Genomic DNA, 56456 nt, shown 5'->3' with positions numbered 1-56456 from the left:
CAACTCGGTTTGCAGGCGGTCGCGCTCGCCCAGCAAGGCAATGTTTTTCGGTGCCAGATCAGCCACGATGGCGTCAAAGCCTTTCCAGAAGTTTTCCGGGGTAACGCCGGTGCCGGGCAGCACTTGGGTCTCGAGAAAAAGGCACAAGTTGGCGGCCACTTGCAGGCGGTTTTTGGTGATGCGTTCGGTCATGGTCAGTCCTTGGGCGTTGAAGGTTCAGGGGGTGGGCCGCACGGTGCAGGTTGCCTTGCATATGTTGCAGTGCAGCAGCCGATTTTAGAGTGAGGCGCTGCCCGCATTCAAACGAAACGTCGGTACGCAGTTGTGACAAAAATAACGGTAATCCAGCACAAGGGCGACGCACTGCGAAATAATGGGCAGTACGGCAAGTTGCCGCTGATTTGCCGGACGCACCATGACCCACAGCTCTGTCTCTAGTCCTTCACCCGACCCATTACCCAGCAGCCTGCCACCCACCCCGGCAACGCCACCTTTACCCCTGCAAGGTTTGCGTGTGGTGGAGTTCACCCACATGGTGATGGGCCCCACCTGTGGCATGGTGCTGGCCGACATGGGGGCCGAGGTGATCAAGGTCGAACCCATCGAGGGTGACCGCACGCGGCATTTGCTGGGTGCGGGTGCGGGTTTCTTTCCGATGTTCAACCGCAACAAGAAAAGCATCGCCATCAATCTGCACCATCCCGAGGGTGCCGCCGTGGCGCGCCAGTTGGCCTTGAGTGCCGATGTGGTGCTGGAGAACTTCAAGCCCGGCACCATGGCCAAGTACGGGCTGGACTACGCGGCGCTGTCGCAGGCCAACCCCAAAATCATTTACGTCAGTCACAAGGGTTTTCTGCCCGGCCCGTATGAACACCGCACCGCGCTGGACGAGGTGGTGCAAATGATGGGTGGCCTGGCCTACATGACCGGGCGCCCTGGCGACCCACTGCGCGCGGGCAGCAGCGTCAACGACATCATGGGCGGTATGTTTGGTGCCATTGGTGCGCTGGGGGCGCTGATCCAGCGTGGTATCACCGGGCGTGGCCAAGAGGTGCAAAGCGCGTTATTTGAAAACAATGTGTTTCTGGTCGGCCAGCACATGTTGCAGTACGCCATGACCGGCCAGGCAGCAGCCCCCATGCCCGCGCGAATTTCGCCCTGGGGCGTGTACGACGTGTTTACCGCAGGCGATGGCGAGCAGATTTTTATCTCGGCGGTGAGCGATGCACAGTGGGCCACGTTTTGCGCCGTGTTTGAGCTGGCTGACCTGAAAGCGGATGGTAAGTACGCCTCCAACAATGACCGGGTGCGCGAGCGCCCCACGCTGCTGCCGATCCTGCGTGAGCGGCTGGCGCGCTACACCGCCGCGCAAATCGTCCAGCTAATGGCCGCGAACAAGTTGCCCTACGCCCCGATCCGTAAACCCGAAGAGCTGTTTGACGACGAACACTTGTTGGCGACCGGTGGCCTGGCCGACATTACCTTGCCCGATGGTGAGCGCGCCGGGCAAACCACCCAGGCCGCCCTGTTTCCCTTCACTATGGGCGGCCAGCGGCTGGGTGTGCGCCTGAGCCCGCCCACGCTCGGTGCGCACACCCAGGAACTGCTGCTTGGGCTCGGTCTGGACGCCAAGCGGGTGCAGTCGCTGCGCGCGGCGGGTGCGATCGGCTGATAGCGCACCATGAGCAAACTCAAGCAACTCGAAACCTTTGTCGCTGTGGCCCACCGTGGCGGCCTGACAGCGGCGGCCAAGGCCGAAGGGCTGGCCCCCGCCATCATCGGGCGCAGGCTAAATGCGCTGGAAGAACGTCTAGGCGTCAAACTGCTGGTGCGCACCACCCGGCATGTCACGCTTACCCAGGAAGGCAGTGCGTTTCTGGAAGACTGCCAACGCCTGCTGGCTGAGTTGGCCAGCGCAGAGGCCAGCGTGTCTGTCGGCGGTGTCAAGGCCACCGGGCATCTGGCTTTAACGGCACCGGCGGGATTTGGGCGGCGGCATGTGGCGCCACTGGTGCCCCGGTTTCGCGAATTACACCCGGACGTGACCATCTCGCTTAGCCTGAGTGACCGTGTCGTCGACCTGGCTGCTGAAGGCTTTGATTGCGCAGTACGGGTAGGCGAGATGCCCGATTCCAGTCTGGTAAGTGTGCGCCTGGCTGACAACCGGCGCCTGTGCGTGGCGGCACCCAGCTACCTGAAGCGCCACGGCGCACCAAAAACCCCGCAAGACTTGGTGCGCTTTGACTGCCTGACGCTGTCCAGCGATGCCTCGCAAACGCGCGGTTGGGCGTTTTCGCTGCACCAGCCTGCGGGCATAGAGCTGGTGCACCTCAAGCCCGGTGGCCCCTTGAGCTGCTCCGACGGCGAGGTGTTGTTTGACTGGTGCCTGGCAGGCTACGGCATTGCCTGGCGCAGCACCTGGGAGGTGCAGGCCGAAGTGGCGGCCGGTTTGCTGGTGCCGGTGCTGGAGCCATTCGCTGCGCCTGCCAACGGTATCTACGCGGTGTTTCCCCAGCGCAAGCACCTGCCGCTGCGCCTGCGCTTATGGATTGACTACCTCAAGCAGCAGTTTGCCGAGATGGGTTTCTGGCATGAGCCTCGTTAAGGCGCTGCCGCAGCGCTAGGCGAGTCCAGGTTACGCGCCGCATTGGAGGGCAGATTTCTGGTGCCAAAGCTGCCCCCCTAAAATCAGCCGATGCTCACCGTAAAAACCGAATTGTTAGAAGCCCTGCGCGCAGCGCTGGAAGATTTACTGCCGGGTGCTGGCGAAAAAGCGGCTTTTGAGTCGCCCAAAGTCGCTGCGCACGGTGACCTCGCCACCACTGCCGCGATGCAACTGGCCAAGCCGCTCAAAATGAACCCGCGCCAACTGGCCGAGAAGCTTTGCGCCGCCCTGCAAGCGACTTTGCCCTACCAGACCTGGGTAGAGGCACTCGACATTGCTGGTCCGGGCTTCATCAACATCAAACTCAAGCCCGCTGCCAAACAGCAGGTCGTGCTTGAAGTGCTGGTGCAGCAGTCCTGTTATGGCCAGCAGGCCGCCAACGGCAAACGCATGCTGGTCGAGTTTGTCTCTGCCAACCCCACGGGTCCGCTGCATGTGGGCCACGGCCGCCAGGCAGCGCTGGGGGACGCCATCTGTAACCTGTTTGCCACACAGGGCTGGGACGTTTACCGCGAGTTTTATTACAACGATGCGGGTGTGCAGATTGGTACCCTGGCCACCAGCACCCAGTTGCGGGTGCAGGGTTTCAAGCCGGGCGACGCCTGCTGGCCGATCGACCCAGACAACCCCCTAGCCAAGAATTTTTACAACGGTGACTACATCGCCGACATTGCCGCTGATTTTTTGACCAGCAAAACCGTCAAGTCTGATGACCGTGCGTTCACCGCTTCAGGGGACCCGGCTGATCTCGACAGCATCCGCCAGTTTGCTGTGGCTTACCTGCGCCACGAGCAGGATCTGGACTTGTCGGCCTTTGCGGTCAAGTTTGATAACTACTATCTTGAGAGCAGCCTGTACACCTCTGGCCGGGTTGAGGCGACGGTTGCGCGTTTGATCGAAGCCGGTAAAACCTACGCGCTGGACGGCGCGCTGTGGCTCAAATCTACCGACTACGGCGACGACAAAGACCGCGTCATGCGCAAGCGCGACGGCAGCTACACCTACTTTGTGCCCGATGTGGCTTACCACATTGCCAAGTGGGAGCGTGGTTTCAGCAAGGTGATCAACATCCAGGGCACCGATCACCACGGCACCATCGCCCGGGTGCGCGCTGGCCTGCAGGGCGCCAACGTGGGTATTCCGCAGGGCTTTCCCGACTATGTGCTGCACACCATGGTGCGGGTGGTCAAAGGCGGGGAAGAAGTCAAGATCGGCAAACGCGCTGGTAGTTATGTGACGCTGCGCGACCTGATCGAGTGGACCAGCAAAGACGCGGTGCGGTTCTTTCTATTGAGTCGCAAGCCCGATACCGAATACACCTTTGATGTCGATCTGGCGGTGGCCAAAAACAACGACAACCCGGTGTACTACGTGCAGTACGCCCATGCGCGGATCTGCTCGGTGCTGGCCGCGTGGGCGGGCGACGTGGCCTCTCTGGCCCAAGTCGATTTGACCCCGCTGACCAGTCCGCAAGCCCAGGCGCTGATGCTGCTGCTGGCAAAATACCCCGCCATGCTGAGTGCAGCCGCCGAGGGTTTTGCACCGCATGATGTGACCTTTTATCTGCGTGAACTTGCTGCCTGCTATCACAGTTACTACGATGCCGAGCGCATTCTGGTGGATGATCAAGCGGTCAAGCTGGCGCGGCTGGCGCTGGTCGCGGCTACCGCGCAGGTATTGCAAAATGGTTTGGCGGTGCTGGGCGTGAGTGCCCCGCAAAAAATGTAAATAACGCGAACAGACAGGTAGCAAATGCGAACCATGAAACAACAACGTGGCGGGACTATTTTGGGATTGGTTCTGGGGCTGGTGATTGGGCTGGGTATTGCGCTGGCGGTGGCGGTGTACGTGACCAAAGTACCGGTGCCGTTTCTGGACAAAGGCGCCAGCCGCCCAGCCGATCAGGACGCCGCCGAGCTGCAGAAAAACAAAAACTGGGACCCCAACGCGCCCTTGTACGGTAAAAACCCGGCGCGGCCAGCCGCCACCGCTGAACAGATCGAGAGCGCAGCCCCCAAGCTATCCGCCTCGGCGCCCGAACTCAAACCCGCGGTGACAAGTGACCCGCTGGGTGATCTTGTCAAGTCCAAAATGGCCGGTGCCAAAAACGCGGCCCCTGATGCTGCTGCTGAGCTTTTTACTTACTTTGTGCAGGTGGGTGCGTATCGCACGCCTGAAGACGCCGAGAGCCAGCGCGCCAAGCTCTCCCTGGCGGGCATCGAGACCAAAATGAGCGAACGCGAGCAGGCGGGGCGCACGGTCTATCGGGTACGCATGGGGCCTTTTGATCAGCGCGATGACGCTGAAATAGCCAAAGCCCGGCTTGAAGCCGCCGACCAGGAAGCTGCCATAGTACGCGTGACACGTTGAGCTTCTGTGCCCATCGCTGGCTTTAAAGGCTAGTCCAATGTCTGCACTATCTAGGAAAACAAGCATGTCCATGAAACGTCGCACCTTTTGTACTGCCACCACCCTGGTTGCGGCTGGCTTGGCCTCTGGCGGTGTTTTAGCGCAGGCCAGAGCGCCGCAAGCGGGAACCGATTTCACCCAATTGAACAAATTGGCCCCGGTCGACGCACCCGCGGGCAAGATCGAAGTGCTGGAGTTCTTTTGGTACAACTGCTCGCACTGCAACGCGTTTGAGCCGCTGCTGGCGGCGTGGGCGCAGAAGCTGCCGTCAGATGTGGCGTTCAAGCGCGTTCCGGTGGCATTTCAGGATAGTTATTTGTCCCAGCAGCGGCTTTTTTACGCGCTGGAGGCCATGGGTTTGGTTGGGCAACTGCACAGCCGGGTGTTTGCCACCATCCACGTCGATCGGCAAAACCTGGTCAGCGAGCAGGCCATCACTGCCTGGATAGGCAAACAAGGGGTCGACAAAGCACTATTTGCCAGCCATTTCAACTCCTTTACTACTCTATCCAAGGCGCGCCGAGCCAACCAGTTGATGACCGCTTACCAGGTGGAGGGTGTCCCTGCGCTGGGGGTTGCCGGGCGTTTTTACACCGATGGTGCGATGACCAAGACGATGGATAGAGTGCTGCAAGTGGCTGATTTTCTGGTGGCAGAGGTTCGCGCCGGGCGTTGAAGAGCGACGGTTTTGGCAGCAGCAAGCGGGTCTTGCCAAGTGCGCGCCGAGCGCTAGCCCGCTACAATGCCAGGCATAAATCATGCAAGATCCGTGCCTTTATGAATAACACTTTTCTCTCCCGGCTACTGGTTGTGCTTCTGGTGGCGCTGGCGCCTGCTGCCTGGGCGGAAAAAGCGGACCGCGACAAACCCATGAACATTGAGTCAGACGCCTTGCGTTACGACGATGCGCGCCAAGTCAGCGTCTTCACCGGCCGTGTGGTGTTGACCAAGGGCACGGTCCTGATCCGGGGTGGCAAGCTTGAGGTGCGCCAGGACGCTGATGGCAACCAGTTTGGCGTGGCGACCGCTGCGCCAGGCAAGCTGGCGTTTTTCCGCCAAAAGCGCGAAGGCTTGGACGAATTCATTGAAGGTGAAGGCGAAACCATTGAGTACGATGGCCGTGGCGATACCGTCAAATTCATCGACAGTGCCCAGTTGCGGCGCTACCGGGGTGCCACCCTGAGCGACGAATTCAACGCTGGCCTGATCGTCTACAACAACCTCACCGACGTTTTCACGCTGGACGGCGCGCCAGCGGTGGGCAAAAGTGGCAGCACCGGGCGCCCTGGCGCTCCGGCTGGGCGGGTCAGGGCGATGCTGACGCCAAACGTCAGCAGCGCACCCGCCAAGGCGCCCGCGGGCGCAGCGTCTGCCGCATTGCGCGAAACCCGCACGCTAGGGGCTGGCAAGCCATGACCCTAGACAGCCCGATCGTTCCAGCGCCGCAACTTGACGTCAGTGATCGGCGCGGTCGGCGGGCGCCGGGTGAAGTCGAGAACTGCTTGCAGGCGCTACACCTGCAAAAGTCGTATGGCGCGCGCAAGGTGGTGAAAGATGTGTCTCTGGAGGTGCGCAAGGGCGAGGTGGTCGGGTTGTTGGGCCCCAATGGCGCTGGCAAGACGACCTCGTTTTATATGATCGTCGGGCTGGTGCGCGCCAGTGCGGGCACCATCACCATTGACGGCCAGGCCATCGACCACATGCCGATTCACCGCCGGGCGCGCCTGGGTTTGGGTTACCTGCCGCAGGAGTCGTCGATTTTTCGCAAGCTCAATGTGCAAGACAACGTGCGCGCAGTGCTGGAACTGCAATTCGACGAGCAAGGCAAGCCTTTGGCTGAGCCCGAAATTGAAAAACGCCTGACCTATTTGCTGCAAGACCTGCGGGTGGAGCATTTGCGTCAGTCCAGCGCGCTGTCTTTGTCGGGTGGTGAGCGCAGGCGGGTGGAGATCGCCCGAGCGCTGGCCACGCGGCCCAGCTTCATCCTGCTGGACGAACCGTTTGCCGGCATCGACCCAATTGCGGTGATTGAGATCCAGCGCATCATCAGCTTCCTGAAAAGCCGGGGGATTGGTGTGCTGATCACCGACCACAACGTGCGCGAAACCCTGGGTATTTGCGACCACGCCTACATCATCAACGACGGCGCGGTGCTGGCGCAGGGCACACCCGCCGAGATCGTCAACGATGCCGAGGTGCGCCGGGTGTATCTGGGCGAACACTTCAGAATGTGAGCATGACCCCCATGCTTATCACGCCGTGTATTGCGCTTCCCCCCGCGGAGGCTATGGCGCCTTGGGGCGGCCCGGCAACGCCATGAAGCAAGGCCTGTCGCTACGCGTTTCGCAGCATCTGGCGCTCACGCCCCAGTTGCAGCAATCCATCCGGCTGCTGCAGTTGTCGACGCTGGAGTTGTCTTCCGAAGTCGATCAGATGCTGGACGACAACCCGTTTTTAGAGCGCAAAGTGGAAGAAGCTGAGCGCGAGTCGTTTGGCTTGGAGCAATTGGACACGCCTGTCAGCGCCTCCGACCGTGAGGCGGAGTCTGCTACTTATTCGGCAGCTGACTACGCAAGCACAACAACGGCTAAGACCGAAAATGACGTAGAAAATTCAGGCTTGTCCAGCGACGACGGCCCCAGCTGGGAAGGCGATGGCAGCGTCAGCATGGGCCCCGATGACAGCGAATGGGGCAGCGAAGCACAGGCCAAAGGCAACAACCTCAGCGGTGACGACGCGATGGACGCCACCGAGCTGGCGCGCAACCAGGAGTCGCTGCAAAGCTTTTTGCACCGGCAGGCGTTGGGCTTACGCCTAAGCTTGGAGGACAACGCTGCGCTGCGCTTCCTGATCGAGTCGCTCAATGACGACGGCTACCTGGAAGACCCGCTGGAAGAGCTGGCGGGCGGCCTTGCCGGGGGTGACGATGAGGAGCAACTCGGCCAATTGGTGCACCACTTCACCGTGGCGCTACGCCTGCTGCAGAGTCTGGAGCCCATCGGTGTGGGTGCGCGTGGCCTGGCCGAATGCCTCACGCTGCAGCTGCAGGCGTTGCTGAAACTCTCCGACACCCAGCTTGACCTGGACCCTGACACCATCGAAGTGGCCTTGGCAATTTGCCGCCAGCCGATGGAATTGCTGGCGCGGCGTGACATCAAGCACCTGATGCCGCTGTGCCGCGCCAGTGACGCCGAAGTGCGCGCCGCCATCACCATGATTGGCCACCTGGAGCCCAAACCCGGGCGGCGTTTTGTCGACGTGGAGCGCAACGTGGTGGTGCCAGACGTGCTGGTGATCAAGGTCGGCAGCGGTGCGGCGGTCAAATTCATCGTGCGGCTGAACCCCGAAGTGATGCCGCGCCTGCGTGTCCATGACATTTATGCCAACGCGCTCAAAGGCCATAAAGCCGGTGGCAGCGAAGCCGCAAGCGCCTTGGCGCTGCAGCAACGGCTGCAAGAAGCGCGCTGGTTTATTAAAAACATTCAACAGCGTTTTGACACCATCCTGCGTGTCAGCACTGCGATTGTCGAGCGTCAAAAAAGCTTCTTCATCCACGGTGAACTGGCCATGCGCCCGCTGGTGCTGCGCGAGATTGCTGACGAGCTGGGCCTGCACGAGTCCACCATCAGCCGCGTCACCACCGCTAAATACATAGCCACACCCTACGGCACCTTTGAGCTGAAGTACTTTTTTGGCTCCGGGCTGGGCACCGAGTCGGGCGGCAACGCCTCCAGCACCGCGGTGCGCGCCCTCATCAAGCAGTTTGTCGCCGCCGAGAGCCCGAAGAAACCGCTGTCTGACAACCAGATCTCCGACATGCTCAAAGAGCAGGGCATTGAATGCGCGCGGCGCACCGTGGCGAAATACCGTGAAGGGCTGCGCATCGCCCCGGCGTATCTGAGAAAGGAATTGTGAAGGTCGGCAACCCCGGCCGCCACTGCGAGCGCAGTGGCGGCAGACCCAGCACGATGACATCGTGCGCTGCCAAGAGATGCGCTCCCCGCCATGACGAAAATGTCAACTGACCAGGTGAATTCATGAACCAACTGCAACTGTTCCTACCCTGCGCCGCTGGCGTAGAAGACTATCTGGCGCCCGAGGTGCTGCGCATCACCGGCCTGCCGCCGGGCTGCATCACCAAGCAGCGCGGCGGGGTTGCGGTGCGCACTGGGCTAGCGCACGCCATGCTGCTCAACCTCTACAGCCGCCTGGCGCAGCGCGTGCTGGTGCTGTTGAGCTACACCGAGTACCGCAGCGAGCAAGACCTGTACCGCGCCGCCAGCGAGGTGGCCTGGGAGCGCTGGTTCACCCCGCGTGAATCGATCAAGGTCGAGATCACTGCCCAACACAGCCCGCTCAACAGCCTTAACTTTGCCGCGCTCAAAGTCAAAGACGCGGTGTGTGATCGCTTCCGGGCGGTGGCCAATGGCGTGCGCCCCGACGTCAACACCCAGTGGCCGGACGCCCGTATCTACGCCCACCTGACCACCGACAGCTGCTCGCTCTACATCGACACCTCGGGCGAACCCCTGTTCAAACGCGGTTGGCGCGTCGGTACCGGCGACGCACCGCTGAAAGAAACCCTGGCCGCCGCGATGCTAGCGGCCAGCGGCTGGCTCGACGGTGAGGGCGACCTGCAGCCGCTGTACGACCCGTGTTGCGGCAGCGGCACGATTCTGATTGAAGCCGCGCAAATGGCCTGCAACTTGCCTGCCGGTGGCCAACGCCGTTTTGCCTTTGAGAAATATGTACCGTTTCGCAAAACTGATTGGGACGCTATCAAACAGGAAGCTGCTGACGCAGTATCTATGCCGGATGCAGGCCAAAAACCCATTATTTTTGGCAGCGACGTGGCGCACCGCATGGTTGATTTCGCCCAACGCAACGCCGAGCGTGCGGGGGTGGCCGGCGTCATCGAGTTCCGTGGTGGTGACGCGCTGCAGCGCATGCCCCCCATTGACGTGAGCCAAACCGGTGGCGGCGTGATGTTGCTGAACCCGCCGTATGGCGAGCGTATTGACGTGGCAGGTGTGGCGGGGGCGGCGCGCGCGGGCCGGGCTACACGCCCATCGTTACAGGGGAAAACGGCCTCTAGCCCCTATGCTAATTCGGATACAAGCTATGAAGACGATAGCGAACTTGTGGCCCAAGGCGCACCGCAGCAGGGCCGCTTTGGTGCCCGCGAGCTGCCACAAACGGAAAATGGCGGCGAGTTCTTCAGCCAACTCGCCACCCACTGGAAGAAAAACTATCCCGGCTGGACCGCCTGGATGCTCACCCCCGACCTGAAACTACCGGGCAAGATGCGCCTGAAAGAATCGCGCCGCGTCCCCATGTGGAATGGCCCGATCGAATGCCGCTTGTTCCGCTTTGACATGGTGGCGGGGAAAATGGCGTTAGATCGCGGGGAAAAGGGGTCAGATCACCGGGCGCCAAGCAACCGTGTGCTCTGACCCCACTTTCCCTGACCCCGCTTTCCCCCGCCTCGTCCTTGACACCAACATCGTCCTCGACCTGTTCCTCTTCCACGACCCGGCAACGCGAGCCCTGCAGTGCGCCATGGAACAAGGTCAACTGCAATGGGTGGCAACCGCGCCGATGCGCGAAGAGCTGGCGCGGGTGCTGGGTTACGGCGCCATCGGCAAATGCCTGACCCAGCAAGCCGTCGTCGCCGAGCAGGTGCTGGCCGCGTTTGACGCCCAGGCGCAGATCGTTGCCGTGGCACCCAAGGCCAGCGTCACCTGCCAAGACCCGGATGACCAGAAGTTCATTGACCTGGCCGTGACCCATCAAGCCACATTACTGAGCAAGGACAAAGCCGTACTTTGTATGAAGAAAAGGCTTCTAGCCCTTGACGTGAAAGCGTCAGTAGCTATTGATAGCATAGTAGTTTGACTCCCGTGGCGGCTCGACAGACAATGCGGGCTGCTTCATCAATTCTTTTCTAACCATGACCACTGAACCCACCCAAAACGCGCCAGACGGCGCCCTTGGCCTCGAACAATTCGACGAGCTCGACACCATTCTGGACGACCTGCGCACCCGCGACGACGAAATCCCGCAGTGGGAGTTTTGCGAAGGTTTCATGGCCGCACTGGTTTGCTGCCGCCGTCCGCTGGTGCCCGCTGAATTCCTGCCGGTGCTGCTGGGGTTCGATCCGGCGGGTGCCTGCGGCGCTGCGGTGTTTGCCGACACCGACCAATTTGAGCGCTTCATGGAACTCTGGACACAGCGCTGGAAGGAAATCTCCACCGCGCTCGATCTGAACATCGAGTCGCTCAACGATGACGGCGCCTACCAGCCTGAAGTGATGGACCTGCGCGCTGCCATAGCCGCCTTGCCGCCCGAGCAACGCGCCGAGATGGGTGACGCGCCTATTCCCTCTTTTGGCCAGATCTGGGCCATTGGCTTCATGTACGCGGTGGAAAACTGGGCCGAGGAGTGGGAGCCGCCGAAGGACCCAGAGGCCTCCAAGATGGTCAACGGTGCGCTGGAATGCATCGTGGCCTTGACCGAAGACGACACCGAAGAGCCGACCATCGGCGCTTTTGAGGAAGACGGCGAACCGACCCTGAGCAAGCAACGCCTGAACGACTTTGCCGACGCGCTGTGGGCGGTGTATGACCTGCGTGATGTCTGGCTGCATATCGGCCCGCGCGTGGAAACCGTCTACCGCGTGGAGACCCCCGGCCGCAACGACCTGTGCTCGTGTGGCAGCGGTAAAAAGTACAAAAAGTGCTGCGGGGCGAACTAAAACGTTCCTAATTTGGTAGCTACTAGCCCTTTATTCATATGGGCTAGGTGCCTACCAGGGCAGTGACTCGCCCTCAAAACTGAAAAACCCGCCAGAGTCTTCCGGCTTCAAATCAGCCATGACCGCCAGCAACTGCGCCGCCGCAACTTCGGGCTGGCGCACGTCGAGGCCGGTTTTGGCAAACGGCTGTGACAAGGCACTGTGCACCGTACCCGGATGCAGTGCCACGCAAATCGCCTGCGGTGCGCGTCGGCGCAGCTCAATCGCCGCGGTGTGCACCAACTGGTTCAGCGCGGCTTTGCTGGCGCGGTAGCTGTACCAGCCGCCCAGCCGGTTGTCGCCAATGCTGCCAACCTTGGCCGACAGCGTGGCAAACACCGCCGTGCCTTGGCGCGGTAGCAGCGGTAAAAAATGTTTCATCAGCAGCGCCGGGCCGATGGCGTTGATGGCAAAGGCCTGCGCCATTTGCGCTGCATCTAGCTGCGCCCAGCTTTTTTCCGGCTGCTGTGTTGGCGTGTGCAGCATGCCGGTGGCGTCCACGATCAGGCGCAACACCCCGGCCTGCTCGGCCAGCAGCGTCGACAGATGCTGTGCCGCCGCGGCAATGCTCGCCTCGTCGAGCAAATCCAGCGCTGGCGTGCTGCGGCGTGACAGACCCAGCGTCACTGCGTAGCGCGGGTCTGCCTGCAGCCGCGCCAGCAATGCCGCACCGAGACCGCCGCTGGCCCCGATGACCAAACAAAATGGCTTTAAGTCGGTGTTCTGCATGTTTTGATCAGCGATTTTTATCAGACATTTTTGGCGAGATGGCTGTCCAGCGCGGCTCGGGTTTGGCGGCGCATCTGTGTGTTGAAGAAGGGCGCCCAACCCAGCACCCAGCCGCCCATGCCCAGCGCCTGGCGGGACCAGCGCCAGAAGTCGAACTGGTCGCGGTGGCTGGCAATCAGCCCTTCGGGGCAGAAGGTGAAATCCGCCTCGACGATGTTGTGCACCTGGCGCCGGGTGGCAGTGAAGCGGTAACGCGCCTCCCAGTGGACGTGGCCGCTGCTGTCGTTGGCCTGTAGGTTATTGAAATCGAGCCGCCAGTCTTGCTTGCCATTGCCGCGTGCGGCATTGCACAGCATGTGCCACATACCGGCGATCTCGTGCTGCCCTTTGAGGGAGAAGGCCGGGTCGTCAAAGGTGGCGTCTAGGCTGTAGCAGCTGCCCATGGCGTCGGCGTCCAGCTCTGCAAAGGCGGTGTAAAAGCGGGTCAGGGTTTGGGCGTTGGGGTGCATGGTGGGTCAGGTGAATAGGGGTTGATTCTCAACGAATCGCCAAAGCCCGGGCACAAGCAGGGCAGAGGGCCCGGAGCGCTCAGCTTGAATTAGGCCAGCCACTGCAGCAGCTGCCGGGTCACCTCCGGGCTGCTGAGCAGCTGCAGGTGGTGCGTGCGGTACAGAATGTGCTGGTGCTCTGGCGCAAAACTAAGGCAGCGCGCCGGGTCTGCGTGCTGGCCCAGGGCGCTTGGCAACGGTACCAGGCCGTCGCCCAGCAAGCGGTCTGCCAGGCTGCCGCGTTTGGCGGCGTTGGTGGCGGCCACCGCAAAGCAGCGCACGCCTGCGGGCAGCGGCACCGGCTGGCGGCTGTCGGGCTTGCGGCGAAAGCGGTCATGGCCCTGCCAGTCCACATCCAGCAGGTGGCCGTAGCGCAGGTCGGTCACGCCGGCGCTGCGCAGCTGGCCGAGCTTGGCAAACGGGCGGCTGTAGGGCGTGCTGCCCAACACTTCATCGACCCAATTACCGGCACGCTCCAGCGGCGCGCCGTGGTGTGGTGTGCCTAAAAACACCATGTTTTTCAACAAGGCAGGCCAGCGCAGGCCGTCTTGCTGGGCGTAAAACAGCGCGCTGCGCATCACCAGGCCGCCCATGCTGTGCGTCAGCGCGCTTACCTCTTGCACGGCGCTGGGCCACTGGGTGACGAGGTCTTCCAGGCGCTGGGCCAGCAGCCGCCCGTTTTGCGAGACATGCAGGCCACTGTTGTAGCGCAGGTAGATGGGGGTGTAGCCCAGGGTTTGGGCCAATGTTTCGGCAGGGTTGATCGGGCCGTCGGCGTGCTCGGTGGTCCACTGCGCGTCATTCATGCACAGGCCGTGCATGACGATCAGCAGCTTATTTGATGCCAAATTGGCCTCTAGCCCTTGTGCTGATTGCGCAACATGCTCTTGATATGAGAGCGTCATGGGGAGTGCCAACGGGTTGCCGCTGACCTTCAGGCGGTCGCCCATCACACCGTTGAGCGCGGCGATGATGGCGGCGCGCTCAGGCGACTCGTCACCTTGCCCTTCCAGGCGCTGCAGCAGCGGCTCCAGCCGGATCAGTGCGCTGTTCAGGCTGCGCCCGATGAGGCCGGTGATGCCTTGAATGCCTTGGTACACCCGTCCGGTGAGGCCACGCGCCTGCTCGGGGGTGGCGCCACTGGGCGCGCCCAGCGTGCGCCACACCGCCTGATGCACGCCCTCGGCCATGCTGGCAATGGCGTGGGTCGCCTCGGTGGCCAGCAAGGCGGCAGCGCGCAGGTCAGAGGCGCGCACATGCTCAGAGGTTCTGAGTTTGGCTGCGGCAGTCATGGTTGATTGTGGCTTATTGCACCGGCAAAGCCGGTGACGCCGTAGCCGAGTTTCTGGCGGCTCAGGCGCGCGTGGTAGCCCTCGATCACGCCGGCATCTTCCAGGTTTTTGATGCGCCGCCAGCACGGCGATGCCGACAGCGACACCTGTTGGGCGAGTTCACCCACGGTGGCGCGGCCGTCTTGCTGCAGGGCGCTGAGCAGCTGGCGGTCTATGGCATCAAAGCGCTTGTCCTGGTTAGGCATGATTCACCTCAAAAATAATGAAGAGTGCAATAGTTTTCCAAATTTACCGCATTCAATATGAAATTTGAGAAAACTTCTCCCACTCAATAGATTCAAAATTCTGCAGCACCAGCATCTGCCTGTACCCAGGCACTGCGTTGTTCCTCAGTTCAATTTTTGAAAGCCGAGCATGAACCACACCCCCAAGTGCAGCGGTTTCAGTACCCGCGCCATTCACCACGGCTACAACCCGGCTGACCACCATGGCGCGCTGGTGCCGCCGATCTACACCTCAGCCACCTACGTGTTCCCGGACGCAGCCTATGGCGGGCGTTGCTTTGCCGGTACCGAATCAGGCTACTTTTACAGCCGCGTTGGCAACCCCACGCTGGCGCTGCTGGAGGCACGCCTGGCCAGCCTGGAAGAGGGCGCAGGCGCGGTCGTGTTTGGCTCGGGCATGGGCGCCATCAGCGCCACCCTGTGGTCGATGCTGCAACAGGGCGACGAAGTGCTGGCTGACCTGACGCTCTACGGCTGCACCTTTTCCCTGCTGAACCACGGGCTGACGCACTTTGGGGTGAGCGTGCGGCATGTGGACATGACTGACCCGCAAGCCGTGGCGCAGGCCATTGGCCCAAACACCCGTGTTGTCTACTGTGAGACACCCGCCAACCCCAACATGCGCCTGATTGACATTGCGGCGGTATCTGCCATCGCCCACCAGGCGGGTGTGCGGGTGGTGGTGGACAACACCTATTGCACGCCGTACCTGCAGCGCCCGCTCACCCTGGGTGCGGATGTGAGTCTGCATTCAGTCACCAAATACCTGGGCGGCCATGGCGACCTGATGGCTGGTGCCGCCATCTTTGCCGACCCTGAGTTGGCCCTGCGCGTGCGCGTGTTCGGCCTGAAAGACATGACTGGCGCGGTGATGTCATCGCAAGACGCGCATCTGGTGATGCGCGGCCTGAAAACGCTCACCCTGCGCATGGACCGCCATTGCCAGAGCGCACAAAAAGTGGCCGAGCTGCTGCACCGCCACCCGGCGACCAAGCACGTCTATTTCCCTGGCCTGCCAGATTTTCCACAGTATGAATTGGCGAAACGCCAGATGAGCCAGTTTGGCGGCATGGTGGCCTTTGAGCTGCGCGGCGGCATGGCAGCGGGCATCCGCTTCATGGACGCGTTGCAGCTCGTGACCCGTGCGGTGAGCCTGGGCGATGCCGAAACCCTGGCACAACACCCGGCCAGCATGACGCACACCACCTACACCTCCGAGGAGCGCGCCGCGCACGGCATCAGCGAGGGGCTGGTGCGCTTGTCAGTGGGCCTGGAAGACCCGCAAGACATCCTGGGCGACATTGCGCAGGCGCTGGATCAAGCGCTGGCATAGGCGCTGCATAGTTCAAGCCAGCCCTTATGTCGACAGGGCTGGCGCTCTGTTGCTTACTGTTTGCGTGCAGCAATCGCCTGCTCGGCGGTGGTCACCAGATCCACGCCAATGGCCTTTTTCCATTTCTCATACACCGGGCGGGTGGCTTTGACAAAGGCCTCGCGCTCGGCCGGGGTGAGTTGCGTCACCGTTACACCCAGGGCGGCAATCTCTTTAAGCAGCGGCTGGCCGGGCTCGACCAAGCCTTTGCGGGCAATGGCGATCTCTTGCTTGCCCGCATCCATGGCGGCCTGGCGCACGATGGCCTGGTCGGCTGGCGTCCAGGAGGCCCAGATTTCTTTGTTGACCACAAAAATCAGCGGGTCAGCCACGTAGCCCCACAGGGTGATGTTTTTCTGCGCCACGTTGTGCAGCTTGGCGGCGGTAAAGATCGACAGCGGGTTTTCCTGGCCGTCAACAGCGCCGCTGGCAAAGGCGGGTTGCGCATCAGCCCAGCTCATTTGCGTGGGGTTGGCGCCCAGCGCGGTGAAGGTGTCCAGAAACAGCGGCGAGCCGACCACACGGATCTTCATGCCTTTCAGGTCAGTTGGTGTGCGCACCGCACGTTTGGAGTTGCTCAGCTCGCGGTAGCCGTTTTCACCCCAGGCCAATGGCACCACGCCGGCTTTGTCCAGGGTGGCAAACAGCTGTCGGCCGACGTCGCCTTGGGTGAGCGCGTCCATGGCGGCGTAGTCGGGCATCAGAAACGGCAGCGAGAACAGGTTCAACTGGCGCACTTGCGGCGACCAGTTGATGGTGGAGCCCACCGCCATGTCAATCACGCCCTGGCGCAGCGCGGAAAACTCGCGCGTCTGGTCACCCTGGATCAGCGACACACCGGGGTACAGCTTGATGTTGATGCGGCCTTTGGTGCGCTCCTTGACCAAATTGGCCCAGATTTCGCCGCCCTTGCCCCAGGGGAAGGCGGTGCCCAGCACCAGCGACATGCGGTACTCGGACTTGTACGGCGTGTCTGCCACCGCCGCTGTTGGCACAGCGCCCAGCGCTGCCACGGCAGCCAGCAACCCCACCAGTGTTCTACGCAATTTCATCATCTTCAGCCTCCTAAGTTTTAAAAAATAAGCCCCAAGCCGTGACACGGGTTCAATAGCCCAGGCGTGTGGGCAGCCACAGGGCCACTTGCGGAAAAGCAATGACCAGCACTAAAACGCTCAGCAGTGCCACCAATAGCCACATCACCCACGGCACCGTTTGCTCCATGCGCACGCCAGCAATACGGCACGATACCATCAGGTTCACCGCAATCGGCGGGGTGAACTGGCCCAGCGCCACCATCATCGTCAACAGCACGCCAAACCACACCGGGTCCCAGTGGAAATGGTTGGCGATGGGCAGCAGCAGCGGCACAAAGATCAAGAAGATCGAGATCCCGTCCAGAAACATACCTACCGCCACCAGCAGCAACATCAGCAGTGCCAGTACACCGTACTCACCCAGCCCAGAATTCACAATCGCCTCGGTCACCGGGTCGATGATGCCCAGCGTCGACAGCGAATAGGCAAAAATACCCGCCAGCGCCACCACCAACAAAATGATCGCCGACAACTCACCCGATTCGCGCAGGATGACAAACAGGTCGCGGACCCGGATCGTGCGGTAGATCACCATGCCGACAAACAGGCCGTAAAACACCGCCACTACCGCCGCCTCGGTGGGCGTGAACCAGCCCGCGCGCATGCCGCCCAGAATCACCACTGGTGCCATCAGTCCCCAGGAGGCCTCGCGCAGGCTGGCCCAAAACGGCGGGCGCGGCAGCAGCGCTTCGTGCAGGCCCATGCTGTGCTTGCGTGACAGCCAGACGGCGGGCACCATCAGCGCCAGCCCGACCAGCAGGCCGGGCAGCATGCCAGCGGCAAAAATCGCCGGTACCGACACCCCCGGCACCAGCACTGAATAAACGATGAAAGCAATCGACGGCGGAATCAAAATGTCGATGGAGGCCGCTGCCCCCACCACGCTGGCCGAAAATGCCGGCACATAACCGGCGCGGGTCATGGCGGCAATCATCACCCCGCCCACTGCCGCAGCCGTGGCTGGCCCCGAGCCGGAGATGCCACCCATGAACATCGCCACCCCAATCACCACCACCGGCAGCATGCCTGGGCCACGGCCAACGATGGCGGTGGCAAAGTTCACCAGCCGCAGCGCCACGCCCGAGCGGTCAAAAATCGAGCCCACCAAAACAAACATTGGAATCGCCAGCAGCGGGTATTTGCCCAAGCCCGCGTAAAAGTTCTGCGGCACGGCCAGCAGGCCAAACCATTGCGAATCCGCATTGGCCAGCGCAATCGCCGCCGCCCCCGCCAGCCCCAGCGACGCACCAATCGGCACCCCGGCGAGCATCATCAGCACAAACACCACAAACAGCAGCGTGGCGATCATGGCTGTCGTCCCCGGCGGATGAACAGCCCCAGCGCACGCAGCGCGATGGCCACCGAGAGCACTGGCAGCCAGATGGTGTACCACCACTGCGGCACACCAATGCCGGGTGAAGTCTCACCGTAGCGGAAGTCGTCATAGACGGTGCGCACGCTCAATACGGCGATCAGCGTGAACAGCACAGCCACCATCAGCGCGCCAAAGCGGGCCAGGGCGCGCTGGCGTGTGGGTGAGCCACTGTCGGAGAAAAACTCGATGCGGATTTGCCGGTTACGCGCCACCGAAGCCGAGCCCGCCACCAGCGCCAGCACAATCATCAGAAACACCGAAAACTCTTCGGTCCAGGCAAATGACTCATTGGTGAAATAGCGCACCAGTACATTGCTGAAGGTGATCAGCGCCAGCAGCGCCATCACGGTCACCGTGAGCCAGTCTTCAATCTTCAGCGGCACCAGTGTCTTTTCTTCTGGCGCGTTAGGGTCGAGCACCTCAACCGGCAGAGGGGTGGGTTCGTTGGGTAAAGGCATGGTGTGTGCGCAGTCTGGGTTCTATGGGCAAATCAGGGTGGCCGCTACAGCATCGGCGCCCGCGGGGATCAAAACTGCTCATGCGGCGCCAAGTAGCGCCACTGGCCCACCGGCAAATTACCCAGCATCACCCGGCCAACGCGCACCCGCTTCAGGCCCACCACCTTCAGGCCGACCAGCTCGCACATGCGCCGGATCTGGCGCTTTTTGCCCTCGGCCAGCACAAAACGTAATTGTTCGGGGTTTTGCCATTCCACTTTCGCTGGCAGCAGCGCCTTGCCGTCAAGCTTCAGGCCATGGCGCAGCAGCGCCAGCTTGTCAGCAGGAAAAACAGATTGCACATCCTGACTTATCGGGTCGTCATCGTCGATGCGGCTGAGCTGGGTGGGTGGGGCAGGGCGGGCCGGTGCGTGCGCCGTGGCCGTTGTGGCGCTGATCTGGCCGCGGGCCTGCGGGCGCGCTGCGTGAGTGGCGGCGGCGGAGGTGGCAGCGGCGGTGTTGATGACGCCGGTGTACATCACCCGCACCAGGTATTCCTTGTCTATCGTCGCGTCTTCGCCAATCAGCTGGCGGGCGATGCGGCCGTCTTGCGTCAGCACCAGCAAGCCGGTGGAATCAATGTCCAGCCGACCGGCAGGCACCAGGCTTTTGAGCTGGCTCGGGTGAAAAAAGAAACGTGCGTTGTCGTCAACCCAGCGGTTTTGCGGCTGCACCAGGGTGATGGCGGGCTGGTGGCCGTCTTCGGCCTGGCCGCTGACCAAACCCAGCGGCTTGTTGATCAGCACCGTCACCTGCTTGGCCTGCGCACCTGTGGCCAATCTGTCGATCACGATTTTCACATCTGGCGCGACCTGCATGCCCATCTCTGCAACACGGCCGTTGACCTTGACCCAGCCTTTGCCAATCCATTCGTCAGCTTCGCGGCGCGACGCCAGCCCCAGCTCGGCCATGCGTTTGTTCAGCCGCAGCGTGCCGCCCGCGCCATGTGCGGCGGTGTTGCTTTGCCCCGCAGGGATGGGTGCTTTGGCGGGTGGTGGCGCAGCGCGGCGAAAACCGCAGGGGGGTGGGGTTGTAGTCATGGTATGAAAACTATAGCTTTTAGCCCTTATAAATAGAGGGCTAGAGCATGATTTTACATACAACCCAGCGGTGTGGTTAACGCAGCGTCAGCCTACTTGGTGGCCTGCTTTTGCTTCAGCCAAGCTCGCATCATGGCAATTTCCTGCTTTTGCGCCGCGATGATCTCTTGCGCGAGTTTCTTCACCTTCGGGTCTTTGCCGTACTTGAGCACGACTTCAGCCATATCTACCGCGCCTTGGTGGTGCGGAATCATGCCGGCCAAAAAGTCAGTATCGGCATTGCCGCTGAGTGGTACCGCCATGTCCTTGTGCATTTTGGCGTTGGCCTGCTCGTAGGCGGCATTGGAGGCTGACTGCCCCGTGCTGGTGGGCATCGCCATGGTGTGGCCAGCATGCGGATCAGCCGCCTGGGCGAAAGCTGCGCCTGAGAGCCATGCGCCCAGCACGATCGCTGTGCCCAACTTGGATGCCTGTGAGAGAGTCTGTGTCATGGGATGCCGTCCTTGAATAAATAGGTCGAAGTTATTGGTGAAGCCGCCAAAGCCAGCTAACCAGCAAGGCGCCGTCAGATGCTACTTGAGCTGCCGAAAACCACACTACGAGCGGGGGTCGACGTTTGGCTCAGGTTCGGACACTGGGCAGCTATGGGGTGCGTACCTCAAAACATCCCCGTGCGCAGTGCCTGCAAATTCAGCACCCGCAAGCCCCCGTAGTCCACTGCAATCGCCCCTTCTGCGGCCAGTGTCGTCAGCGCTTCGTTAACGCGCTGGCGCGACAGGCCCACCAGATACGCCAGCTCTTGCTGGGTGATGCGCAGCACCGTGCCCAGGCCGGGGTAGAGTACCGGGTTAAACAGCGCGGCCAAGCTGCGCGCCACGCGAATGTTCGGGTTGGTCATGCGGTCGATTTCGCGCGCGGCAATAAACTGGCCCAGGCGCTCATTGAGTTGGCGCATGACAAAGCGGTTAAAGCCAATCGAGTGGTCCAGCAGCCAATGAAAGGTGTCCACGTGCAGGCCCGCGACCAGGCTTTTGCGCAGCGCCTGGATGTTGTAGCGATAGACCTCACGTTTGAGTGCGGTGCCCTCGCCAAACCAGCCGCCGGGCGGCACGCCGGTGAATGTCATGGTTTGGCCGTCGATGTTGTCGGCGCTCATCTTTAGGAGTCCATCAACCAGGCCAAACCAGTAGGTCACCGGGCGGCCGGTGCGGCAGATGAAATCGCCACTGTTTGCGTCGGTGATCTTGAGATCCTCCAAGGCACGCTCGCGCTCGTCGGGCAGCAACACTTTGAGCCACGGAATCACACTCAGCTCGGCGGCCGTCAACGGACGGCTGCGCTGGTAGAGGGTGGCGTCGTGGGTCATGGCGGGCTCCAGAGGCGGGGAAAGAGGGTAAGGATTACCCACAAACCAGGGAAAACACTTACTGGGAAAAGTTTGAATTGTCATCCAAACGACAACCGAGCGTCAAACTAACCCCTACGATTGCGGCACGTCAAGCGGCCCATCGACTGTGTTGGGGCTTGAAAGCAATCCAGACAAGGCAAGCAATGCAAACGACTTTCCCGCAGCTTCTGCTGAACCATGCCAGCGCTAGGCCGGCAGATACGGCCATGCGCGAAAAAGAGTACGGTATCTGGCAAGCCATCAGCTGGGCTGACATGGCCGCGCTGGTGGAGCATTTGGCCTGCGGCCTGCACCAAGCCGGGCTGCGCCAGCATGATCACATGGTGGTGATCGGTGCCAACCGCCCGCGCCTGTACGCCACCATGCTGGCGGTGCAGGCGCTGGGTGCGGTGCCGATTGCGCTGTACCAGGATGCGGCTGCGCCCGAGTGTGTGTTTCCCATCAACAACGCCGATGTTGCCTTTGCCTTTGCCGAAGACCAGGAGCAGGTAGACAAACTGCTGGAAATCCGCGAGCAGTGTCCGCAGCTGGGCCACATCTACTTTGATGACCCGCGTGGCCTGCGCAAATACGACGAGCCTGGCCTGACCGCAATGGATGAGCTGATGGCTGCCGGTAAAGCCTTCGCCGCGATGCATCCCGATTTCTTCAAGCAGGAAGTGGCCAAGGTCAAACCCGATGACGTGGCCGCCATGTTTTTCACCAGCGGCACCACCGGCAACCCCAAAGGCGTGGTGCACACCCATGACTCGCTGCTTAACCGTGCCCGCGCCGGCGCTGACTTTGACAAGCTGACTCACAAGGAAGACGTGCTGGCCTACCTGCCACCGGCCTGGATCGGGCAAAACATCTTCAGTTACGCGCAGTGGCTGTCTTGTGGCTACGTGGTGAACTGCCCCGAATCGGCGGCAACGGTGACGATCGACCTGAAAGAAATCGGGCCCACCTATTACTTTGCGCCACCGCGCGTGTTTGAGGGCTTGCTCACCAGCGTGATGATCCGCATGGAAGACGCGGGCGCGATCAAGCGCAAGATGTTTCACTCCTTTATGGAACTGGCCAAACGTGTGGGCCCGACGCTGATGGATGCCAAACCGGTAGGCACGCTGGACCGGCTGTTGTATGCCATCGGCGACTTGATGGTCTATGGCCCGCTGCGCAACAACCTGGGCTTGAGCCGGGTGCGCGTGGCCTACACCGCGGGCGAGGCCATTGGGCCGGATTTGTTCAGCTTTTACCGCTCCATTGGCGTCAACTTGAAGCAGCTCTACGGTTCCACCGAGACCGCGGTGTTTGTCTGCTTGCAGCCCGACCATGAAGCCCGCGCCGATACGGTCGGTGTGCCGTGTGCTGGCGTCGAGATCAAGGTGGCCGACAACGGCGAGATTCTGGTCAAGTCGCCGGGGCTGCTCAAGGGTTACTTCAAAGACCCCGAAGCCACCGCCGAAGTGCTCACCGCCGACGGCTGGTACCACACCAGTGACGCGGGGTTTCTGGACGCGCACGGTCACCTGAAAATCATCGACCGCGTCAAGGACGTGGGCCGCATCAAGGGCGGTGTCTTTGATGCCGCCATGTTTGCGCCCAAGTATGTGGAGAACAAACTCAAGTTCTTCCCGTACATCAAAGAAGTGGTGGCCTATGGCGACGGCCGCGAAAAGGTCTGCGTGATGATCAATATCGACTTTGAAGCGGTGGGCAACTGGGCCGAGCGACGCAACCTGCCCTACGCCGGCTACACCGATCTGGCGCAAAAGTCCGAGGTCTACGAGCTCATCGGCGAGTGCGTGGAAAAGGTCAATGCCGACCTGAGCGTCGACACCCTGCTGGCCGGCAGCCAGGTCAGCCGATTCCTGGTGCTGCACAAAGAGTTGGATGCCGATGACGGGGAGTTGACGCGCACTAACAAAGTGCGCCGCGGCTTCATCGCCGAGAAATACGACGCGCTGATTGACGCCCTCTATGGTGGCAAAACCACGCAGTTCATCGAAACCCAGGTCAAGTTTGAAGACGGCCGCACCGGCAGTGTCAGCGCCACGCTGCGCATTGACGACACCAAGACCTTTGCGCCGGTCAAGGCCGCGGCCTGAAAGAAGTTAACCCCATGGCAAGCAAAAACATCGGTGACGTCATTCTGGACGTCAAAAGCATTTCCCTGCGCTTCGGTGGCGTCAAGGCGCTGACCGACATCAGCTTTGATGTGCGTGAGCACGAGGTGCGCGCCATCATCGGCCCCAACGGCGCGGGCAAAAGCTCCATGCTCAATTGCATCAACGGCGTATACACGCCGTCCGAGGGCGCCATCACCTTTCGCGGTCAAACCTTTTCGCATATGAACTCGCGGCAAGTCGCCGAGATGGGCATTGGCCGGACCTTTCAGAACCTGGCGCTGTTCAAGGGCATGAGCGTGATCGACAACATCATGACCGGGCGCAATCTGAAGATCAAAAGCAACATCCTGCTGCAGGCACTGCGCATCGGCCCGGCCCAGCGTGAAGAGTTTGCCAACCGGGAAAAGGTCGAGCACATCATCGACTTTCTCGAAATCCAGGCCTTTCGCAAAACGCCTGTGGGCCAGTTGCCCTATGGCTTGCAAAAACGTGTGGACCTGGGACGCGCGCTGGCCATGGAGCCGCAGGTGCTGCTGCTTGATGAGCCCATGGCCGGTATGAACGTCGAGGAAAAGCAGGACATGTGCCGCTTCATTCTGGATGTGAATGAAGAGTTTGGCACCACCATCGTTTTGATTGAGCACGACATGGGCGTGGTGATGGACATCTCCGACCGCGTGGTGGTGCTGGATTACGGCAAAAAAATTGGCGACGGCACGCCAGACGAGGTCCGAGACAACGAAGACGTCATCACCGCCTATTTGGGCACGTCACACTAAGGACACCAGCATGGGCTTTTTTCTCGAAACTCTTTTTGGCGGCCTGATGGCGGGCATGCTTTATTCGCTCATTGCGCTGGGCTTCGTGCTCATCTACAAAGCATCGGGCGTATTCAATTTTGCCCAAGGCTCCATGGTGCTCTTCGCGGCCCTCGTCATGGCGCGGTTTGCCGAATGGATTCCGCAATGGCTCGGCTTTGACAGCCTGTTCCTGGCTAACCTTTTGGCGTTCATGGTGGCCATGCTGGCGATGGTGATCGTGGCCTGGTTGATTGAGCGGCTCGCACTGCGTGGCCTCGTCAACCAAGAAGGCATCACGCTGTTGATGGCCACACTGGGCATTGGCTACTTTTTAGACGGATCTGGCCAATTGCTGTTTGGCAGCGGCACCTACAAGATCGACATCGGCATGCCCAAGGAGCCGCTGATCGTGCTGGAGAACATGTTCGAGGGCGGCCTGCTGCTGAACCTGGAAGACCTGATCGCCGCGCTGATCTCTGCGGTGCTGGTGGTGCTGCTGACCATCTTCTTTCAGAAAACCCGCACCGGGCGCGCGCTGCGCGCGGTGGCAGACGACCACCAGGCAGCCCAATCTATTGGCATCCCGTTGAACCGTATCTGGGTAGTGGTCTGGGCGATTGGCGGCATTGTGGCGCTGGTGGCCGGGATGATCTGGGGTTCCAAGCTGGGTGTGCAATATTCGATTTCTCTGGTGGCGCTCAAGGCGTTCCCGGTGGTCATCCTCGGTGGCCTCACCTCGGTACCCGGCGCTATTCTGGGCGGGCTGTTGATTGGCGTGGGTGAAAAGCTCTCAGAGATCTATCTGGGCCCGTTTGTAGGCGGTGGCATCGAGACCTGGTTCGCCTATGTGCTGGCGTTGGCTATTTTGCTGTTCCGGCCTCAGGGCTTGTTCGGCGACAAGATCATCGACCGGGTCTGACCCCGAATATCCGCAGCAAATTTGCGCGTTCCCCACTGAGAACACCCAGAGGCATCTATGTTTTACCGAGAAAATGGCCAGTTCAAAAGCAGCTACCGTGCCGACACGGCACTGTTCCCTGTGGCGCAAGACCGTTGGGTTTTGTTGGCGCTGGCCGGCGTCGCGTTTTTTGTCGTGCCCATCGTGGCCAGCGACTACGCCTTTCGCGCCGTCATCATTCCGTTTCTGATTCTTTCGCTGGCAGCCATCGGGCTGAACATTCTGGTGGGTTACTGCGGCCAGATTTCCTTGGGCACCGGCGCCTTCATGGCGGTTGGCGCTTATGCGGCTTACAACCTGCAAGTTCGCATCGAAGGCATGCCGCTGCTGTTGGCCGTGCTGGGTGGCGGCCTGTGCGCCATGGTGGCAGGCGTCCTGTTTGGCATTCCCAGCCTGCGTATTAGGGGGCTCTACCTGGCTGTGGCCACACTGGCGGCGCAGTTCTTCGTGGACTGGTTCACCAACCGCGTGCCGTGGGTGACGAACGATTCGTCCTCCGGGTCGGTCAGCGTCGGTTCACTGGAGGTGGCTGGCTTCGCCATTGACACACCGGCACAAAGATACCTGCTGTGCCTGAGCTTTGTCGTGGTGTTCGCCCTGCTGGCCAAGAATTTGGTACGCGGCGCCATTGGCCGCGAATGGATGGCCATGCGCGATATGGACGTGGCTGCCAGCGTCATCGGTATTCGCCCGGTGAACGCCAAGCTCACCGCCTTTGCGGTGAGCAGCTTTATTGTTGGCGTGGCCGGTGCGTTATGGGGTTTTGTGCACCTAGGCGCGTGGGAGCCAGCGGCGTTTGGCCTGGACAAGTCGCTGCAGCTGCTGTTCATGATCATCATTGGCGGGCTCGGCTCCATTGCCGGGAGCTTTTTTGGCGCCGCCTTCATCGTGATGCTCCCGCTATTTCTCAACTACGTGCCGCATTGGCTGGGCATTGCGTTTTCCACGGCCACGGCCGCGCACCTAGAGCACATGATTTTTGGTGCGTTGATCGTGTTTTTCCTCATCGTTGAACCCCACGGGCTGGCGCGTCTGTGGTCTACCGCGCGACAGAAACTTCGCCTTTGGCCTTTCCCACACTGAGCGCCAACGCGCTGCACACCTTTTCACCCCCCGCAAACTTTTGCAACCACCAGGAGACAAACCATGCCTATTAAAAAAATCGCACTCGCCGGCGCCATCGCGGTGACCGGACTTTCCAGCCTGGTCGCACCCACGCTGGCGCAAGCCCAAGCGGCCGAACAGTTCATTGCGCTGCTGGTGTACCGCACCGGTCAGTTTGCACCGCTGGGCATTCCATGGGCCGATGGCAAGCAGGACTACCTTAAGTTGGTCAACGCGCGTGATGGCGGCGTCAATGGCGTAAAGCTGACGTACGAGGAATGCGAAACTGCCTACGACGCAGCCAAAGGGGTGGAATGCTATGAGCGCCTCAAGTCCAAGGGCTCGGGCGCATCGGGGTTTGACCCGCAGTCCACCGGCATCACTTTCGCGGTAACCGACAAGGCCTTTGCCGACAAGGTGTCGATTGAAACCCCGGGCTACGGCCTGTCGCAATCGGTGGATGGCACCGTGTTTGAGTGGAACTTTCCGTTGCTGGGCACCTACTGGACCGCCGCCGACGTGATCTTGCAAGACATTGCCAAGAAAGAAAAGGGCAGCCTCAAGGGCAAGAAAATCGGGCTCGTTTACCACGACTCGCCGTATGGCAAAGAGCCGATCCCGTTGCTGGAAAAGCGCGCCGCGGCCGATGGTTTTGAGGTGGTATTGTTCCCAGTCACCCCCCCCGGTGTCGAGCAAAAATCGACTTGGCTGAAGATTCGCCAGCAAAAGCCTGACTATGTGCTGTTCTGGTCTGCAGGCGTCATGACCCCCGCTGGCATCCGTGAGGCGCAAGCCACCGCCTTCCCCCGCGAGAAGATGTACGCCGTGTGGTGGGCGGGTTCGGACCACGACGTCAAAGACCTTGGCATCAGCGCCAAGGGCTACAACGCCGTGACCATTCACAACAGTGCCGCGAAAGATGCTGTGCACGACGCGCTCAAGACAATGGTGTACGACAAGGGCCAGGGCACCGGCCCCGCCACCAGCGTCGGCACCTTGGCACACACGCGCGGCATGATGATCTCGATGCTCCAGGTCGAGGCGATCCGCGCTGCGCAAGAAAAGTATGGCAAAGGCAAGTCACTGACGTCAGAACAAGTGCGTTGGGGCTTCGAAAACCTGAACCTCACCGCCGAGCGCCTGAAAGCGCTGGGTTTTGGCACCATCATGCGCCCGGTCAAAACATCGTGCAGCAACCACATGGGCGACGACTGGGCGCGCATCGTGCAGTGGGACGGCGGCAAGTGGAACATCACCTCTGACTGGTATCAGTCCGACAAGACCCACATCAATCCGCTGGTGAAGGAATACGCTGCCAAGTACGCCAAAGAGAAAAACATCACGCCGCGCACCTGCAACTGATGTGCTTCGCGGGCCCCGCCTTGCATAAAGGCGGGGCTCTTGATTCCCTCGAATTTTTTCGGAACGCTCTATGGACACCACCGCCCCCCCAGCGCCCGCCACGCTGCTCAATGTCAATGGCATCGAGGTCATTTACAACCACGTGATTTTGGTGCTCAAGGGCGTGTCCTTGCAGGTGCCTGAAGGCAGCATCGTCGCCATTTTGGGTGGTAACGGCGCGGGCAAGACCACCACGCTGCGCGCCGTCTCGAACCTGCTGCAAGGCGAGCGCGGCGAGGTCACCAAGGGCAGCATTGAGCTACGCGGCGAGCGCATCGAAAACCTCACGCCCGCTGACCTAGTCAAGCGTGGTGTGGTGCAGGTCATGGAGGGGCGCCACTGTTTCGCCCACCTCACCATTGAAGAAAATTTGCTGACGGGTGCCTACACGCGCACCAGCAAGCCCGAGATTGCGGCCAACCTGGAGAAGGTCTACACCTATTTCCCGCGCCTGAAAACGCGGCGCACCAGCCAGGCGGCCTACACCTCGGGTGGCGAGCAGCAGATGTGCGCCATTGGCCGGGCGCTCATGACCAACCCCAGCATGGTGCTGCTCGACGAGCCCTCCATGGGCCTGGCACCACAGATTGTGGAAGAAGTGTTCAACATCGTTAAAGACCTGAACACACGCGAAAAGGTGACCTTTTTGCTTGCCGAGCAGAACACCAACATGGCCCTTAAATACTCCGACTACGGCTACATCATGGAGTCGGGTCGGGTGGTGATGGACGGCGCTGCGGCCAGCTTGGCCAATAACGAGGACGTCAAGGAGTTTTACCTTGGTATGGGTGGCGGCGAGCGCAAGAGCTTCAAAGACGCAAAAAGCTACAAGCGCCGTAAACGCTGGCTGGCCTGATTGCAGCGCTTTAGCCGCTATATTAAAAGAAGCTACCCACGCAATAGATATAAGGGCTCAAGCCCAAAAGGCCAATAATGACAGCTTTTTACGACGAACTGGAAACCCGCAGCCCCGAAGCGCGTGAAGCCCAATTGCTCGCGGCCCTGGCGCTGCAGCTGGCGCACGCCAAGCTGGTCTCGCCCGCGTTGGCAGAGATCTTCAAAGACGTAAATCCGGCAGCGGTAACCAGCCGTGCAGCGCTGGCCAAACTGCCGGTAACGCGCAAACAGGCGTTGCTGGAGCTGCAATTGGCCAGCCGCCAGCGCGGTGGCAGCGTTTTTGGCGGATTCAGCGCAGCGGCCTTTGGTAGCCATATGCCCCGCGTGTTTGCCAGCCCTGGCCCAATCTATGAGCCAGAAGGCACGGCGCGCGACTACTGGCGCATGGCGCGCGCCATTTTTGCGGCAGGTTTTCGCCCAGGCGACCTGATTCACAACAGCTTCAGCTACCACTTTGTGCCTGCCGGGTCGATGATGGAAACCGGCGCCCATGCGCTGGGCTGCACGGTGTTCCCCGGTGGCACCGGCCAGACCGAGCAACAGGTGCAGACCATGGCTGAGTTGCAGCCAGCAGGCTACATTGGCACCCCGAGTTTTCTGAAAATCATCCTGGAAAAAGCGCTTGAGATGGGCGTAGCTTTGCCCAGCGTGACCAAGGCCATGTTTGGCGGCGAAGCCTACCCACCCAGCCTGCGTGACTGGTTCAGCGCGCATGGCGTTGTGGGCTACCAGTGTTATGCCACCGCCGATGTGGGCTCTATCGCCTTTGAGACCGCCGCTCGCGAAGGTCTGGTGCTGGACGAAGGCGTGCTGCTGGAAATCGTGCGCCCCGGCACCGGTGACCCGGTGGCTCAGGGCGAAGTGGGTGAAGTGGTGGTGACCACCCTGAACCCAACCTACCCCTTGATCCGCTTTGGCACCGGCGATTTGTCAGCCGTGTTGCCGGGCGCCTGCCCCACCGGGCGAAGCAACACCCGCATCAAGGGCTGGATGGGCCGCGCCGACCAGACCACCAAAATCCGCGGCATGTTCGTGCACCCCGCTCAGGTAGACCAGATTGCCAAACGCTTCCCCGAGGTGATGCGCGCTCGCCTGGTGGTCAGCGGCGAGATGGCCAACGATGTCATGACCCTCAAGGTCGAGACGGCCTGCAGCGCCCCGGATGGCCTGAGTGCCAAACTCATGGAGGCGATTCGCGATGTGACCAAGCTGCGCGGCCAGGTCGAAGTGCTGGCGCTGGGCGCCTTGCCCAATGACGGCAAGGTGATCGAAGACGCCCGTAGCTACAAGTAGCCGCTGGCGCCCGCGCCAAAAATCAAACGCCCCAGAGGATGGCCTCTTTGGCCTTCAAGCATTCGCGGATCATGTCCATGAAGGGTGCAGCGCGCTGGCGCAGGCCGACGGCTTCAGCGGGCGACACGGGCGCGTCTTCAGCATGGGTCTGATCATTGGCTACCGCGCGGGCGGCATCTTCTTGTGCGATGGCTGCGGTGAGCGCCTCCAACGCCTGGGGCATCTGCTCAACCAGCAAAATACCCTTCACGCTGGGTTCTTTGGCCGTGCGCTTGCCAATGATCTCCAGCAGGCGCTCCCCGTTGGGCTGCAGCATGATCACGTCCCCGGTTACCTTGGATTTGAAAATATAGAGCATGGTGCTTCCTAGAGTGTTAACTGATTTGGTTGATGGCCATGTTAGCCTTTTCTGTGGCCGCGTGGCCTTGCCGCAGGGTGGCTTGATGGGTTGGGGCGCTCATCTGGGTACGCAGCCGTGCCGCACACTGACCCATAATACGCGCCAGCACCCAACGGATATTTATATGCAAAATAGCCCTCTAGCCCTTGATAATCAAGCGCGAGTAGCTATGAAAAACAATGTACTGCGAGACGACAGAGCCGAGCGCATGCAACAGGTTCAGGCTTGGCGCGGCGACACGCCAGCTTCCACCCCAGTCGATGCCACCAACAACACCGCTGGCGCCCACCCGTTCGCCACGTTGGGCACTCCTTTCAACCCACTTTGAGACACCATGGCTGAATTACACATTGTTCGCGAACACACTCTGGGTCTGGCCCAGGCCCGCAAGATTGCTTTCAAATGGGCCGAGCAGGCTCAGACCGACTTCGGGCTGGCTTGCAGCTATATCGAGGGCGACGGCGTAGACGAAGTGAACTTCTCACGCTCTGGCGTCAAAGGCAAGCTGGACGTGGATGCCTCGCGCTTTGAGCTGCGCATGCAGCTGGGTTTTTTGCTGGGGGCCTTCAAACACCGCATTGAAGCCGAGATTGTGAGCAACCTCGACACGCTGCTGGCCGCGCCGAACCCGAAGCGCGCCAGCCGCAAAAAAGTCAAATCAGCTGAGTGAGTCCACCCGGTCAATGTACTGCTGCATGGCGTCTTCGCTGCTGGTGCCTTTAAGCAGGGTCCAGGCGTCCCACTTGGCACGGGCGACCATGTCGGTGAAGCCGGGTTTTTTCTCGGTGTTGTCGCCCACGCTACCCTGCTTGTACAGCGCATAGAGCTTCAGCAGGGTCATGTTGTCGGGGCGCTCACTCAGGTTTTTGGAGTGCGCCACGGCGGCGTCAAATTTCGTTTGCAGATTAGGCATGAGGCAAGCTTCCGATGGGGGTTAAAAGAGGCAAATCGCGGTAAAGCCAGACTAGTCTAAGGGGCGATTTGCCGCCAGAATAGGGGTCGCCCTCCAATACTCTGCCGCCATGCTGACAACTCCCTCCCTTCCCCGCATTGTTGAACGCATGAGCAAGGTTGACACCGCTTGGCTGCGCATGGACAGCCCGAGCAACCTGATGATGATCATGGGGGTGTGGATCATCAAGCCCGCGGTGCACTACGCTGATGTGCGCGAGCGTCTGGCCGAGCGTTTGCTGAAATACCCGCGTTTTTCGCAGCGTGTGCAAGTGGACGCGACCGGTGCTAGTTGGGTGACCGACCCCCACTTTGACATCAACCGTCATGTGCGCCTTGAAAAACTCCCGCCGTCCAGCAAAAAGCACCCGACGCAAGCCCTGCAGGCGCGCCTGGCGGAGTTGGCCATGGAGCCGCTGGACCGGCGCTACCCGCTGTGGGAATACCTGCTGGTTGAGCACTTTGACGGCGGCTCGGTGCTGATCGTGCGCATTCACCACTGCATTGCCGATGGCCTAGCGCTGCTCTCGGTGATCCAGTCGATGGTGGACGGTGGCATGGACCCGCCCCAACGCGCGCCCCAGCCAGAACCCCTGCATGGGCTGGAAGCGGCTGAAGAATGGATGAGCCACGCGCTGATTGAACCGTTGGCGGTGGCTGCCGTGAAGGCGTTGGAAGCCGCTGGCGGCGGCGCGGCGCAAGCCTTCAAGGCCGTGGCTGACCCGCGTCATGTGTTGGAAAAATGGCTGGCGTTGGGGCTGACCAAGAGCATCGAGGGCTCGTCAGAGGCGGCGCGCCTGGCCTGTCAGGTGGTGCGTGACGGTGCTGCGCTGGTGTTGATGGCAGACGACTCGCCGACCCGTCTCAAAGGTGTGCCCGGGCATTCCAAGCGCGTGGCCTGGTGCCAGCCGATTGCGCTGGACGAGGTGCGCGCGGTGAGCAAGGCGCTGCGTTGCTCCATCAACGATGTGCTGCTGTCGTGCGTTGCCGGTGCCATGGGCCAGTATCTGAAAAATCATGGCGACGATGTGACTGGCCAGGAGATTCGCGCCATGGTGCCGGTGAACCTGCGCCCCATGACCGAGGCCTACAAGCTGGGCAACAAATTTGGCCTGGCGCCGGTGGTGCTGCCGATCGGGCTGGACAACCCGATTGAGCGGGTGTTTGAGGTGCGTCGGCGCATGACTGATCTCAAGGGTAGCCTGCAGCCGCTGCTGGCGTTTGGGCTGCTGGCGGTAGCGGGCGTTCTGGTCAAGCCGGTGCAGGACGCCATGCTCAGCCTGTTTTCCAAAAAGACCACCGCGGTCATGACCAATGTACCCGGCCCGCGAGAGAAGCTGCGCTTTTGCGGTGCGACGCTGGAGCAGGCGCTGTTCTGGGTGCCGCAGTCGGGCTCGGTGGGCTTGGGCGTGTCGATCCTGAGTTATGGCGGGGGTGTGCAGTTTGGCATCATCAGCGACAGCACCCTGTGCCCGGATCCGCAGGCCATCATTGACCAGTTTGAACCCGAGTTTGAGAAGCTCAAACTGCTGACGCTGATGTTGCCCTGGGGTGAAGATAAGCTATATTAAAAATAGCTATACGCGCTTTATCTATAAGGGCTAGAGGCCAATTTCAGTCATTAAGCTGGGCTTTGGCCATTTCGACGTCCAGCCGTTCGGCGGCGTCTATCGGCTTGGTTTGTGCGGCACGTTGGTAGAGCTGGTTGGCTTCGTCCATCATGTCATTGCCGCCCAGCATCAGCATCGCGTGCGCGTATTCCAGCAAGCAGCAAGACGACTCCTGATGGAGTTTGAGCGCCTGCTCAAACAGGGTCAGACCAACGTCCTTTTTGGCGCCATAGGCCATGGCTCCGATCAGCGAGCCCACTTTGTCAATGACTTCGGCGTGAAAGCTGCCCAGCGCCACATGGGCATCCGCGTGCTGCGGTGCGTGGCGAATCACGTATTCCAGGTCGGTTTTGATCTTGGTGCCCAAGCCCTGCGCCAGCGCCTTGGCCACACTGATGCCCTGGCTGTAACGGCCCAGTGCGTAGGCGCGCCAGTAGCGGCCATTCAGGTTGTCGGGGTTGTTGGCGGTCAGGTGGCTGGCGTGGTCGGCTACCGCCAGAAACAGGTCCAGACGGCGTGTTTCGTGCTTTTCAAGGTAGGTGGCATACACGCAGGTGGCTTTGCTGGCCACACAGGTGCCTGCAAAGCCCAGGTTTTGACCCGCAGTGGCAGCTTTTTGAAATTCGCCGTTGTGAAAATGCACCCAGGCCTGCAGCACAGCTGGGTCTTGGGGAAGTGGCTCCAGGTCGCCAGCGTGTAGTCTGGCCCATTTTTTTGTGACGCTGGCGGCGTCAAAACGGTAGTCACCTGTGTAGGGAAAAACGGTCCATGCGGCCATGTCGGTCTCCTCGAACCTTATCTTTGTTGCTATTGCTTATTGTAGGCATCCGACAGTTTCAGCAAATGCGCTCTCTGGCCGCTTTCCAGATAAGGCGCCATCAGGTTCAACACGTGTTGCGCGCCGCGCAGCAGGGCGGCCTGGGCGTTGGCGGGTTCGAGCGCGTTGCGCGGGTCGCGCACGTATTCAAAGCTCAGCCAGTAGGTCAGCACCACCACCATGCTGGTGGCGGTGACATCCGTCTCGCGCGAGTCAATTTGTAGCGAGCCGCTGCGGCGCATGCCGTCCAGCAGGGCGCGGGTGGCGCGGGTTTTGTTCTTCAGGATGCTTTGAAAGTGGGTTTCCAGGCGGCGGTTTTTGCTCAGCAGGTCGTTGAGGTCGCGGTACAAAAAGCGGTACTCCCAGATCAGTTCGAACAATGTGTGCATGAAAAACCAGGCGTCTTCCACGTTGCGCACATCGTCGCCAGCGTTGAGCAGGTCAGTCAGGGCGTGCTCAAAGCGGTCAAACAGCGCGTTGATCAGCTCGTCTTTGGCGGGGTAGTGGTAGTACAGGTTGCCGGGGCTGATGTTGAGTTCGGCAGAGATCAGCGTGGTCGACACATTGGGCTCGCCAAAGCGGTTAAACAGCACCAAGGTCACTTCCAGAATGCGCTCAGCGGTGCGCCGGGGCGCCTTTTTTACCATGTGACCTTGCCTTGTTGTTCGGTGCTGGTCACCACTTGCTGCAGATTGTCCAACAGGTTGTGCAGCTTGGTCAGCGCACGGCCCGTGCGGGCGGCTGGGCGCGGGGGTGCGCACAGGTGGCGGGTTTCGTCGTTCAGCACCGCCTGGTTCAAGTTGATGCCGTGGTAGCTCAGCTTGGCCGCCAGGTTGGTCTGGCGCGAGCGTAACAACTGGCGTGTTTGCTGGTAGGCGTGCTCGGCCAGGTGGCGGCGTTGGCTGTAGCTGAAGGTGTTGGCCAGGTACAGCTCAGGGTCACGGTGGTTGGGCTCAAAGAGCACGATGTCGGTGTTGGGGTAGGCCTGCTCGTAACTTTTCAGGCCCAGCAGCAACCTGGAGTGGATGAGCGAGCGAAACGTCTGGCTCAAGACGGCAGGCAAACCCCCGTCGGCAATGCGCGGAATCGGCACAGGCGCTGCCCACGGTGTGCTGGACCCGGTCGCCAGCGCTGGCGCTGAGGCATCGAACGGCACCAGCGGGTTCAGGCACAACATCAGCTCCACCCCCTCGTCCAGCGCAATCGAGGCGTGCATGGTCTTGTTCAAGGCCCCGTCCACAAAATGCTGGCCTTCAATCTCCACCGGCGGAAACAGGCCTGGCAGCGCGGCACTGGCCTGCACCGCCTTGGAGATGGGAATATGGTCCCAGCCGGTGCGGCCAAAGGCCACAGCAGTGCTGCTGTCCAAATGCGTGGCCACCAGTGTCAAGCGACTTTTGAGCTGGCGAAAGTCATTGCTGCGCCCGGGGCGTGAGAACAGCTTGCTCAGTTGCACATCAATCTGTGCGTTGGAAAAAATGCCGGTGGGCAAGCTCGGGCTCAAGCGCTCCAGCGCGCGCATGAGCGACTTGCGCCCCAGCGTGCTGTGCCAGGCGCCTTTGAGCAGCAATTCAGGCAACAACAGCGAGCGCGAGAAAAATTCAGAAAACGCCGGTTTGAGCAGCCAGGCCGGATCAAAAGCCTCGGTTTGGCGCTTGCGGTCTTCAATGAACAACCCGAACAACTGAATGGGCGTGATGCCGTTGGCCAGGCCGGCAGCGATAAAGCCACCCGCCGACACGCCCACATAGTGTTGCAGGCGGTTGAAGTCAATACCGGTCAGAGACTCTTGCAGTGCACACAGGGCGCCAATCTCGTAAATGGCCCCCAGCGGGCCACCACCCGCCAGCGCCAAGGCGATTCGGGGCGTGTGGGGCTGGGCGCGTTTCATGGGTCGCCAGTTTACGACCGGTCGTGCTATGCCGCGTCAGGGTTTGCCTGAGCGGCGGGCACGTCTGAGACCAACGGGGCGGCTGTTTTGCGCGGGGCGGCCTTTTTTGCTGCTGCTTTGACAGCGGGCTTGACCGCTGGCTTGACCGCTGGCTTGGCAGCCGGCTTGGCAGCTGGTGCGGCAGGTGCCTTTGCCGCAGTTGCTGGCTTGGCAGCGGCCTTAGCCGTGCTCTTGGCTGAGGGTTTGGCCGGGCTGAGCTTTTGCACGCTGGCGTTGAGGGCGTCAATGCGGGCGATCAGCGCATTGATGTCTTTGGCAGACGGCACGCCCATCTTGTTGAGCACTTTGGCCACGCGGTCTTCAAAAATACTCTCCAGCTTGTCCCACTGGCCCGAAGCCTTGCTGGAAATATCAGTGGCCATGTTGGTCATCTTTTGTGTGGCTTCGTTGATTCTGTCTTCCGCAGCCGATTGAGTTTTGCGCTGGAAGCTCACGCCTTCTTTTACCAAGGCCTCAAATGCCTTGGTGCCCTCGGTCTGGGCTTTGGTAAAGGCACCCAGGCCGGCTTGCCAGATTTGTTGGGCGGAGTCTTTCACCGAACTGCTAAGCGGATTGCCCGCTTTTTTGGCCGTGGCTTTTTTGCCAGGGGCAGCCTTTTTGCTGGCGGCAGGTTTTTTGACGGGGGTGGCTTTGGTAGATTTGGTGAGTTTGGTGACCATGATGTACTCCGGTAAAGAGGAAGGAAAAGAAACACTGGACAGGCTGCACGGAAGGGGTTCGCGGTGCATGGGGTGACACTTTAGGGCTCAAACGGTGCAAGGTGTAGGTGCCGCTGACTAAATAGAGGGCGGCAATAGCGCCGGGCACGCGGGTTTATGCTGAAGCCCCAGGCCCGTTTTTCAGACAAAAATATGGGCTACTTTGGGAGACAGTTATGCGCTATTTTGTGACAGGGGCCACCGGGTTTATCGGCAAGCGGTTGGTGAAGAAGCTGCTGCAGCGCAAGGGTGCGGTGGTGTACTGCCTGGTTCGCCCCGGCAGCAGCGACAAGGTGAAAGCGCTGCGTGAGTTTTGCAACGCCAGCGCCGCCCGGCTGGTACCGGTGGTCGGCGATTTGACGACCCCCAAACTGGGCGTCTCCAGCAGCGACTTGAAGCATCTCAACGGCCAGATTGACCATTTTTACCATCTGGCCGCCATCTACGACCTGGGTGCCGAAGCTGAGCAACAAATCGCAGTGAACATTGATGGCACACGCAACACGGTGCAACTGGCCCAGGCGTTGCAGGCCGGGCACTTTCACCATGTGTCCTCGATTGCGGCGGCGGGTTTGTATGAAGGCGTGTTCCGCGAAGACATGTTCGATGAGGCTGAAAACTACCAACACCCGTATTTCATGACCAAGCATGAAAGCGAAAAAATTGTTCGCCAGGAATGCAAACTGCCCTGGTCGGTCTACCGCCCGGCAATGGTGGTGGGCGACAGCCAAACCGGCGAGATGGACAAGATTGACGGGCCGTATTACTTCTTCAAGCTGATTCAGCGCATGCGCCAGCTGCTGCCCCCGTGGATGCCCTCCATTGGCCTGGAAGGCGGGCGCATCAACATCGTGCCGGTGGACTTTGTGGTGGATGCGCTCGCCGTTATCAGCCACCAGAAAGACATCACCAGCAAGTGCTACCACCTGGTGGACCCGGTGGGCTACCGCGTAGGTGATGTGCTGGACATTTTCAGCAAAGCGGCGCACGCGCCCAAGATGAACCTGTTTGTCAATGCGGCCCTGCTCGGCTTTATTCCGCGCAGCGTAACCAAAGGCCTGATGGCGCTGGCACCAGTGCGCCGGGTGCGCAACGCCATCCTGACCGACCTGGGCCTGCCGCAAGACATGCTCACCTTTGTCAACTACCCCACGCGATTTGACTGCCGCGAAACGCTGGCAGCGCTCAAAGGCAGCGGTGTGCACTGCCCCAACCTCAAAGACTATGCCTGGCGGCTGTGGGACTACTGGGAGCGCCACCTCGACCCCGCGTTGCACATTGACCACACCCTGAAGGGCACGGTGGCTGGCAAGGTGGTGCTGATCACTGGTGGTAGTTCAGGTATTGGATTGGCTGCAGCCCACAAGTTTGCTGAGGCGGGTGCTATTACTTTGATCTGCGGTCGAGATCAAGACAAGCTCGACGCCGCCTGCGCCGAAGCCAATGCAAAGGGTTACTGCTTCATCGCCTACGCGGTGGACATTGCCGACCAGCAAGCCTGTGAAGCCTTTGTGCAGCGGGTGACGCAAGAACATGGCGGCGCAGACTTCCTTGTCAACAACGCCGGGCGCTCCATACGCCGCGCCATCGAGTCCAGCTACGACCGCTTTCACGACTACGAGCGCACCATGCAGCTCAACTACTTTGGCAGCCTGCGCGTCACCATGGGCTTTTTGCCCGGTATGGTCGCCAAGCACAAGGGCCATGTGGTCAACATCAGCTCAATCGGTGTGCTGACCAACGCACCACGTTTCAGTGCCTATGTGGCCAGCAAAGCCGCGCTGGACGCCTGGACGCGCTGTGCCAGCAGCGAATTTGCCGACCAGGGCATCAGCTTCACCACCATCAACATGCCGCTGGTGCGCACCCCCATGATTGCGCCCACCGGGCTTTACAACAACGTGCCCACGCTCAGCCCCAAAGAAGCCGCCGACATGATTGCGCAGGCCTGCATCTTCAAGCCGGTGCGTATCGCCACCCGGCTGGGCATTTTTGGCCAGCTGCTGCACGCCCTGGTGCCCCGCGTGGCGCAGATCACCATGAACACCACGTTCAGAATGTTTGCGGATTCGACCGCTGCAAAGGGGGCCAAACCTGGGGACAAGCCACCCAAGCAAAAACTGTCTGCCGAGGCGGTGGCGCTGCAGCAGATGATGCAGGGAATTCATTTTTAACAGCAGTTAGACTCGCGGCTCTGTTATGGGAGCCTCACGAATGAATGAAGTTGTCGATGAAGCCGCTGATGAAATCAGTCTGCTGGACTTGTTGTTGGTGGTGGCGGACAACCTCAAGCTGCTGATTTTGGGGCCACTGCTGATTGGGGTGTTGGCGCTGGGTGGAGCCTATTTGCTGCCGCAGAAGTACACCAGTCAAGCCATACTGGCATTGCCAACGCCAACGCCAACGCCAACGCCAACGCCAACGCCAACGCCAACGCAAACGCCAACGCCGCAGCAAGCGGCGGCATTGCTGGTGTCGCCCTTGGTGCTTGACCCAGTGATTGCGTCTTTGCAATTAACTGAGGGTGAATCATTGCAGGTGGCGCGCCTGCGGGTGGCCGGCCAAATCAAAGCCGCAGTGGGCAAAGACAATTTGCTGCGTCTAGATGTCACGGCACCAACTTCGCAGAATGCTCAGGCACTGGCCAATGCGGTGATTGACACTTGGCTCAAGAGCACGGTACCCGGTGAAAAATACCGTGCAGACCTTGAAAAGCGCTTGAGCTACGCTAACGCCTCCCTGGAGGCCGTCACGCGACTGATCACCACGCGCCTAGATGTCGGCGGCGGCAGCTACCCCAGCCAGTCACAAACCCGTGGCGACGCCGGCACCACGCTGGTGGCCTTGGGTGAATTGCAGGCGCGCTATTTGAACGAAGTGCTGAGCATTCCGCGTGAGCTTGAAGGCTTGAGCCGCGATGTGGTCAAGCAGCCGCCCACCCTGCCCACCGAGCCAGCATCCAACAAAAAAGCCCTGATTGCCATCTTGGCGGCTCTGGCGGGCGGTTTTGTGCTGCTGCTGTGGGCGTTCATGCGCAACGCTTGGCGCAACGCCGCGCAAGACCCGGTGCTGGCCGAAAAGCAACAGCGTTTGGCAGCAGCGTTTGGCTGGCGCAAGTGACAGCCCCTGGCAGCCCCTAACCTTGCCGTGTTGGTATTTTTCTTGCCCGATAAACATCGCTTTTGCTGTAGACGGAGGTGGCGTCATTGGTTGTCAACATACTTCCAAAATAGTAGCTGCTGGCGCTTATATTTATTGGGCTAGAGCCTGATTTCATCAATAAACTGTTCGACATGACCATTGATCCCACCATCTACATCGCCGGCCATCGGGGCATGGTGGGCTCAGCCATCGGGCGCCAACTCTTGGCGGCTGGCCATACGCCTGAGTCGATCATCAGCCGCACCCATACTGAGCTGGACCTGACTAACTACGCGGCCGTGCGCGCGTTCTTCGCCGCTGAAAAGCCCAACCAGGTCTACCTGGCCGCCGCCAAGGTAGGTGGCATTCATGCCAACAGCACCTACCCAGCTGATTTCATCTACCAAAACCTGATGATGCAGGCCAACGTGATTGATGCTGCCTTCCAAAATGGCGTGCAAAAGCTGCTGTTATTTGGGGTCAAGCTGCATCTACCCGCGTGACGTGCCGCAGCCCACGCGGGAAGACGCGCTTCTGACCGGCCAGTTGGAGCCCACCAACGAGCCCTATGCCATTGCCAAAATTGCCGGCATCAAACTCTGCGAGTCCTATAACCGCCAGTACGGCGCTAGCCACGGCGTGGACTACCGCAGCGTCATGCCCACCCATTTGTATGGTCCTGGCGACAACTACCACCCACAAAACAGCCACGTCATTCCCGCATTGATTCGCCGCTTTCATGAGGCCAAGGTGTCTGGTGCGCCATCGGTCGCCATTTGGGGCAGCGGCACACCCAAGCGCGAATTTCTGTATGTGGACGACATGGCGGCAGCTAGTGTGTTCGTCATGAAACTGCCAAAGACCGTGTACGAGCAGCACACCAGCCCCATGCAAAGCCACATCAACGTAGGTTTTGGCAGCGACCATCACCATTGCCGACCTGGCACGCACCCCGGTTGGCCTGCTCAGCACCCAGCGGGGCAGAAAACGACCGTAGCGACATTGATTTGTTGATCATTGGTGACCCTACATTTGGTGATGCTGTCAACGCTTTGTACGACGCTCAAAGCACCCTGTGCCGCGAAATCAATCCCAAAGTCGCCCTCATTACCGGCATCACCGGCCAAGACGGCTCCTACCTTGCTGAACTCAACTACACCGAATGGCGTCGCACTGGCCTGCCAGCGAACTTGGCAAAAGCTGAAATGGCCCAACACAAAGGCATCATCCTCGCCGGCGGCTCCGGCACCCGTGCTAGCATCCGCGTTCATCAAATGAACCAGCCACAACTCTCACCCCTCCACGAAGAAACCCACCTCAAGGTCTTGCGCCTGCTGGAGGGCAACCCGCGTTTGAGCCAACGCGAGGTGAGTGAGGCGCTAGGGGTGAGTCTGGGCAAAACCAACTTTTGCTTTAAAGCCCTGGTCGACAAGGGCTTGATCAAAGTGCAAAGCTTTCGCAAGAGCCAAAACAAGCTGGCCTACGCCTACCTGCTTACCCCCGTCGGCATCGCTGAAAAAAGCGCCCTTACTGCGCGCTTTCTGAAACGCAAAATGGTGGAGTATGAGCACCTGCAAGCTGAAATTGCGGTGCTGCAGCTTGAAGTGAGTGGCGAACCAGCCAGCGAAAAACCATGAACAAGTCAGCCACCATTTACGTTGCTGGCCACCGAGGCATGGTTGGCTCAGCCATCGTGCGCCAACTGCTGGGCGCTGGTTATGCGCCTGAGTCCATCATCACCCGCACCCATGCCGAGCTAGACCTCACCAACCAGGCCGCAGTGCGCAATTTCTTTGCTGCTGAAAAGCCCAGCCAGGTTTACCTAGCCGCCGCCAAGGTAGGCGGCATTCACGCCAACAACACCTACCCGGCGGACTTCATTTATCAAAACCTGATGATGCAGGCCAACGTGATTGACGCAGCCTTTCAAAACGGCGTGCAAAAGTTGCTGTTTTTAGGCTCAAGCTGTATCTACCCACGCCAAGCCCCACAGCCCATGGCAGAGAATGCATTGCTCACCGGCCCGCTTGAGCCCACCAACGAGCCCTATGCCATTGCCAAAATTGCCGGCATCAAGCTCTGCGAAAGCTACAACCGCCAGTACGGCGCTAGCCACGGCGTGAACTACCGCAGCGTCATGCCCACCAACCTCTATGGCCCTGGCGACAACTACCACCCACAAAACAGCCACGTCATCCCCGCATTGATTCGCCGCTTTCATGAGGCCAAGGTGTCTGATGCGCCATCGGTCGCCATTTGGGGCAGTGGTACACCCAAGCGCGAATTTCTGTATGTGGACGACATGGCCGCTGCCAGTGTGTTTGTCATGAACCTGCCCAAAGCCACCTATGAGCAGCACACCAGCCCCATGCAAAGCCACATCAATGTGGGTTTTGGCAGCGACATCACGATTGCTGAACTGGCCAGATCGGTAGGCCAGGTGATCGGCTACCAGGGCGACATCGACTTTGACAGCACCAAGCCAGATGGCACCCCGCGCAAGCTCATGGACAGCAATCGCATCAATGCGCTGGGTTGGCAGGCAAAAGTAAATTTGCATGACGGTTTGGGACTGGCCTACCAAGATTTCCTGCATCAAACAGGCTGCTAGCCCCCGTTGAATATGCGCAACAAGCTATCAAAAACGAAGTGAAATGACCACCTCCAAGTCGATCATCCAAGACACCGCTGTAGCCTCTACACGGCTGGCCTTTGATCGGCTGCTTCTTGCCGGTGAGTCGCAAACGCTGGAGTTTAAAGCCAGCTTTGATAAAGCGACGGTTGAATCGTTGGTGGCCTTTGCCAACGCGCAAGGTGGCACAGTGCTGGTTGGTGTGACCGATTCTGGCCGCGTGCAAGGCATCACCTTGGGCAAAGAAAGCCTCAATGAATGGCTGGTACAAATCAAATCATCCACCAGCCCATCCATCATCCCCGACCTGCAGGTGCACCAACTCGACGGCAAAACGATCGTTGCGATAGACATTGCTGAATTTCCGGTTAAGCCCGTTAGCACCAAAGGTCGGTACTACAAACGTGTGGCCAGTTCGAACCAGGCGCTCAACGCCAACCAAATTAGCGACCTTTACATGCAGTCGCTGCAACTCTCGTGGGACGCCTACCCGGCGCATCACGCCAGAGTTGATGATCTTTCGCCTATCAAAATCGAACGGTTTGTGAGCCAAGTTAACGCCGGTGGCCGCTTTGCGCTTGATGCCGCAACCCCCATGCAGGCGCTTGAAAAGCTCAACTACGTCCAGCAGGGGCAGCCCACCTGGGCGGCCATGCTGCTATTTGCCCAGGAGCCATTGCGGCACCACATTCACATTGGCCGCTTCAAAACGCCCGACATAATCATTGACGACCGTCAGATCACCGACACCTTGTTTGAGGCGGTTGACCAGGCGATGAAGTTCATCATTTCATACATCGCCGTTGCCTTTGAATTTGATGGCAGCATCCAGCGTAAAGAGCGCTTTGCCTACCCCCTGCCCGCCCTGCGCGAGGCACTGCTCAATGCCGTGGTGCATCGCGACTACACCGATGGCTCGGACATCCAAATCAAAATATTCGACAAGCAAATTACCATCTTCAGCCCCGGCACCTTCTACGGCAAGCTGACCGTGGCAGACGTTCAAGCCGATAACTACCGGTCTAGCCTGCGTAACAAACTGATTGCCGAAGGTTTTTATCTAACCCATGCTATCGAAAAATACGGCAGCGGCTTCATCCGCATACGCAAAGCCTTGCTCGAATACCCTGAAGTTGAATTTACCGTTGAAGAAAAATTTGGTGGTGTCGTAGCAACCTTCACTCAAACTCGGTCACAGCCAGAGTCACAGCCAGAGTCACAGCCAGAGTCACAGCCAGAGTCCGCTTCCTCACTCGAAGCCCGCGTCTTGGCGTTGCTCATCCGCGGCCCCATGGGTAAGCGCGAAATCTCCGCGGCGCTGGGCCAAAAGGAAGTGTCGGGTCAACTGAACAAAGTCATACGCGCACTGCAGGTCGCTGGCCTGATCGCAGGTACCCTGCCGCATAAACCCGGTAGCCGCTTGCAACAATACCGTCTTAAGTCCTCAGAATAAAATGAACCCCCAAACCACCCCCAAAGTAGCTTTAATCACCGGCATCACCGGCCAAGACGGCTCCTACCTGGCCGAATTTCTGCTGGAAAAAGGCTACACCGTGCACGGCATCAAGCGCCGGGCTTCCAGCTTTAACACCGCCCGCGTGGACCACATCTACCAAGACCCGCATGTGGACAACGCCCGCTTCAAGCTGCATTACGGCGACTTGAGCGACAGCAGCAACCTCACGCGCATCATCCAAGAAACCCAGCCGGATGAAATCTATAACCTGGGTGCCCAAAGCCACGTGGCCGTGAGCTTTGAGAGCCCTGAATACACCGCCGACGTGGACGGCATGGGTACCCTGCGCATGCTGGAAGCCATTCGCATACTGGGGCTGGAGAAAAAAACCCGCTTTTACCAAGCCAGTACCAGCGAGCTTTATGGCCTGGTGCAAGAAACCCCGCAACGCGAAACCACACCGTTTTACCCCCGCAGCCCCTACGCCGTGGCCAAGCTTTACGCCTACTGGATATGCGTCAACTACCGCGAGGCCTATGGCATGTATGCCTGCAACGGCATTTTGTTTAACCACGAAAGCCCGCGCCGGGGCGAAACCTTTGTCACCCGCAAAATCACCCGGGGTATGGCCAACATCAGCCAAGGCCTGGAGAGCTGCCTGTACATGGGCAACATCGACGCCCTGCGCGACTGGGGCCACGCCAATGACCTGGCGCAGGCCAAGCAACACGCGCTGCTCAAGGCGAATGGGTATGTGGTGAATGTGAGTGTCGAATAGGGCTCTAGCCCTTGCTAACACTGTGCAAGCAGCTATTTAAAACGAAGTAAACGACAAGTGCCAAGTCAGCAACCAAGGCGCCAACATGCGACTAGACGATAAAACCCGTGACATCATCAAAAACGAGGTTGCCAGCCAGCTTGGTGCCCAAGCCGTTGTTCGCCTGTTTGGTAGCCGCGTGGACGATGCGCAGCGTGGAGGCGACATTGATCTGCTGATTAAGCCCCATCAAGCGCTTGTGAGCCGTATCCAGGCTGAATGCCGCTTGGCGGCACGTCTGTTTATCAGGCTTGGCGGGCGCAAGGTTGACGTGCTGATCAAAGATCCACTCAAGCCGACACAGGCCATTTATGAACAAGCACTACGCCACGGAATCATCTTATGACGACGCCACAAGACAGCCAATTTATGGTGGCGCAGTTGCTGCAGATCACAGAAAAAGAAGCGCACTACCTTGAACGAACGACGACACGGCTCCAAAGCCAGAACCTTGATCTTGCTTGGGTCAAGTCACTTGAAGACAGCGATGAGCACAGCGAAATGCTGGACGCATTTGTTTCTCGCTACAGCCGCCTGCAAGACTCCTTGGGCGACAAACTCCTGCGTGCATTGTTGAGCGCCAATCTAGAAAAAACTGGTTCGCAGCTTGACAACCTGCTGCGCGCCGAGAAACTAGGCTGGATCGAATCGACCCAGGCCTGGATTGAGCTTCGGGAGTTAAGGAATCGACTGGTGCACGAACACATGGCGTCGGCAGACGACCTTCTGGATGCGCTGCTACAAGCCTTGAACGGCGTTCATATTCTGATCGAAACCCAAGTACGGATGGCGGCTAACACCCGTAAAGAAATCGAATTGAAAACAGGGAAACCTGTTATCAGTGCCAAAAATGCCAAGCGACTCAAATAACACCATGACAGTCACCTCCACCCAACGCAAAGGCATCATCCTAGACGGCGGCTCCGGCACCCGGCTATACCCTGTCACCATGGCAGTCTCCAAGCAACTGCTGCCGGTGTACGACAAGCCGATGATCTATTACCCTCTCACCACGCTGATGCTGGCCGGGATCAAAGACATCCTGATCATCTCCACCCCGCAAGACACGCCGCGGTTTCAGGAGTTGCTGGGCGCCGGCAGCCAGTGGGGCATCAACCTCAGCCAGGCCGTGCAGCCCAGCCCGGACGGCCTGGCGCAAGCCTTCATCATTGGCCGCAACTTTGTTGGCAGCTCGCCATCGGCACTGATTCTGGGCGACAACATCTATTTCGGCCACGACTTTGAAGCCCAACTGCGCGCCACGACTGAACGCCAAGAAGGCTCCACCGTGTTTGCCCACCACGTTTACGTTCACGATCCTGATCGTTATGGCGTGGTCGAATTTGATGCCCAGCGCCGCGCCGTCAGCATCGAAGAAAGGCCCACGGCACCGAAGTCAAACTACGCCGTCACCGGCCTGTATTTTTACGACAACCAGGTCTGCGACATTGCCGCCAACATCAAACCCTCAAACCGTGGCGAGCTTGAGATTACCGACGTCAACCGTGTCTACCTGCAGCAGGGCCAGCTCAACGTCGAACTCATGGGCCGCGGCATGGCCTGGCTAGACACCGGCACGCACGAATCATTGCTGGAAGCCGGGCAATTTATTGCCACCATCGAAAACCGCCAGGGCTTAAAAGTAGCCTGCCCAGAAGAGATTGCCTACCGCAAAGGCTACATCGATGCCGCCCAACTCGATTTGCTTGCGCAGCCGCTCAAAAAGAACGGCTACGGGCGCTACCTGCTGCAGATCCTCTCAAACAAAGTGTTTTAAACATGAACGTCATTGCCACCGCCATCCCCGACGTCCTCGTCATCGAACCCAAAGTGTTCGGCGATGCTCGTGGCTTTTTCTTTGAAAGCTTCAACCAAAAAGCCTTCAACGAGGCTACCGGCCTGAACGTGAACTTTGTGCAAGACAACCATAGCCGCAGCGCCAAGGGCGTGCTGCGCGGCCTGCACTACCAAGTGCAGCAGCCACAAGGAAAGCTCGTGCGCGTGGTGCGCGGCGCGGTGTTTGATGTGGCGGTGGACATCCGCAAGGGGTCACCCACATTTGGCAAGTGGGAGGGCATTAAGTTGACCGAAGACAACCACAAGCAGTTGTGGGTGCCGCCTGGGTTTGCGCATGGGTTTGTGGTGCTGACTGAGTCGGCGGACTTTTTATACAAAACCACTGATTACTACGCACCCGAACATGAGCGATGTATTGCCTGGGACGATCCAGCCATCGGCATTAAATGGCCTTTGTCAACACATCCTAACTTGTCAACCAAAGACCAGCAGGGCCTCGCGCTGCGCGATGCGGCGCCATTTTGACACCTAGATTTTTTCGATATGCACATTGACCCAACCGACCAAAATATTGCCGCCAGTCAGCCCCGCACTTGGCTGGTCACCGGTGCCGCAGGTTTCATCGGCATGCACACTACCCAGCGCCTGCTGGCGCGGGGCGACCGCGTTATTGGGCTGGACAATCTGAACGACTACTACGACGTGTCCCTCAAGAAGGCCCGTCTGGCGCAGCTGCAGGCACACGCCAACTTCAACTTTCACCAACTTGATGTAGCTGACCGCCAAGGCATAGCCCTGCTGTTTGGACAGCAAAAACCCCAGCGTGTTATCCATCTGGCGGCCCAGGCCGGCGTGCGCTATTCCATCACCAACCCCCACGCCTACATTGACTCCAACCTACAGGGCTTCATCAACATACTGGAAGGCTGCCGCAACAGCGGGGTAGAGCACCTGGTGTATGCCAGCAGCTCCAGCGTGTATGGCGGCAATACGGCGCTGCCGTTTAGCGAGCATCACAACGTCGACCATCCGGTAAGCCTGTATGCGGCCACAAAAAAGGCCAACGAGCTTATGGCCCACACCTACAGCCACCTGTTTGGTCTGCCCACCACTGGGCTGCGCTTCTTTACCGTGTACGGTCCCTGGGGCCGGCCCGACATGGCGCTTTTTTTGTTTACCAAAGCCATGCTCGCTGGCCAGCCAATTGATATCTTCAACAACGGCAACATGGTGCGCGACTTTACTTACATAGATGACATTGTTGAGGGCGTGATCCGCGTGGCCGACAAGCCCGCCACCCCCAACCCGGCCTTTGACTCTGCCAACCCAGACCCTGCCACCAGCAGCGTCCCCTACCGCGTGTTCAATATCGGCAACAACCAACCGACCCCGCTGATGGAATACATCCACGCCCTGGAAAGTGCGCTGGGCATCACCGCCCAAAAGAACTACCTGCCCATGCAAAGTGGCGATGTGCCAGCCACGGCCGCCAATACTGACGAACTGCATGCGTGGATTGGCTTTAAACCCAACACCCCGGTAGTGCAGGGCGTGGCCAACTTTGTGCGTTGGTATCGCAGCCATTTCAAACTTTGAACTAACCGCAACACGCTCACTCCAATGAAAATCTCCATTTTTGGCACCGGCTATGTAGGTTTGGTCACCGGCGCATGCTTGGCTGAGGTAGGCCACGACGTCTTGTGCATGGACGTAGATCAGGCCAAGATCGACAAGCTACAAGCTGGCGTCATCCCCATCTGGGAGCCGGGCCTTGACGCAATAGTCGCCCGCAACGTGCAAGAGGGTCGACTGCACTTCACCACTGACGCAGCGCAGACTGTGCAGCACGGCTTGGTACAGTTCAACGCCGTAGGCACCCCGCCCGATGAAGATGGCAGCGCAGACCTGCAATATGTATTGGCCGTGGCACAGAGCATTGCCACCCACATGACTGACTACCGCGTCATCGTCAACAAATCCACCGTGCCGGTGGGCACTGCTGATAAAGTTAAAGCGCAAATGGCACAGGTGCTGTCAGAGCGCGGTCAAACAATTGACTTTGACGTTGTCTCCAATCCCGAATTTTTGAAAGAAGGCGCAGCGGTAGGTGACTTTTTAAAGCCCGACCGCATCATCATCGGCATAGATACTGGCACCGGTCCCGCGGCCAACGAACGCGCCTGCGCCCTGATGCGCGAGCTGTATGAGCCCTTTAACCGCAACCATGACCGCACCTTGTTTATGGATGTGCGCAGCGCAGAACTCACCAAATACGCGGCTAATGCCATGCTCGCCACCAAAATTAGTTTCATGAACGAAGTAGCCAATATGGCTGAGTTGCTGGGCGCTGACATTGAGGAAGTGCGCAAAGGCATAGGTGCCGACCCGCGCATCGGCTACCACTTTATCTACCCCGGCTGTGGCTACGGTGGCAGTTGCTTTCCCAAAGACGTGCAAGCCCTGGCCCGTACGGCAGAGAAAATTGGCTACAAAGCGGAGCTGTTGCAGGCGGTTGAGGCCGTCAACAACCGCCAAAAAACCACCCTATTTACCAAACTGGCTGCACACTTTGATGGCGAAGCTTCCTTGCGTGGAAAAACCATCGCCGTGTGGGGTCTGGCCTTTAAACCCAACACCGACGACATGCGCGCGGCACCCAGTCGCACGCTAATGGATGCCTTGTGGCAAGCCGGTGCCAAAGTGCAAGCCTTTGACCCTGTGGCCATGCCAGAAGCGCAGCGCATCTATGGCAACAACCCTGGTTTGACCCTGTTCCCCGACAAATATGCGGCCTTGCAGAATGCAGCCGCGCTGGTCATTTGCACAGAGTGGCAGCAGTTTCGAGCCCCCGACTTCGCTGAAATGGAAACGCGCATGTGCGGCAAAGTCATCGTGGACGGCCGCAACTTGTATCAACCACAAAAGCTGCTGTCGGATGGGTGGCACTATCTTTCTGTCGGGCGAGTGGCCTTATCAGGCGTGCCAGCGTTGGATGTTGCAGCATGAGCCCAAGCGGCGCGCCTGCTGGGTTACGTCCCTGTAGCGCTTTGGCCGACGGCATTACCCAAACCAAGCCATCTACCCAGCAAAAAGTATTGCCTTATATATGTTGTAGGTTTTGTGTTACCGATGCAAGCAGAGATAAAAACAATAGTGATTAAGTTCCTGGCAACTCCAATAAAGATGAATCAATCACCAATGAACCAGCCGTTTATTCACCCAATGTCGGACGTCCAGTCCACCGTCATCGGCACGGGCACACGTGTTTGGCAGTATGTTGTTATGCTGCCTGGTGCCAAGATCGGGCGGGATACCAACATCTGCTCACACTGCCTGATCGAGAACGACGTGGTGGTAGGCGACCGCGTCACCATCAAGAGTGGTGTCCAGCTTTGGGACGGTTTGCGCGTAGGTAACGATGTATTCATAGGCCCCAACGCATCGTTTACTAACGACAGGTTTCCACGCAGTCGGCAAAAGCCAGAGGAATTTCTCGTAACCACCATCCACGATGGCGCATCCATCGGTGCGGGTGCTGTGATCTTACCGGGTGTAGTTATTGGCCGCAAAGCCATGGTGGCAGCTGGGGCCGTGGTCACGCGATCCGTGCCGCCTAATGCGGTGGTAGTAGGTAACCCAGCAAAGATCGTAGGCTATGTGGATGCTGCACGGGGCACTGTTGTCGACACTGCGTCGACCAAGCTTGTGGTGGGTGTTACATCTACTCGTGTCGAGGGCGTTAACCTCCATCAAATGACTCGTGTAGCCGACATTCGCGGCAGCCTCACAGTTGGCGAGTTTGACCGCAGCATTCCGTTTCCGGCCAAACGCTATTTCATGGTGTTCGACGTGCCTAGTGTGGAAACACGTGGCGAGCACGCGCACCGCGAATGCCATCAATTCTTGATTTGTGTGCGTGGCAGTTGCGCGGTGGTGGCCGATGACGGAGTAAACCGCCAGGAGTTCCTGCTCGACCGGCCTGATGTAGGCATTCATCTGCCACCCATGGTGTGGGGCATTCAATACAAGTACTCGGCAAATGCCGTGCTATTGGTGTTTGCATCGCACTACTACGACGGTGCGGACTACATTCGCGATTATTCAGAATTCTGTCAAATTGCAGGAGCGACAACTTGATCCCCTTTCTTGACTTAAAAGCCCCGTATTTAGAACTCAAACAAGAACTGGACGAGGCCATTGCCCGTGTCGTCAGCTCCGGTTGGTTCATTGGCGGGGGTGAGGTCGATCAGTTTGAGGCTGAATACGCCACGTACTGCGGTGCGGCCCACGCGGTAGGCGTAGCCAACGGCTTGGATGCCCTGCACCTGGCCCTGCGCGCCATGGCCGTGGGACCGGGCGACGAAGTCATCGTCCCCAGCAATACCTATATCGCCACTTGGCTGGCCGTCAGCCAATGCGGAGCCATGCCGGTACCGGTTGAGCCCGATGCGCGCACCTTCAATATCAACCCAGCGTTGATTGAAGCGGCCATCACCCCGCGCACCAAAGTCATCCTGCCCGTGCACCTGTACGGCCAGCCTGCCGACATGGACCCGATCTTGTCCATTGCGCGCAAGCACGGACTGCGCGTGCTTGAAGACGGCGCACAAGCACACGGCGCACGCTACAAAGGCCAACGCCTGGGCGCACATGGCGATGCTGTCACGTGGAGCTTTTATCCCGGCAAAAATCTGGGCGCCATGGGTGACGGTGGTGCAGTGACGACCAATGATCCGCAAATAGCCGACCGAATCCGTGTGCTGCGTAACTATGGTTCGCGGGTGAAGTACGTTAACGAGATGCAGGGCTACAACAGCCGCCTTGACCCACTGCAAGCGGCAATTTTGCGCGTCAAACTCGCCCACCTTGACGCATGGAATGCCCGCCGCACTGATGTTGCACAGCGCTACCAGCAAGGCTTGGCCAACTGCGGTCTGACCTTACCTTATGTGCTCGACTGGGCCGAGCCTGTCTGGCACCTGTATGTGGTGCAACACCCCCAACGCGATGCCTTGCAGCAGGCATTGACCGATGCTGGAGTGGGCACGCTGATTCATTACCCTATTCCCCCACATCTGCAACGTGCATATGCGCACGCCAACAGGGCGCAGGGGTCTTTTCCATTGGCCGAGCGCATGGCTGATGATGTGCTCAGCCTGCCCATGGGGCCAGCAATGTTTGGTCCGGATATCACGCACGTGATGCAGTCTGTACGAACAGCACTATCGAAAATAGAGAATCAATGAGCTTAGTCAAAACAAGCCTGCTTAACGGGATCTCCGTAGCGATAAAAATTGCAAGCGGCATAGTACTGAACAAAATACTAGCAGTGTATGTTGGCCCCACCGGCTATGCAATTATTGGTCAATTTCAGAATGCGGTTTCTATCTTGGCGAGTCTTGCTGGTGGACTTCTAGCCCAGGGTGTCACCAAGATTACAGCTCAGCATTTCGATGATGAAGCTAAGCAGCACAAGGTATGGCAAACCGCAATGTTGTTCTCTCTAGTTGCTGCACTATTTGCTGGCTTTGCTTTGTTGTTGACGCGCGATTGGATATCCGAATGGCTGTTGCATCGGCCAGATATGTCCAGCTTATTTGTCTGGATAGCTCTATTTTTACCTGCAATGGCTGCGAATAACTTGTTGCTAGCCATCGTAAATGGCAAAAAAGAAGTTGGCATTTATGTTATTGCCAATATAACGGGAAGTCTTTTCAGCCTGTTCGTAACTGGCTTGCTTACCTATAGTTTTGGATTGTATGGTGCCCTGCTGGCTTTTACCATCAATCCAGCAATCGTGTTAATGTCAACCGCAGTGATGGTCACCCGGTGTCATTGGTTTAAAGTGCGTTTTCTTATGGGGAAGATTGATCAGCCCGCAGTACGCGAGCTATCTGGCTTTGCCATCATGGGAATCACATCCGCGATGGTTGTGCCGATTAGCTATATGTTGATCCGCGACTACCTGGCAAGTCATCTCAGCTTGACAGAAGCAGGTTATTGGCAAGCAACTTGGAATATCAGTGGCATATTCGTCATGATGGCAACCTCAACCTTGTCTGTTTATTACTTGCCTAGACTTGCCGCAATTCGTACCGCAACAGAACTGAAAGCGGAAATCTTCAAGGTTTATCGTTTTGTTATGCCTGTCGTAACTATTGGCGCATTGACTATTTATCTGCTCAGGGATTTCATTATTCGCACTTTATTTACTGAAGATTTCAACCCGATGCGCGAGCTTTTTGCCTGGCAATTGCTAGGAGATGTATTAAAAATCGGATCATGGATACTTGGATATATTTTGGTTGGCAGGGCAATGGTTAAAGCTTTTGTTATTTCGGAAATAATATTTTCTACTTTCTTTTTAGGCTTTAGTTGGTTGTTAATTAATCAATTTGGCCTCGTTGGTGTGACTATGGCATACGCGATTAATTACTTGCTGCACTGGGGTGCGATGGCGTACTTGGCGATATTTGAAATAAAAAAAATGAAACAACATGCGTAATAATAAGCGAAGCTTTTATTCTCGGATAGTACGCAGATTTAAATTATTTATGCTTGTTATTTATCAAAAAATTCGTGTATTAAAATACAGAATTCTTTCGGATTCACAAAGTTTCAATAGCTTAGCACACTGTCATCAACCAGTGCTGATGACAGGCCTTGGAAAAATTAGCCTTGGTAAATGTAACTTGGGAGTTTGGCCTTCCCCGTATTATTTAAGTGGCTACATACACATAGAGGCGCGTGATATTGAATCAGAAGTAGTGATCGAAGATGGTGTTTGGATAAGTAATAATGCTTGTATTATTGCTGAGCGTACAAGAGTGAAGATTGGAAAAAATACTATTATTGGAACAGATTTTACTGTCTACGACTCCGACTTTCATGAGACACATCCTACCAAACGATTTAGTGGTCAGCATCAAACATCCGCTGTTGAAATTGGTGAAAATGTGTTTATAGGCTCCCGCGTAACTGTACTTAAAGGTGTGAAAATTGGTGATAATTGCGTTATTGCAAGCGGAGCCGTTGTGACACAAACAATGCCGTGTAACTGCGTAATTGCAGGGGTACCTGCAAGAGTGATTAAGCGATTGCAGTCAACCGACTGTTTCACTGATGATTTGCATTAAGAGGAAAATAAATGGATAACAACATGACTCAAATGCGACCAACAATATCTGTGGTAATTGCCACATACAACCGCGCAAAAATGGTGCGTGAGGCTGTACTGGCGGCTTGGGGGCAGACGTTAAAGCCAGATGAAATTGTAGTTAGCGACGACTGCTCTCCTGATAATACACTTGAAGTGTTACGCGAACTACAGAAAGAAATTCCAATTCTGAAAATTGTTGAAAATGCAAAAAATAGTGGAGGTGTGCCTAACTGGAATAGGGTTATAGAGGCATCGACGGGTGATCTAATTGCGTGGTGCTCAGATGATGACATGTTCACTCCAGATCATTTGGAGAATGCTTTAAAAGTATTTGTGTCTGACAAGACTGTTGACTTTCTCCATGCTGGATTTATTAACTCCAATTGCCGTGATGATGGAACCGCGGTGATAGAGAAATCACCCTTAAAAAGTAATGAGCCAATCGTTATTTCTGATAACTCGATAATCGAATACATGGCGAAGTATTTCAACTGGCCATTTCATCCATCAACATGGATATTTAAGAGGAAAGTTTGGATGAGTTGTGGCCCCTTTGATTCCAGTTACGAGTTGTCTGATACGGATTTCTTTATCAGAACGGGATTTAAACATAAACTAATTTATGCACCATATTATGGAGTAATTAATCGCCGACATTCAGGTAACTGGAGCAACAGAGTGGGTAGTGTAAATATGCACAGAGAGTTCAACGCAGCCATTAAAAATGCGTACATAGAAATACAGCGCAGGAAATTAGCATTAGGAATAAATAATTTTTCTTTGCTTGATCGGCAATTCAGAAAATGGAAAAATGCATATGGCCTGCGTGTACTTAGGATTTTTATTTCTAGATCGAGAGCTGGGTATTTTGAACAAGCCTCTGCTGCGGCCAAAGAAGTTAGAGACAACTTTGGATTGCTCACAACTATTCCGTCCTGGATCAGGCGGCTATTGGTTATAACCGTCATGAAGTCGCTGCATTTTGCGCAGAAATATTTCTTGGGCGGACTCGGTAAATACAATAATTTTGGCAAAGACTTTCCCGCGTAACAGGTGTGACTCTATGAACTTCGTATTGATTTTTCGTCGGCTAATAGGTAAAAAAGAGTGGCGGCAGTTCTATCTATATCGGTTATTGCATTTGAATGCAAAACGGGGTGAAGGTGGGGCTCTAAAATTTTTAGGTAAAACATTATTCTTTCACGACTTTGGGTCTTTTCTGGGCGCGTATTACGAAATATTTGCCAATGGAATTTATGATTTTGAATCATCAACAGAATCACCTGTGATTTTTGATGTTGGTGCAAATATTGGTTTGGCGACTATCTTCTTCAAACTGAAATACCCCAATGCAAAAATTATTGCAATTGAAGCTGATCCAAAAATTTACGCAGTATTGAAGAAAAATATAGAGAGCTTTGGTTTTGATAATGTAACTGTCCTGAATGTGGCTGCATGGACACACGATACGGAGATATTTTTTATGCAGGAAGGGGGGGACGGTGGGCGTGTTTCCGCTAGCGGTGTAGCTGTTCGGGCAGTTTCACTTTCAAATATGTTGTCCTCGCATAATCATATTGATTTCCTGAAGATCGATATCGAAGGAGGAGAGCGTCTTGTTTTTGAAACGATCAAGGATCAGCTTGTTAGTGTGCAAAATATATTTTGCGAATATCACAGTGAGCCAAATAATAGCCAAGACTTGGAAAAAATATTAGCTGGGCTTTCACATGCGGGTTTTAGGTACTACATAAAAACACTCTTTAGCCCTGCTTCACCGTATAAGAAAATAGAAGTGAGTTGTGGCTTCGATATGCAAGCCAATATATTTGGTACTCGGATTATTCCTAACTCTACCAAAGTTTCATTATCGTTAACTCCGGCGGCAATGTGAATAGCCAGAAAAATAGTGTTTATATGGATGGCCTATTTTACTTGGCACATCTATTAAATGCAGGCCTTGGTTTCTTGATATATTTAGATCCAATTTTATTTAAAAATTATGGCTGGTGGTTTGTCGCTGTTGGTATTTTGACGCTGGTTGTCTCGCTTGTTAAATTTAGCTATTCTGTTCTTTTTCAGGCGCGCTTGTTCTTACTTGTGACTATCGGTTATTTCGCAGGAATTGTTAAGGCAATTAATCCTGATCTCGCCTTTTCTCCTGTTGCAATTGATTCTCAAACTGCAGTGATCGGTGCAAAAATGTTTGCGTTAACATCTATTGCGCTATTTGGTGCCAGTGCAGGTTTCTTTTTTGCGTGGAAGAAGAAAAATAATACTAATTTAATGATCGCCGCTCAATCAATCAAGCCAGCCTATTGGAAAACTGTTTATTGGGTGTCCTCGCTGGGTGTATTGATCACGGGCTATCTTTCCGCCATCAGTTATGGCCCAACAGTCTTTGAGGGAGTTTATGGCACGGGTGAGGGACAAGGGCAATTACTTGGCAACCTCCAATCCATTGGTGTCGTCTGTCTTGTTTTATCTTTTGTTTCTGCAATTAGAGTTAAGAAAATTAATTACTTTATAGGTGTTTTATTCATCGCATTCTATTTTTTAGGTTGGGGAATATTGCTTCGGGGAGGACGTCTTGAAGTGTTATCAGGTCTACTCGCACTCTTTGTTGTGGTCCCAGCTACGCAGGGAAAAGTTGTCAAGTTAAGCGCGAAACATTTTTTCATAATTTTATTGCTGGCCATATTTATGGAGGTGTGGGGATCGTTACGATCTACACTTTTTACTGGCGCGACAGAAACTATTATTGAAGGTTATGTCCGTTTGGCGGAGTCTGGTGTTTATTTTGCCGGCACAATAAGCGCTATCGCTTCAACATTTGCTAACCTGTTGCACATGGTTGATACACATGTTGTTGGCTTTAGTTTTGGTGAAACATATTTTGATTACTTATTGCGTTCTCCACCGGAGTTTATTTACCCTAATAGACCACCTGATCTATC

General features: G+C 58.1%; 57 protein-coding genes and 2 pseudogenes (1 of these 59 running past the window's edge). 42 read left to right on the top strand and 17 right to left on the bottom strand.

The window, feature by feature from the left end:
- Window positions 1-192: the 5' portion of a malate synthase G gene (locus BLL52_RS03065; protein WP_075585260.1), read on the bottom strand. Its footprint begins 2022 nt before the window's first position; the window shows 192 of its 2214 coding nt (coding positions 1-192); it begins with the start codon at window positions 190-192; its stop codon lies off the left edge, out of view.
- A gap of 223 nt (window positions 193-415) precedes the next feature.
- Here BLL52_RS03065 and BLL52_RS03060 point away from each other — a divergent pair, with 223 nt between their 5' ends.
- The 11 genes from BLL52_RS03060 (at window position 416) to BLL52_RS03010 (ending at window position 11828) form a co-directional block, all read left to right on the top strand.
- A complete protein-coding gene (locus BLL52_RS03060) occupies window positions 416-1672 on the top strand; it encodes a CaiB/BaiF CoA transferase family protein (RefSeq protein WP_075585259.1) in 1257 nt (418 codons plus the stop codon).
- Between the two features lie 9 nt (window positions 1673-1681).
- Window positions 1682-2605 carry a LysR family transcriptional regulator gene (locus tag BLL52_RS03055; RefSeq protein WP_075585258.1) on the top strand — a complete coding sequence of 308 codons (924 nt, stop codon included), beginning with the start codon at window positions 1682-1684 and terminating at the stop codon, window positions 2603-2605.
- Window positions 2606-2695: 90 nt separating this feature from the next.
- Entirely contained in the window at window positions 2696-4393 is a 1698-nt protein-coding gene (argS, locus tag BLL52_RS03050; RefSeq protein WP_075585257.1) for an arginine--tRNA ligase, read from the top strand.
- Between the two features lie 33 nt (window positions 4394-4426).
- Complete coding sequence (locus BLL52_RS03045) at window positions 4427-5035, top strand: SPOR domain-containing protein (RefSeq protein ID WP_083633761.1); 609 nt, start codon at window positions 4427-4429, stop codon at window positions 5033-5035.
- Between the two features lie 70 nt (window positions 5036-5105).
- Window positions 5106-5750, top strand: coding sequence for a thiol:disulfide interchange protein DsbA/DsbL (locus tag BLL52_RS03040; protein ID WP_075585255.1), 645 nt, complete (start codon window positions 5106-5108; stop codon window positions 5748-5750).
- A 101-nt stretch (window positions 5751-5851) separates the two neighbouring features.
- A complete protein-coding gene (gene lptA, locus BLL52_RS03035) occupies window positions 5852-6490 on the top strand; it encodes a lipopolysaccharide transport periplasmic protein LptA (RefSeq protein WP_075585298.1) in 639 nt (212 codons plus the stop codon).
- A complete protein-coding gene (gene lptB, locus BLL52_RS03030) occupies window positions 6487-7308 on the top strand; it encodes an LPS export ABC transporter ATP-binding protein (RefSeq protein WP_083633758.1) in 822 nt (273 codons plus the stop codon). Before lptA ends, lptB begins: the two co-directional genes overlap by 4 nt.
- A gap of 82 nt (window positions 7309-7390) precedes the next feature.
- Complete coding sequence (gene rpoN / locus BLL52_RS03025) at window positions 7391-8989, top strand: RNA polymerase factor sigma-54 (RefSeq protein WP_075585254.1); 1599 nt, start codon at window positions 7391-7393, stop codon at window positions 8987-8989.
- Between the two features lie 122 nt (window positions 8990-9111).
- Window positions 9112-10527, top strand: a complete 1416-nt coding sequence (locus BLL52_RS03020; protein ID WP_075585253.1) for a THUMP domain-containing class I SAM-dependent RNA methyltransferase — start codon at window positions 9112-9114, stop codon at window positions 10525-10527.
- Complete coding sequence (locus tag BLL52_RS03015) at window positions 10517-10969, top strand: putative toxin-antitoxin system toxin component, PIN family (protein WP_075585252.1); 453 nt, start codon at window positions 10517-10519, stop codon at window positions 10967-10969. The genes BLL52_RS03020 and BLL52_RS03015 overlap by 11 nt, the downstream gene beginning before the upstream one ends.
- Before the next feature lie 55 nt (window positions 10970-11024).
- Entirely contained in the window at window positions 11025-11828 is an 804-nt protein-coding gene (locus BLL52_RS03010; RefSeq protein ID WP_075585251.1) for a YecA/YgfB family protein, read from the top strand.
- A gap of 51 nt (window positions 11829-11879) precedes the next feature.
- Here the strand turns inward: BLL52_RS03010 and BLL52_RS03005 are convergent, their stop codons facing one another.
- From BLL52_RS03005 to BLL52_RS02990, 4 genes are all read right to left on the bottom strand, one after another.
- Window positions 11880-12596 (bottom strand): SDR family NAD(P)-dependent oxidoreductase, encoded by a 717-nt coding sequence (locus tag BLL52_RS03005; RefSeq protein WP_075585250.1) that lies wholly within the window; start codon window positions 12594-12596, stop codon window positions 11880-11882.
- A gap of 20 nt (window positions 12597-12616) precedes the next feature.
- Window positions 12617-13105, bottom strand: a complete 489-nt coding sequence (locus BLL52_RS03000; RefSeq protein ID WP_075585249.1) for a nuclear transport factor 2 family protein — start codon at window positions 13103-13105, stop codon at window positions 12617-12619.
- 89 nt (window positions 13106-13194) lie between these two features.
- Window positions 13195-14436 (bottom strand): esterase/lipase family protein, encoded by a 1242-nt coding sequence (locus BLL52_RS02995; RefSeq protein ID WP_075585248.1) that lies wholly within the window; start codon window positions 14434-14436, stop codon window positions 13195-13197.
- Complete coding sequence (locus BLL52_RS02990) at window positions 14433-14681, bottom strand: Lrp/AsnC family transcriptional regulator (protein WP_083633757.1); 249 nt, start codon at window positions 14679-14681, stop codon at window positions 14433-14435. Before BLL52_RS02990 ends, BLL52_RS02995 begins: the two co-directional genes overlap by 4 nt.
- Before the next feature lie 169 nt (window positions 14682-14850).
- Between BLL52_RS02990 and BLL52_RS02985 the strand changes: the two genes are divergently transcribed.
- On the top strand, window positions 14851-16053 hold the full coding sequence (locus BLL52_RS02985) for a methionine gamma-lyase (RefSeq protein WP_075585247.1): 1203 nt from the start codon (window positions 14851-14853) through the stop codon (window positions 16051-16053).
- A gap of 53 nt (window positions 16054-16106) precedes the next feature.
- Here BLL52_RS02985 and BLL52_RS02980 read toward each other — a convergent pair whose 3' ends face one another.
- From BLL52_RS02980 to BLL52_RS02955, 6 genes are all read right to left on the bottom strand, one after another.
- A complete protein-coding gene (locus tag BLL52_RS02980) occupies window positions 16107-17144 on the bottom strand; it encodes a DctP family TRAP transporter solute-binding subunit (protein ID WP_075585296.1) in 1038 nt (345 codons plus the stop codon).
- Window positions 17145-17196: 52 nt separating this feature from the next.
- On the bottom strand, window positions 17197-18495 hold the full coding sequence (locus BLL52_RS02975; RefSeq protein ID WP_075585246.1) for a TRAP transporter large permease: 1299 nt from the start codon (window positions 18493-18495) through the stop codon (window positions 17197-17199).
- Window positions 18492-18905, bottom strand: a complete 414-nt coding sequence (locus BLL52_RS02970) for a TRAP transporter small permease (RefSeq protein WP_241838976.1) — start codon at window positions 18903-18905, stop codon at window positions 18492-18494. Before BLL52_RS02970 ends, BLL52_RS02975 begins: the two co-directional genes overlap by 4 nt.
- A gap of 182 nt (window positions 18906-19087) precedes the next feature.
- Window positions 19088-20098: a pseudouridine synthase gene (locus BLL52_RS02965; RefSeq protein WP_083633755.1), complete on the bottom strand. Its 1011-nt coding sequence runs from the start codon at window positions 20096-20098 to the stop codon at window positions 19088-19090.
- 92 nt (window positions 20099-20190) lie between these two features.
- Window positions 20191-20589, bottom strand: a complete 399-nt coding sequence (gene copM / locus BLL52_RS02960; protein WP_083633754.1) for a CopM family metallochaperone — start codon at window positions 20587-20589, stop codon at window positions 20191-20193.
- Between the two features lie 167 nt (window positions 20590-20756).
- Complete coding sequence (locus BLL52_RS02955) at window positions 20757-21464, bottom strand: Crp/Fnr family transcriptional regulator (protein WP_075585245.1); 708 nt, start codon at window positions 21462-21464, stop codon at window positions 20757-20759.
- Window positions 21465-21649: 185 nt separating this feature from the next.
- Between BLL52_RS02955 and BLL52_RS02950 the strand changes: the two genes are divergently transcribed.
- The 7 genes from BLL52_RS02950 (at window position 21650) to BLL52_RS02920 (ending at window position 30070) form a co-directional block, all read left to right on the top strand.
- Window positions 21650-23596: an AMP-dependent synthetase/ligase gene (locus tag BLL52_RS02950; protein WP_075585244.1), complete on the top strand. Its 1947-nt coding sequence runs from the start codon at window positions 21650-21652 to the stop codon at window positions 23594-23596.
- A 14-nt stretch (window positions 23597-23610) separates the two neighbouring features.
- A complete protein-coding gene (locus BLL52_RS02945) occupies window positions 23611-24396 on the top strand; it encodes an ABC transporter ATP-binding protein (protein WP_075585243.1) in 786 nt (261 codons plus the stop codon).
- A gap of 10 nt (window positions 24397-24406) precedes the next feature.
- Window positions 24407-25336, top strand: a complete 930-nt coding sequence (locus BLL52_RS02940; RefSeq protein ID WP_075585242.1) for a branched-chain amino acid ABC transporter permease — start codon at window positions 24407-24409, stop codon at window positions 25334-25336.
- Between the two features lie 57 nt (window positions 25337-25393).
- On the top strand, window positions 25394-26458 hold the full coding sequence (locus BLL52_RS02935) for a branched-chain amino acid ABC transporter permease (RefSeq protein ID WP_075585241.1): 1065 nt from the start codon (window positions 25394-25396) through the stop codon (window positions 26456-26458).
- Window positions 26459-26521: 63 nt separating this feature from the next.
- Window positions 26522-27841, top strand: coding sequence for an ABC transporter substrate-binding protein (locus BLL52_RS02930; RefSeq protein ID WP_075585240.1), 1320 nt, complete (start codon window positions 26522-26524; stop codon window positions 27839-27841).
- A gap of 70 nt (window positions 27842-27911) precedes the next feature.
- Window positions 27912-28736 carry an ABC transporter ATP-binding protein gene (locus tag BLL52_RS02925; RefSeq protein ID WP_075585239.1) on the top strand — a complete coding sequence of 275 codons (825 nt, stop codon included), beginning with the start codon at window positions 27912-27914 and terminating at the stop codon, window positions 28734-28736.
- Window positions 28737-28813: 77 nt separating this feature from the next.
- Entirely contained in the window at window positions 28814-30070 is a 1257-nt protein-coding gene (locus BLL52_RS02920) for a phenylacetate--CoA ligase family protein (RefSeq protein WP_075585238.1), read from the top strand.
- Window positions 30071-30092: 22 nt separating this feature from the next.
- On the opposite strand, the gene BLL52_RS02915 is transcribed toward BLL52_RS02920, so the two are convergent.
- Window positions 30093-30428 (bottom strand): DUF1840 domain-containing protein, encoded by a 336-nt coding sequence (locus tag BLL52_RS02915; protein WP_075585237.1) that lies wholly within the window; start codon window positions 30426-30428, stop codon window positions 30093-30095.
- A 211-nt stretch (window positions 30429-30639) separates the two neighbouring features.
- On the opposite strand from BLL52_RS02915, the gene BLL52_RS20690 reads away from it, so the two are divergent.
- Together BLL52_RS20690 and BLL52_RS02910 are read left to right on the top strand one after the other, a co-directional pair.
- Window positions 30640-30798, top strand: a complete 159-nt coding sequence (locus BLL52_RS20690) for a hypothetical protein (protein ID WP_156876287.1) — start codon at window positions 30640-30642, stop codon at window positions 30796-30798.
- 6 nt (window positions 30799-30804) lie between these two features.
- Entirely contained in the window at window positions 30805-31140 is a 336-nt protein-coding gene (locus BLL52_RS02910) for a polyhydroxyalkanoic acid system family protein (RefSeq protein WP_075585236.1), read from the top strand.
- Here the strand turns inward: BLL52_RS02910 and BLL52_RS02905 are convergent.
- On the bottom strand, window positions 31129-31383 hold the full coding sequence (locus BLL52_RS02905) for an acyl-CoA-binding protein (protein ID WP_075585235.1): 255 nt from the start codon (window positions 31381-31383) through the stop codon (window positions 31129-31131). The genes BLL52_RS02910 and BLL52_RS02905 overlap by 12 nt on opposite strands.
- Before the next feature lie 109 nt (window positions 31384-31492).
- Between BLL52_RS02905 and BLL52_RS02900 the strand changes: the two genes are divergently transcribed.
- Window positions 31493-32992, top strand: a complete 1500-nt coding sequence (locus tag BLL52_RS02900; RefSeq protein WP_241838972.1) for a wax ester/triacylglycerol synthase family O-acyltransferase — start codon at window positions 31493-31495, stop codon at window positions 32990-32992.
- Window positions 32993-33035: 43 nt separating this feature from the next.
- Here the strand turns inward: BLL52_RS02900 and BLL52_RS02895 are convergent, their stop codons facing one another.
- Genes BLL52_RS02895 through BLL52_RS02880 form a run of 4 tightly spaced genes read right to left on the bottom strand, consistent with a single transcriptional unit; the run spans window position 33036 to window position 36458 of the window.
- A complete protein-coding gene (locus tag BLL52_RS02895; protein ID WP_075585233.1) occupies window positions 33036-33809 on the bottom strand; it encodes a hypothetical protein in 774 nt (257 codons plus the stop codon).
- Between the two features lie 29 nt (window positions 33810-33838).
- Window positions 33839-34495 carry a TetR/AcrR family transcriptional regulator gene (locus BLL52_RS02890; RefSeq protein WP_075585232.1) on the bottom strand — a complete coding sequence of 219 codons (657 nt, stop codon included), beginning with the start codon at window positions 34493-34495 and terminating at the stop codon, window positions 33839-33841.
- A complete protein-coding gene (locus BLL52_RS02885) occupies window positions 34489-35739 on the bottom strand; it encodes a patatin-like phospholipase family protein (RefSeq protein ID WP_075585231.1) in 1251 nt (416 codons plus the stop codon). Before BLL52_RS02885 ends, BLL52_RS02890 begins: the two co-directional genes overlap by 7 nt.
- Window positions 35740-35765: 26 nt before the next feature.
- The gene (locus BLL52_RS02880) at window positions 35766-36458 is read right to left on the bottom strand and encodes a phasin family protein (RefSeq protein WP_083633753.1); all 693 of its coding nucleotides are present in this window, start codon (window positions 36456-36458) and stop codon (window positions 35766-35768) included.
- A gap of 215 nt (window positions 36459-36673) precedes the next feature.
- Between BLL52_RS02880 and BLL52_RS02875 the strand changes: the two genes are divergently transcribed.
- The 20 genes and pseudogenes from BLL52_RS02875 to BLL52_RS02780 form a co-directional block, all read left to right on the top strand.
- Entirely contained in the window at window positions 36674-38671 is a 1998-nt protein-coding gene (locus tag BLL52_RS02875; RefSeq protein WP_075585230.1) for an SDR family oxidoreductase, read from the top strand.
- A gap of 40 nt (window positions 38672-38711) precedes the next feature.
- The gene (locus BLL52_RS02870) at window positions 38712-39617 is read left to right on the top strand and encodes a Wzz/FepE/Etk N-terminal domain-containing protein (protein WP_075585229.1); all 906 of its coding nucleotides are present in this window, start codon (window positions 38712-38714) and stop codon (window positions 39615-39617) included.
- 173 nt (window positions 39618-39790) lie between these two features.
- Window positions 39791-40587 (top strand): annotated as a pseudogene (locus BLL52_RS02865) (GDP-L-fucose synthase family protein); the annotation flags it as partial.
- 58 nt (window positions 40588-40645) lie between these two features.
- Window positions 40646-41275, top strand: coding sequence for a MarR family EPS-associated transcriptional regulator (locus BLL52_RS21815; protein ID WP_241838970.1), 630 nt, complete (start codon window positions 40646-40648; stop codon window positions 41273-41275).
- Complete coding sequence (gene fcl, locus BLL52_RS02855) at window positions 41272-42249, top strand: GDP-L-fucose synthase (RefSeq protein WP_075585228.1); 978 nt, start codon at window positions 41272-41274, stop codon at window positions 42247-42249. The genes BLL52_RS21815 and fcl overlap by 4 nt, the downstream gene beginning before the upstream one ends.
- A 43-nt stretch (window positions 42250-42292) precedes the next feature.
- Entirely contained in the window at window positions 42293-43723 is a 1431-nt protein-coding gene (locus BLL52_RS02850) for an RNA-binding domain-containing protein (RefSeq protein WP_083633751.1), read from the top strand.
- Window position 43724: 1 nt separating this feature from the next.
- A pseudogene (gene gmd / locus BLL52_RS02845) lies at window positions 43725-44436 on the top strand (GDP-mannose 4,6-dehydratase); the annotation flags it as partial.
- Window positions 44437-44589: 153 nt separating this feature from the next.
- Window positions 44590-44889 (top strand): nucleotidyltransferase family protein, encoded by a 300-nt coding sequence (locus tag BLL52_RS02840; RefSeq protein ID WP_075585227.1) that lies wholly within the window; start codon window positions 44590-44592, stop codon window positions 44887-44889.
- Window positions 44886-45413 carry a hypothetical protein gene (locus BLL52_RS02835; protein WP_075585226.1) on the top strand — a complete coding sequence of 176 codons (528 nt, stop codon included), beginning with the start codon at window positions 44886-44888 and terminating at the stop codon, window positions 45411-45413. Before BLL52_RS02840 ends, BLL52_RS02835 begins: the two co-directional genes overlap by 4 nt.
- Before the next feature lie 4 nt (window positions 45414-45417).
- Window positions 45418-46320, top strand: coding sequence for a glucose-1-phosphate thymidylyltransferase RfbA (rfbA, locus tag BLL52_RS02830; RefSeq protein ID WP_075585225.1), 903 nt, complete (start codon window positions 45418-45420; stop codon window positions 46318-46320).
- A gap of 2 nt (window positions 46321-46322) precedes the next feature.
- Window positions 46323-46865, top strand: coding sequence for a dTDP-4-dehydrorhamnose 3,5-epimerase (gene rfbC, locus BLL52_RS02825; protein ID WP_075585224.1), 543 nt, complete (start codon window positions 46323-46325; stop codon window positions 46863-46865).
- 18 nt (window positions 46866-46883) lie between these two features.
- On the top strand, window positions 46884-47936 hold the full coding sequence (locus tag BLL52_RS02820) for an NAD-dependent epimerase (RefSeq protein WP_075585223.1): 1053 nt from the start codon (window positions 46884-46886) through the stop codon (window positions 47934-47936).
- Window positions 47937-47960: 24 nt separating this feature from the next.
- Window positions 47961-49346: a UDP-glucose dehydrogenase family protein gene (locus tag BLL52_RS02815; protein WP_075585222.1), complete on the top strand. Its 1386-nt coding sequence runs from the start codon at window positions 47961-47963 to the stop codon at window positions 49344-49346.
- A gap of 192 nt (window positions 49347-49538) precedes the next feature.
- The gene (locus BLL52_RS02810; protein WP_075585290.1) at window positions 49539-50477 is read left to right on the top strand and encodes a WxcM-like domain-containing protein; all 939 of its coding nucleotides are present in this window, start codon (window positions 49539-49541) and stop codon (window positions 50475-50477) included.
- Window positions 50474-51586: a DegT/DnrJ/EryC1/StrS family aminotransferase gene (locus tag BLL52_RS02805; RefSeq protein WP_075585221.1), complete on the top strand. Its 1113-nt coding sequence runs from the start codon at window positions 50474-50476 to the stop codon at window positions 51584-51586. The genes BLL52_RS02810 and BLL52_RS02805 overlap by 4 nt, the downstream gene beginning before the upstream one ends.
- Window positions 51583-52845 (top strand): O-antigen translocase, encoded by a 1263-nt coding sequence (locus BLL52_RS02800; RefSeq protein ID WP_075585220.1) that lies wholly within the window; start codon window positions 51583-51585, stop codon window positions 52843-52845. The genes BLL52_RS02805 and BLL52_RS02800 overlap by 4 nt, the downstream gene beginning before the upstream one ends.
- Window positions 52846-52894: 49 nt before the next feature.
- Window positions 52895-53476 (top strand): acyltransferase, encoded by a 582-nt coding sequence (locus tag BLL52_RS02795; protein WP_075585219.1) that lies wholly within the window; start codon window positions 52895-52897, stop codon window positions 53474-53476.
- Window positions 53477-53487: 11 nt separating this feature from the next.
- Window positions 53488-54549: a glycosyltransferase family 2 protein gene (locus BLL52_RS02790; RefSeq protein WP_075585218.1), complete on the top strand. Its 1062-nt coding sequence runs from the start codon at window positions 53488-53490 to the stop codon at window positions 54547-54549.
- 13 nt (window positions 54550-54562) lie between these two features.
- A complete protein-coding gene (locus tag BLL52_RS02785; protein ID WP_075585217.1) occupies window positions 54563-55393 on the top strand; it encodes an FkbM family methyltransferase in 831 nt (276 codons plus the stop codon).
- A partial coding sequence (locus BLL52_RS02780; protein WP_139313285.1) for a hypothetical protein occupies window positions 55390-56456 on the top strand: 1067 nt, incomplete at its 3' end. The genes BLL52_RS02785 and BLL52_RS02780, both read left to right, overlap by 4 nt.

Source organism: Rhodoferax antarcticus ANT.BR, from assembly GCF_001938565.1.
GTDB classification, from domain to species: Bacteria; Pseudomonadota; Gammaproteobacteria; order Burkholderiales; family Burkholderiaceae_C; genus Rhodoferax; species Rhodoferax antarcticus.
Note: the sequence above shows the minus strand (reverse complement) of the source record. Positions and strands in the feature narration are given on the sequence as shown.

Bases quoted from the DNA above. Each gene is read 5' to 3' on its own strand.
- BLL52_RS03060 (WP_075585259.1), top strand. From the start codon at position 416: ATGACCCACAGCTCTGTCTCTAGTCCTTCACCCGACCCATTACCCAGC.
- BLL52_RS03055 (WP_075585258.1), top strand. From the start codon at position 1,682: ATGAGCAAACTCAAGCAACTCGAAACCTTTGTCGCTGTGGCCCACCGT.
- argS (WP_075585257.1), top strand. From the start codon at position 2,696: ATGCTCACCGTAAAAACCGAATTGTTAGAAGCCCTGCGCGCAGCGCTG.
- BLL52_RS03045 (WP_083633761.1), top strand. From the start codon at position 4,427: ATGAAACAACAACGTGGCGGGACTATTTTGGGATTGGTTCTGGGGCTG.
- BLL52_RS03040 (WP_075585255.1), top strand. From the start codon at position 5,106: ATGAAACGTCGCACCTTTTGTACTGCCACCACCCTGGTTGCGGCTGGC.
- lptA (WP_075585298.1), top strand. From the start codon at position 5,852: ATGAATAACACTTTTCTCTCCCGGCTACTGGTTGTGCTTCTGGTGGCG.
- lptB (WP_083633758.1), top strand. From the start codon at position 6,487: ATGACCCTAGACAGCCCGATCGTTCCAGCGCCGCAACTTGACGTCAGT.
- rpoN (WP_075585254.1), top strand. From the start codon at position 7,391: ATGAAGCAAGGCCTGTCGCTACGCGTTTCGCAGCATCTGGCGCTCACG.
- BLL52_RS03020 (WP_075585253.1), top strand. From the start codon at position 9,112: ATGAACCAACTGCAACTGTTCCTACCCTGCGCCGCTGGCGTAGAAGAC.
- BLL52_RS03010 (WP_075585251.1), top strand. From the start codon at position 11,025: ATGACCACTGAACCCACCCAAAACGCGCCAGACGGCGCCCTTGGCCTC.
- BLL52_RS03005 (WP_075585250.1), bottom strand. From the start codon at position 12,596: ATGCAGAACACCGACTTAAAGCCATTTTGTTTGGTCATCGGGGCCAGC.
- BLL52_RS03000 (WP_075585249.1), bottom strand. From the start codon at position 13,105: ATGCACCCCAACGCCCAAACCCTGACCCGCTTTTACACCGCCTTTGCA.
- BLL52_RS02995 (WP_075585248.1), bottom strand. From the start codon at position 14,436: ATGACTGCCGCAGCCAAACTCAGAACCTCTGAGCATGTGCGCGCCTCT.
- BLL52_RS02990 (WP_083633757.1), bottom strand. From the start codon at position 14,681: ATGCCTAACCAGGACAAGCGCTTTGATGCCATAGACCGCCAGCTGCTC.
- BLL52_RS02985 (WP_075585247.1), top strand. From the start codon at position 14,851: ATGAACCACACCCCCAAGTGCAGCGGTTTCAGTACCCGCGCCATTCAC.
- BLL52_RS02980 (WP_075585296.1), bottom strand. From the start codon at position 17,144: ATGAAATTGCGTAGAACACTGGTGGGGTTGCTGGCTGCCGTGGCAGCG.
- BLL52_RS02975 (WP_075585246.1), bottom strand. From the start codon at position 18,495: ATGATCGCCACGCTGCTGTTTGTGGTGTTTGTGCTGATGATGCTCGCC.
- BLL52_RS02970 (WP_241838976.1), bottom strand. From the start codon at position 18,905: ATGGCGCTGCTGGCGCTGATCACCTTCAGCAATGTACTGGTGCGCTAT.
- BLL52_RS02965 (WP_083633755.1), bottom strand. From the start codon at position 20,098: ATGACTACAACCCCACCCCCCTGCGGTTTTCGCCGCGCTGCGCCACCA.
- copM (WP_083633754.1), bottom strand. From the start codon at position 20,589: ATGACACAGACTCTCTCACAGGCATCCAAGTTGGGCACAGCGATCGTG.
- BLL52_RS02955 (WP_075585245.1), bottom strand. From the start codon at position 21,464: ATGACCCACGACGCCACCCTCTACCAGCGCAGCCGTCCGTTGACGGCC.
- BLL52_RS02950 (WP_075585244.1), top strand. From the start codon at position 21,650: ATGCAAACGACTTTCCCGCAGCTTCTGCTGAACCATGCCAGCGCTAGG.
- BLL52_RS02945 (WP_075585243.1), top strand. From the start codon at position 23,611: ATGGCAAGCAAAAACATCGGTGACGTCATTCTGGACGTCAAAAGCATT.
- BLL52_RS02940 (WP_075585242.1), top strand. From the start codon at position 24,407: ATGGGCTTTTTTCTCGAAACTCTTTTTGGCGGCCTGATGGCGGGCATG.
- BLL52_RS02935 (WP_075585241.1), top strand. From the start codon at position 25,394: ATGTTTTACCGAGAAAATGGCCAGTTCAAAAGCAGCTACCGTGCCGAC.
- BLL52_RS02930 (WP_075585240.1), top strand. From the start codon at position 26,522: ATGCCTATTAAAAAAATCGCACTCGCCGGCGCCATCGCGGTGACCGGA.
- BLL52_RS02925 (WP_075585239.1), top strand. From the start codon at position 27,912: ATGGACACCACCGCCCCCCCAGCGCCCGCCACGCTGCTCAATGTCAAT.
- BLL52_RS02920 (WP_075585238.1), top strand. From the start codon at position 28,814: ATGACAGCTTTTTACGACGAACTGGAAACCCGCAGCCCCGAAGCGCGT.
- BLL52_RS02915 (WP_075585237.1), bottom strand. From the start codon at position 30,428: ATGCTCTATATTTTCAAATCCAAGGTAACCGGGGACGTGATCATGCTG.
- BLL52_RS20690 (WP_156876287.1), top strand. From the start codon at position 30,640: ATGAAAAACAATGTACTGCGAGACGACAGAGCCGAGCGCATGCAACAG.
- BLL52_RS02910 (WP_075585236.1), top strand. From the start codon at position 30,805: ATGGCTGAATTACACATTGTTCGCGAACACACTCTGGGTCTGGCCCAG.
- BLL52_RS02905 (WP_075585235.1), bottom strand. From the start codon at position 31,383: ATGCCTAATCTGCAAACGAAATTTGACGCCGCCGTGGCGCACTCCAAA.
- BLL52_RS02900 (WP_241838972.1), top strand. From the start codon at position 31,493: ATGCTGACAACTCCCTCCCTTCCCCGCATTGTTGAACGCATGAGCAAG.
- BLL52_RS02895 (WP_075585233.1), bottom strand. From the start codon at position 33,809: ATGGCCGCATGGACCGTTTTTCCCTACACAGGTGACTACCGTTTTGAC.
- BLL52_RS02890 (WP_075585232.1), bottom strand. From the start codon at position 34,495: ATGGTAAAAAAGGCGCCCCGGCGCACCGCTGAGCGCATTCTGGAAGTG.
- BLL52_RS02885 (WP_075585231.1), bottom strand. From the start codon at position 35,739: ATGAAACGCGCCCAGCCCCACACGCCCCGAATCGCCTTGGCGCTGGCG.
- BLL52_RS02880 (WP_083633753.1), bottom strand. From the start codon at position 36,458: ATGGTCACCAAACTCACCAAATCTACCAAAGCCACCCCCGTCAAAAAA.
- BLL52_RS02875 (WP_075585230.1), top strand. From the start codon at position 36,674: ATGCGCTATTTTGTGACAGGGGCCACCGGGTTTATCGGCAAGCGGTTG.
- BLL52_RS02870 (WP_075585229.1), top strand. From the start codon at position 38,712: ATGAATGAAGTTGTCGATGAAGCCGCTGATGAAATCAGTCTGCTGGAC.
- fcl (WP_075585228.1), top strand. From the start codon at position 41,272: ATGAACAAGTCAGCCACCATTTACGTTGCTGGCCACCGAGGCATGGTT.
- BLL52_RS02850 (WP_083633751.1), top strand. From the start codon at position 42,293: ATGACCACCTCCAAGTCGATCATCCAAGACACCGCTGTAGCCTCTACA.
- BLL52_RS02840 (WP_075585227.1), top strand. From the start codon at position 44,590: ATGCGACTAGACGATAAAACCCGTGACATCATCAAAAACGAGGTTGCC.
- BLL52_RS02835 (WP_075585226.1), top strand. From the start codon at position 44,886: ATGACGACGCCACAAGACAGCCAATTTATGGTGGCGCAGTTGCTGCAG.
- rfbA (WP_075585225.1), top strand. From the start codon at position 45,418: ATGACAGTCACCTCCACCCAACGCAAAGGCATCATCCTAGACGGCGGC.
- rfbC (WP_075585224.1), top strand. From the start codon at position 46,323: ATGAACGTCATTGCCACCGCCATCCCCGACGTCCTCGTCATCGAACCC.
- BLL52_RS02820 (WP_075585223.1), top strand. From the start codon at position 46,884: ATGCACATTGACCCAACCGACCAAAATATTGCCGCCAGTCAGCCCCGC.
- BLL52_RS02815 (WP_075585222.1), top strand. From the start codon at position 47,961: ATGAAAATCTCCATTTTTGGCACCGGCTATGTAGGTTTGGTCACCGGC.
- BLL52_RS02810 (WP_075585290.1), top strand. From the start codon at position 49,539: ATGAACCAGCCGTTTATTCACCCAATGTCGGACGTCCAGTCCACCGTC.
- BLL52_RS02800 (WP_075585220.1), top strand. From the start codon at position 51,583: ATGAGCTTAGTCAAAACAAGCCTGCTTAACGGGATCTCCGTAGCGATA.
- BLL52_RS02795 (WP_075585219.1), top strand. From the start codon at position 52,895: ATGCTTGTTATTTATCAAAAAATTCGTGTATTAAAATACAGAATTCTT.
- BLL52_RS02790 (WP_075585218.1), top strand. From the start codon at position 53,488: ATGGATAACAACATGACTCAAATGCGACCAACAATATCTGTGGTAATT.
- BLL52_RS02785 (WP_075585217.1), top strand. From the start codon at position 54,563: ATGAACTTCGTATTGATTTTTCGTCGGCTAATAGGTAAAAAAGAGTGG.